At 71.7% G+C, this 57,671-nt stretch carries 52 protein-coding genes (2 of these 52 cut by a window edge); 39 read left to right on the top strand and 13 right to left on the bottom strand.

The annotated features are described in order from the left end of the window. The 11 genes from murG to WFK95_RS17310 all read left to right on the top strand — a co-directional run. Positions 1-597: the 3' portion of an undecaprenyldiphospho-muramoylpentapeptide beta-N-acetylglucosaminyltransferase gene (gene murG / locus WFK95_RS17360; protein WP_336671366.1), read on the top strand. The gene continues 501 nt to the left of window position 1, outside the view; the window shows 597 of its 1,098 coding nt (coding positions 502-1,098); its start codon lies off the left edge, out of view; it ends in the stop codon at positions 595-597. Between the two features lie 44 nt (positions 598-641). Further along, the gene (gene murC / locus WFK95_RS17355; protein ID WP_224646650.1) at positions 642-2,081 is read left to right on the top strand and encodes a UDP-N-acetylmuramate--L-alanine ligase; all 1,440 of its coding nucleotides are present in this window, start codon (positions 642-644) and stop codon (positions 2,079-2,081) included. Beyond that, positions 2,078-2,782: a cell division protein FtsQ/DivIB gene (locus tag WFK95_RS17350; RefSeq protein WP_224646642.1), complete on the top strand. Its 705-nt coding sequence runs from the start codon at positions 2,078-2,080 to the stop codon at positions 2,780-2,782. The genes murC and WFK95_RS17350 overlap by 4 nt, the downstream gene beginning before the upstream one ends. A gap of 180 nt (positions 2,783-2,962) precedes the next feature. After that, on the top strand, positions 2,963-4,123 hold the full coding sequence (gene ftsZ / locus WFK95_RS17345; RefSeq protein ID WP_224646641.1) for a cell division protein FtsZ: 1,161 nt from the start codon (positions 2,963-2,965) through the stop codon (positions 4,121-4,123). Positions 4,124-4,183: 60 nt separating this feature from the next. Then, positions 4,184-4,927 carry a peptidoglycan editing factor PgeF gene (gene pgeF, locus WFK95_RS17340; protein WP_224646639.1) on the top strand — a complete coding sequence of 248 codons (744 nt, stop codon included), beginning with the start codon at positions 4,184-4,186 and terminating at the stop codon, positions 4,925-4,927. A gap of 122 nt (positions 4,928-5,049) precedes the next feature. Further along, on the top strand, positions 5,050-5,724 hold the full coding sequence (locus tag WFK95_RS17335) for a cell division protein SepF (protein ID WP_224646637.1): 675 nt from the start codon (positions 5,050-5,052) through the stop codon (positions 5,722-5,724). A gap of 23 nt (positions 5,725-5,747) precedes the next feature. Beyond that, positions 5,748-6,038 carry a YggT family protein gene (locus WFK95_RS17330; protein ID WP_224646635.1) on the top strand — a complete coding sequence of 97 codons (291 nt, stop codon included), beginning with the start codon at positions 5,748-5,750 and terminating at the stop codon, positions 6,036-6,038. 164 nt (positions 6,039-6,202) lie between these two features. Continuing rightward, the gene (gene wag31 / locus WFK95_RS17325; protein ID WP_224646633.1) at positions 6,203-7,027 is read left to right on the top strand and encodes a DivIVA-like cell division protein Wag31; all 825 of its coding nucleotides are present in this window, start codon (positions 6,203-6,205) and stop codon (positions 7,025-7,027) included. Between the two features lie 35 nt (positions 7,028-7,062). Continuing rightward, a complete protein-coding gene (locus WFK95_RS17320) occupies positions 7,063-7,665 on the top strand; it encodes a hypothetical protein (RefSeq protein ID WP_336671365.1) in 603 nt (200 codons plus the stop codon). Between the two features lie 276 nt (positions 7,666-7,941). Then, the gene (gene ileS, locus WFK95_RS17315; RefSeq protein WP_336671559.1) at positions 7,942-11,049 is read left to right on the top strand and encodes an isoleucine--tRNA ligase; all 3,108 of its coding nucleotides are present in this window, start codon (positions 7,942-7,944) and stop codon (positions 11,047-11,049) included. Next, positions 11,018-12,451 carry a DNA polymerase IV gene (locus WFK95_RS17310; protein WP_224646629.1) on the top strand — a complete coding sequence of 478 codons (1,434 nt, stop codon included), beginning with the start codon at positions 11,018-11,020 and terminating at the stop codon, positions 12,449-12,451. Before ileS ends, WFK95_RS17310 begins: the two co-directional genes overlap by 32 nt. A gap of 94 nt (positions 12,452-12,545) precedes the next feature. Here the strand turns inward: WFK95_RS17310 and WFK95_RS17305 are convergent, their stop codons facing one another. Further along, positions 12,546-14,162 (bottom strand): HNH endonuclease signature motif containing protein, encoded by a 1,617-nt coding sequence (locus tag WFK95_RS17305; RefSeq protein WP_224646628.1) that lies wholly within the window; start codon positions 14,160-14,162, stop codon positions 12,546-12,548. A gap of 88 nt (positions 14,163-14,250) precedes the next feature. Then, positions 14,251-14,646 (bottom strand): SRPBCC family protein, encoded by a 396-nt coding sequence (locus WFK95_RS17300; protein ID WP_224646626.1) that lies wholly within the window; start codon positions 14,644-14,646, stop codon positions 14,251-14,253. A gap of 95 nt (positions 14,647-14,741) precedes the next feature. Here WFK95_RS17300 and WFK95_RS17295 point away from each other — a divergent pair, with 95 nt between their 5' ends. Continuing rightward, positions 14,742-15,890, top strand: a complete 1,149-nt coding sequence (locus WFK95_RS17295) for a CaiB/BaiF CoA transferase family protein (protein WP_224646624.1) — start codon at positions 14,742-14,744, stop codon at positions 15,888-15,890. Between the two features lie 7 nt (positions 15,891-15,897). Here WFK95_RS17295 and WFK95_RS17290 read toward each other — a convergent pair whose 3' ends face one another. Genes WFK95_RS17290 through WFK95_RS17280 form a run of 3 tightly spaced genes read right to left on the bottom strand, consistent with a single transcriptional unit; the run spans position 15,898 to position 18,896 of the window. Continuing rightward, positions 15,898-16,545, bottom strand: a complete 648-nt coding sequence (locus WFK95_RS17290) for a potassium channel family protein (RefSeq protein ID WP_224646623.1) — start codon at positions 16,543-16,545, stop codon at positions 15,898-15,900. 19 nt (positions 16,546-16,564) lie between these two features. Beyond that, the gene (locus tag WFK95_RS17285) at positions 16,565-17,926 is read right to left on the bottom strand and encodes a TrkH family potassium uptake protein (protein WP_224646622.1); all 1,362 of its coding nucleotides are present in this window, start codon (positions 17,924-17,926) and stop codon (positions 16,565-16,567) included. A 25-nt stretch (positions 17,927-17,951) separates the two neighbouring features. Further along, positions 17,952-18,896, bottom strand: coding sequence for an asparaginase (locus tag WFK95_RS17280; RefSeq protein ID WP_224646621.1), 945 nt, complete (start codon positions 18,894-18,896; stop codon positions 17,952-17,954). A 103-nt stretch (positions 18,897-18,999) separates the two neighbouring features. Between WFK95_RS17280 and WFK95_RS17275 the strand changes: the two genes are divergently transcribed. Next, positions 19,000-19,497 (top strand): hypothetical protein, encoded by a 498-nt coding sequence (locus WFK95_RS17275; RefSeq protein ID WP_224646620.1) that lies wholly within the window; start codon positions 19,000-19,002, stop codon positions 19,495-19,497. Between the two features lie 14 nt (positions 19,498-19,511). Here the strand turns inward: WFK95_RS17275 and WFK95_RS17270 are convergent, their stop codons facing one another. Continuing rightward, positions 19,512-20,495, bottom strand: coding sequence for a hypothetical protein (locus tag WFK95_RS17270; RefSeq protein WP_336671364.1), 984 nt, complete (start codon positions 20,493-20,495; stop codon positions 19,512-19,514). A gap of 27 nt (positions 20,496-20,522) precedes the next feature. Here WFK95_RS17270 and lspA point away from each other — a divergent pair, with 27 nt between their 5' ends. From lspA to dnaE, 11 genes are all read left to right on the top strand, one after another. Then, entirely contained in the window at positions 20,523-21,110 is a 588-nt protein-coding gene (gene lspA / locus WFK95_RS17265) for a signal peptidase II (RefSeq protein WP_336671363.1), read from the top strand. Then, a complete protein-coding gene (locus WFK95_RS17260) occupies positions 21,103-22,029 on the top strand; it encodes an RluA family pseudouridine synthase (RefSeq protein ID WP_336671362.1) in 927 nt (308 codons plus the stop codon). Before lspA ends, WFK95_RS17260 begins: the two co-directional genes overlap by 8 nt. Then, positions 22,026-22,679 (top strand): hypothetical protein, encoded by a 654-nt coding sequence (locus WFK95_RS17255; RefSeq protein WP_336671361.1) that lies wholly within the window; start codon positions 22,026-22,028, stop codon positions 22,677-22,679. The genes WFK95_RS17260 and WFK95_RS17255 overlap by 4 nt, the downstream gene beginning before the upstream one ends. A gap of 78 nt (positions 22,680-22,757) precedes the next feature. Continuing rightward, a complete protein-coding gene (locus WFK95_RS17250; RefSeq protein ID WP_336671360.1) occupies positions 22,758-23,294 on the top strand; it encodes a hypothetical protein in 537 nt (178 codons plus the stop codon). A gap of 62 nt (positions 23,295-23,356) precedes the next feature. After that, positions 23,357-24,256: an ABC transporter substrate-binding protein gene (locus tag WFK95_RS17245; protein ID WP_224646612.1), complete on the top strand. Its 900-nt coding sequence runs from the start codon at positions 23,357-23,359 to the stop codon at positions 24,254-24,256. Positions 24,257-24,448: 192 nt separating this feature from the next. Next, on the top strand, positions 24,449-25,816 hold the full coding sequence (locus WFK95_RS17240) for a DUF1731 domain-containing protein (RefSeq protein WP_336671359.1): 1,368 nt from the start codon (positions 24,449-24,451) through the stop codon (positions 25,814-25,816). Between the two features lie 86 nt (positions 25,817-25,902). Further along, the gene (locus WFK95_RS17235; protein WP_336671358.1) at positions 25,903-26,541 is read left to right on the top strand and encodes a TetR/AcrR family transcriptional regulator; all 639 of its coding nucleotides are present in this window, start codon (positions 25,903-25,905) and stop codon (positions 26,539-26,541) included. Beyond that, a complete protein-coding gene (locus tag WFK95_RS17230) occupies positions 26,538-28,271 on the top strand; it encodes an ABC transporter ATP-binding protein (RefSeq protein WP_336671357.1) in 1,734 nt (577 codons plus the stop codon). The genes WFK95_RS17235 and WFK95_RS17230 overlap by 4 nt, the downstream gene beginning before the upstream one ends. Further along, positions 28,268-30,097 carry an ABC transporter ATP-binding protein gene (locus tag WFK95_RS17225; protein ID WP_336671356.1) on the top strand — a complete coding sequence of 610 codons (1,830 nt, stop codon included), beginning with the start codon at positions 28,268-28,270 and terminating at the stop codon, positions 30,095-30,097. The genes WFK95_RS17230 and WFK95_RS17225 overlap by 4 nt, the downstream gene beginning before the upstream one ends. A 99-nt stretch (positions 30,098-30,196) precedes the next feature. Then, on the top strand, positions 30,197-31,474 hold the full coding sequence (locus WFK95_RS17220; protein ID WP_336671355.1) for a serine/threonine-protein kinase: 1,278 nt from the start codon (positions 30,197-30,199) through the stop codon (positions 31,472-31,474). A gap of 80 nt (positions 31,475-31,554) precedes the next feature. Continuing rightward, positions 31,555-35,109 carry a DNA polymerase III subunit alpha gene (gene dnaE, locus WFK95_RS17215; protein ID WP_336671354.1) on the top strand — a complete coding sequence of 1,185 codons (3,555 nt, stop codon included), beginning with the start codon at positions 31,555-31,557 and terminating at the stop codon, positions 35,107-35,109. Positions 35,110-35,145: 36 nt separating this feature from the next. Here dnaE and WFK95_RS17210 read toward each other — a convergent pair whose 3' ends face one another. The 5 genes from WFK95_RS17210 to WFK95_RS17190 all read right to left on the bottom strand — a co-directional run bounded on the left by WFK95_RS17210 (position 35,146) and on the right by WFK95_RS17190 (position 40,490). After that, positions 35,146-36,630, bottom strand: a complete 1,485-nt coding sequence (locus WFK95_RS17210; protein WP_336671353.1) for a MutS-related protein — start codon at positions 36,628-36,630, stop codon at positions 35,146-35,148. Then, positions 36,627-38,141 (bottom strand): MutS-related protein, encoded by a 1,515-nt coding sequence (locus WFK95_RS17205; RefSeq protein ID WP_336671352.1) that lies wholly within the window; start codon positions 38,139-38,141, stop codon positions 36,627-36,629. The genes WFK95_RS17210 and WFK95_RS17205 overlap by 4 nt, the downstream gene beginning before the upstream one ends. 142 nt (positions 38,142-38,283) lie before the next feature. Next, positions 38,284-39,165: a siderophore-interacting protein gene (locus WFK95_RS17200; protein ID WP_224646600.1), complete on the bottom strand. Its 882-nt coding sequence runs from the start codon at positions 39,163-39,165 to the stop codon at positions 38,284-38,286. Between the two features lie 16 nt (positions 39,166-39,181). Next, on the bottom strand, positions 39,182-40,156 hold the full coding sequence (locus tag WFK95_RS17195; RefSeq protein WP_336671351.1) for an ABC transporter substrate-binding protein: 975 nt from the start codon (positions 40,154-40,156) through the stop codon (positions 39,182-39,184). Positions 40,157-40,238: 82 nt separating this feature from the next. After that, positions 40,239-40,490 (bottom strand): hypothetical protein, encoded by a 252-nt coding sequence (locus WFK95_RS17190; protein ID WP_336671350.1) that lies wholly within the window; start codon positions 40,488-40,490, stop codon positions 40,239-40,241. 80 nt (positions 40,491-40,570) lie between these two features. Here WFK95_RS17190 and aroC point away from each other — a divergent pair, with 80 nt between their 5' ends. The 4 genes from aroC to WFK95_RS17170 are packed head-to-tail and all read left to right on the top strand — an operon-like array spanning position 40,571 to position 45,066. After that, the gene (gene aroC, locus WFK95_RS17185; RefSeq protein ID WP_308011432.1) at positions 40,571-41,776 is read left to right on the top strand and encodes a chorismate synthase; all 1,206 of its coding nucleotides are present in this window, start codon (positions 40,571-40,573) and stop codon (positions 41,774-41,776) included. Next, complete coding sequence (locus WFK95_RS17180; RefSeq protein ID WP_224646596.1) at positions 41,776-42,393, top strand: shikimate kinase; 618 nt, start codon at positions 41,776-41,778, stop codon at positions 42,391-42,393. The genes aroC and WFK95_RS17180 overlap by 1 nt, the downstream gene beginning before the upstream one ends. Before the next feature lie 3 nt (positions 42,394-42,396). Next, positions 42,397-43,509 (top strand): 3-dehydroquinate synthase, encoded by a 1,113-nt coding sequence (gene aroB / locus WFK95_RS17175; RefSeq protein ID WP_224646595.1) that lies wholly within the window; start codon positions 42,397-42,399, stop codon positions 43,507-43,509. A gap of 51 nt (positions 43,510-43,560) precedes the next feature. Next, positions 43,561-45,066, top strand: coding sequence for an MFS transporter (locus WFK95_RS17170; protein ID WP_336671349.1), 1,506 nt, complete (start codon positions 43,561-43,563; stop codon positions 45,064-45,066). 25 nt (positions 45,067-45,091) lie between these two features. Here the strand turns inward: WFK95_RS17170 and WFK95_RS17165 are convergent, their stop codons facing one another. Continuing rightward, positions 45,092-45,760: a TetR/AcrR family transcriptional regulator gene (locus tag WFK95_RS17165; protein WP_336671348.1), complete on the bottom strand. Its 669-nt coding sequence runs from the start codon at positions 45,758-45,760 to the stop codon at positions 45,092-45,094. 110 nt (positions 45,761-45,870) lie between these two features. Between WFK95_RS17165 and WFK95_RS17160 the strand changes: the two genes are divergently transcribed. From WFK95_RS17160 to nusB, 7 genes are all read left to right on the top strand, one after another. Continuing rightward, positions 45,871-46,326, top strand: coding sequence for a nitroreductase/quinone reductase family protein (locus tag WFK95_RS17160; RefSeq protein ID WP_224646592.1), 456 nt, complete (start codon positions 45,871-45,873; stop codon positions 46,324-46,326). A gap of 43 nt (positions 46,327-46,369) precedes the next feature. After that, positions 46,370-49,126, top strand: coding sequence for an ATP-binding protein (locus WFK95_RS17155; protein ID WP_336671347.1), 2,757 nt, complete (start codon positions 46,370-46,372; stop codon positions 49,124-49,126). Between the two features lie 79 nt (positions 49,127-49,205). Continuing rightward, a complete protein-coding gene (locus tag WFK95_RS17150; protein ID WP_224646588.1) occupies positions 49,206-49,571 on the top strand; it encodes a YciI family protein in 366 nt (121 codons plus the stop codon). 37 nt (positions 49,572-49,608) lie between these two features. After that, positions 49,609-50,145: a YceI family protein gene (locus WFK95_RS17145; RefSeq protein ID WP_336671346.1), complete on the top strand. Its 537-nt coding sequence runs from the start codon at positions 49,609-49,611 to the stop codon at positions 50,143-50,145. A gap of 64 nt (positions 50,146-50,209) precedes the next feature. Beyond that, positions 50,210-51,292, top strand: a complete 1,083-nt coding sequence (locus WFK95_RS17140) for a M24 family metallopeptidase (RefSeq protein ID WP_336671345.1) — start codon at positions 50,210-50,212, stop codon at positions 51,290-51,292. 15 nt (positions 51,293-51,307) lie between these two features. Beyond that, positions 51,308-51,871, top strand: coding sequence for an elongation factor P (gene efp / locus WFK95_RS17135; RefSeq protein ID WP_224646583.1), 564 nt, complete (start codon positions 51,308-51,310; stop codon positions 51,869-51,871). Further along, positions 51,872-52,369: a transcription antitermination factor NusB gene (nusB, locus tag WFK95_RS17130; RefSeq protein ID WP_224646581.1), complete on the top strand. Its 498-nt coding sequence runs from the start codon at positions 51,872-51,874 to the stop codon at positions 52,367-52,369. Positions 52,370-52,373: 4 nt separating this feature from the next. Here nusB and WFK95_RS17125 read toward each other — a convergent pair whose 3' ends face one another. Further along, positions 52,374-54,371 carry an FAD-dependent oxidoreductase gene (locus WFK95_RS17125; RefSeq protein ID WP_224646579.1) on the bottom strand — a complete coding sequence of 666 codons (1,998 nt, stop codon included), beginning with the start codon at positions 54,369-54,371 and terminating at the stop codon, positions 52,374-52,376. 69 nt (positions 54,372-54,440) lie between these two features. On the opposite strand from WFK95_RS17125, the gene pyrR reads away from it, so the two are divergent. The 4 genes in view from pyrR to WFK95_RS17105 are tightly spaced (each overlapping or abutting the next) and all read left to right on the top strand, a layout consistent with a single transcriptional unit that may run on beyond the window. Continuing rightward, positions 54,441-55,028 (top strand): bifunctional pyr operon transcriptional regulator/uracil phosphoribosyltransferase PyrR, encoded by a 588-nt coding sequence (pyrR, locus tag WFK95_RS17120; protein WP_224646578.1) that lies wholly within the window; start codon positions 54,441-54,443, stop codon positions 55,026-55,028. Continuing rightward, positions 55,025-55,981: an aspartate carbamoyltransferase catalytic subunit gene (locus WFK95_RS17115; RefSeq protein ID WP_224646577.1), complete on the top strand. Its 957-nt coding sequence runs from the start codon at positions 55,025-55,027 to the stop codon at positions 55,979-55,981. The genes pyrR and WFK95_RS17115 overlap by 4 nt, the downstream gene beginning before the upstream one ends. Further along, a complete protein-coding gene (locus WFK95_RS17110; protein ID WP_224646576.1) occupies positions 55,978-57,291 on the top strand; it encodes a dihydroorotase in 1,314 nt (437 codons plus the stop codon). Before WFK95_RS17115 ends, WFK95_RS17110 begins: the two co-directional genes overlap by 4 nt. Beyond that, on the top strand, positions 57,288-57,671 hold the 5' portion of the coding sequence (locus WFK95_RS17105) for a PH-like domain-containing protein (protein WP_224646575.1). It continues 108 nt past the right edge of the window; only the first 384 of its 492 coding nucleotides appear in the window; it begins with the start codon at positions 57,288-57,290; its stop codon lies beyond the right edge, outside the window. The genes WFK95_RS17110 and WFK95_RS17105 overlap by 4 nt, the downstream gene beginning before the upstream one ends.

Below are 57,671 nucleotides of genomic sequence, written 5' to 3'. Positions count from 1 at the left end.
GCCTCCATCACCGGGCTCGACCGCGCGGCCCTGCGCGCCGAGGCCCGCGCGCACTTCGGGCTGCCCGCCGACGGGCCCGTCGTGCTCGTGTTCGGTGGCAGCCAGGGCGCCGTCCGGCTGAACGACGGTGTCGTCGGCGCCGCCCGGGACTTCGCCGACGCCGGCGTCGGCGTGCTGCACGCCTACGGCCCCAAGAACTCCGTCGAGGTGGACGTGCCCGGCTACGTCGCCGTGCCCTACCTGTCGCGGATGGACCTCGCCTACGCCGCCGCCGACCTCGCCGTGTGCCGGTCGGGCGCGATGACGGTGGCCGAGGTCGCCGCCGTCGGCCTCCCGGCGGTGTACGTGCCCCTCGCGCACGGCAACGGCGAGCAGGCGCTCAACGCGCAGCCGGTCGTCGCCGCGGGCGGGGGACTGCTCGTCGACGACGCGGCATTCACCCCGGATCTCGTGCGGGAGACGGTGATCCCGCTCGCGGGTGACGCCGGGCGGCTCGCGGCCATGAGCGCCGCGGCCGGCGGCAGCGGGCACCGGGACGCCGCGGGCACCGTGGCGGCCGCGGCCCTCGCACTGGCACAGGAGAGGCGGACGTCGTGACCGAGTCGACGGGAGCGCTGCCCGAACGGCTGCAGCGCGTCCACATGGTGGGCATCGGCGGCGCCGGCATGTCCGGCATCGCGCGGATCCTGCTGGCCCGCGGCGGCCAGGTGTCGGGCTCCGACGCCAAGGAGTCGCGCGGCGTCATCGCCCTGCGGGCCCGCGGGGCCCAGATCCAGGTGGGGCACAGCCCCGAGGCGCTCGACCTGCTGCCCGGCGGCCCGACGGTGGTCGTGACCACCCACGCCGCCATCCCCAAGGACAACCCCGAGCTGGTCGAGGCGCAGCGCCGCGGCATCCCGGTGATCCTGCGGCCCGAGGTGCTCGCCGACCTCATGGACGGCTACCGCACCCTGTTGGTCAGCGGCACCCACGGGAAGACCTCCACCACGTCGATGGCGGTCGTGGGCCTGCAGCACTGCGGCGCCAACCCGTCCTTCGCCGTGGGCGGCGAGCTCAACGAGTCCGGCACCAACGCCTTCCACGGCACGGGCGACGTCTTCGTGGCCGAGGCCGACGAGTCCGACGGCTCGCTGCTGCAGTACGCGCCCGACGTGGTGGTCGTCACCAACGTCGAGGCCGATCACCTGGACTTCTTCGGCTCCGAGGAGAAGTACGTCGCCGTCTTCGACGCCTTCACCGAGCGGATCCGCCCCGGCGGCACCCTTGTGGTGTGCCTCGACGACCCGGGCTCGGCGGCGCTGGCGCAGCGCACCCACGCCGCGCTGCGCGCCCGCGGCGTCCGCGTGCTGGGCTACGGCGAGGGCACTCACCGCGACCTCGCGCCCGACGTGACGCTGATCGCGGAGCTGTTGGACTACAAGCCCCGTGCCGAGGGCGGCATGCTCAAGGTCCGTTTCTCCGACGAGAACCGGAAGGTCACCGAGCGGGCGATCCTGCTCTCCGTGCCCGGGAAGCACATGGCGCTCAACGCCATCGCCGCGACGATCGCGGTCGTCAGCACGGGCCAGCCGACCGCGAAGGTGATCGAGGGGATCGAGGCCTTCGGCGGCGTGCACCGCCGGTTCCAACTGCGCGGCACCGAGCAGGGCGTGCGCGTCTTCGACGACTACGCGCACCATCCGACCGAGGTCCGCGCCGTTCTCACCGCCGCGGCGGAGATGGTCGCCAAGCAGGCCGAGCCGGGCCGCGTGATCGTCGCCTTCCAGCCCCACCTGTACTCGCGGACCGAGCAGTTCGCCGCCGAGTTCGCGCAGGCCCTCAGCCTCGCCGATGAGGTCGTGGTGCTCGACGTCTACGGCGCGCGCGAGGACCCGCTGCCGGGCGTCACGGGGGAGCGGATCGCCGAGAAGGTGACCGCCTCCGCGCACTACGTTCCGAGCCAGGCGGAGGTGGCCGGTGTGGTCGCCGGCCTCGCGCGACCCGGCGACGTCGTGATCACCATGGGCGCCGGTGACGTGACCATGCAGGGCCCGACGATCCTCAACACGCTGGCGCAGCGCGGCGCCGAGGCGGGCGCGTGAGTTCTCCCGCGACGCGCAGGCGCGTGCCGGGTCTGCGGCGATTGCTGCTGATCCTGCTCGCGCTGGCAGTGGTGGCGGGACTCGCTGCGGCGGCGTACTTCTCGCCGGTGCTCTCGGCACGCGACGTCTCCGTGACGGGCGCGACCAATGCGCCCGCCGATCAGGTCGCGAAGGTGGTGGAGCCGCTCAAGGGGCGTCCGCTGCTGCAGATCACGCCCGGACAGCGCGACGCCTACGCCGCGCAGGTGGTCGCGGTGAGCCCGTGGATCGACCGCGCCACGGTCACGGTCTCGTACCCGTCGACGCTGGTCGTCGAGGTCACCGAGCGCGAGGTCGTCGCCTACGCCCAGCGCCCCGCCGGGACGGTGCTCGTGGACGCCAAGGGCGTGCCCTTCATCAAGGTGGGGGAGCCGCCCATCCTCACGCCCAAGCTCGTCGTCGACGATCCGAAGTCCGACGATCCCGCGACGACGTCCGCGATCGCGGTGCTCCGGGCGCTGCCGCCGGACCTGCACGGACAGGTCGTCGAGATCGGGGCGGATTCCCCGGCGAACGTGCGCTTCGTGCTGCGCGACAAGCGGGTCGTGTACTGGGGCGACGACCAGCGGACGGCGGACAAGACCGCCGCGCTGCGCATGGTGCTGACCCGCCCGGGCAAGGAGTTCACCGTGATCAATCCGGACATGCCCACCACCCGCTGAGGGTGTTCTTCCCCTCACCGAGAACGTTTTTCCCGACACGCCCGCGCGCCTGCGGGGCAAGCGGTGCACTGCCCTCTACCTTGGTTTCAGACCAGCTACTTGACATAACTTTAAGCCTTCTGTTGAGGTTTAGGGTTCGTCTCAGAAGCAACAGACTTCACATCAGGGGAAAGGCGAAACATGACCGCCGCGCACAACTACCTCGCCGTAATCAAGGTCGTCGGCATCGGCGGCGGCGGCGTCAACGCCGTGAACCGGATGATCGAACAGGGGCTCAAGGGCGTCGAGTTCATCGCGATCAACACCGATGCCCAGGCGCTCATCATGAGCGACGCCGACGTCAAGCTCGACGTGGGTCGCGACTCGACCCGCGGCCTCGGCGCCGGCGCCGATCCCGAGGTGGGCCGCAAGGCCGCCGAGGACGCCAAGGACGAGATCGAGGAGCTCCTCAAGGGCGCCGACATGGTCTTCGTCACCGCGGGCGAGGGCGGCGGTACCGGCACCGGCGGCGCGCCCGTCGTCGCCAGCATCGCCCGCAAGCTGGGCGCACTCACCGTGGGTGTGGTCACCCGCCCGTTCACGTTCGAGGGTGCCCGCCGCGGCAAGCAGGCGGAGACCGGGATCGGCTCGCTGCGCGAGTCCTGCGACACCCTGATCGTGATCCCGAACGACCGGCTGCTGCAGCTGGGCGACGTGAACGTCTCCGCGCTGGACGCGTTCAAGAGCGCCGACGAGGTGCTCCTCAACGGCGTCCAGGGCATCACCGACCTGATCACCACGCCCGGCCTGATCAACGTCGACTTCGCGGACGTCAAGAGCGTCATGTCCGGCGCGGGCAGCGCCCTCATGGGCATCGGCTCCGCGCGGGGCGAGGGGCGCGCGATCAAGGCCGCCGAGGCCGCGGTGAACTCGCCGCTGCTGGAGACCTCGATGGAGGGCGCGCACGGCGTGCTCATGTCCATCGCCGGCGGCAGCGACCTGGGCCTGTTCGAGATCAACGAGGCCGCCTCGCTCGTGCAGGGCGCCTCGCACGAGGACGCGAACATCATCTTCGGCACCGTGATCGACGACAATCTCGGCGACGAGGTGCGGATCACCGTGATCGCCGCGGGCTTCGACGGTGCCGCGCCCGCGCGCCGTCCCGTGACCCGCATCGGCGGCCAGCACACCGCCGTCGAGCAGCCCGCCGCCGAGCCCGAGGACGCGCGTCGGGGCAATCCCTTCGACAGCCGCCCGCCGCGCTCGAACGACCCGTTCCCGGCCCGCTCCACCGGCCGCGAGACGCGCTCGGACGACGACTTCGACCTCGACGTCCCGTCGTTCCTGCAGAACCGCCGCTGAGGAATTCGACTCCGACGGCGCTCCCGGCTCTGCCGGGGGCGCCGTCCGTAGTCTTGAGCCATGACTGATCCCGCGAACGCTCCTGTCTCTGCGGCCCGTGTCCGGCGGGTGACCACCACCCGCGCGGGCGGCGTCTCGCAGGCCCCGTACGACACCTTCAACCTCGGCGATCACGTCGGTGACGACCCGGCGGCCGTCGCCGCGAACCGGCTCCGTCTTGAGCGGGAGATAGGCGTCGAGCCGGGCCACGTGGTCTGGATGGAGCAGATCCACAGCCGGACCGTCACCGTCGTCGACGGTCCGCGTGCGGAGCCCGTGGAGGCCACCGACGCGCTCGTCACGACGGTGCCCGGCCTCGCCCTCGCCGTCCTCACCGCGGACTGCGTCCCGCTCCTGCTCTCGGACGACGAGGCGGGCGTGCTCGCCGCGGTCCACGCGGGCCGCGTCGGCGCCCGGATCGGCATCGTGCCCGCCGTCGTCGAGGCGATGCGCGACCTGGGCGCCCGCCCGGAGCGGATCGGCGCCTTCCTGGGCCCCGCGGCGAGCGGTGCCAAGTACGAGGTCCCGGCATCGATGGCGGCCGACGTCGAGCAGCATCTGCCGGGCAGCCGGTGCCGCACCGAGAAGGGCACCGACGGGCTGGACCTGCGGGCGGGCATCCGTCGTCAGCTGCAGGGACTGGGCGTCGCGGCGGTCGCGCAGGACCCGCGGTGCACTATCAGCGACCCCACGCTGTTCTCGCATCGACGAGGCGCTCCGACAGGGCGCCTGGCCTCGGTGATCTGGATCGACACGGCGAAATGACATCGATGGGATTCGTGCGCGTGTCGGAACCACCATTCGCCCGTCTTCCCCACTAATCTCACTTCCATAACGACAGTCACAACCGTCACACCAGCCCATGCAGGCGCCGAGGAAGGGCAAAGATGAGCACTCTGCACAAGGTCAAGGCGTACTTCGGGATGGTTCCGCTGGATGCCTACGACGACGGATACGTCGACGAGGGCACCCCGCAGCCGCGCGGCCGCCGCAGCCTCGACGACGAGTTCGACGACTACCGCGGCGAGCGCGGATACGCCTACGACGGCCGTCGCGCGGACGAGTACGACGCGTACGAGCCCGCCTACGCGGACTCCTACGACGCCCGCGGCGCCTCCTACGACGCCCGCTACGACGCCGGCTACGAGCGCGGCTACCGCGAGCCCGCCCGGGCGCCGCTGCCGCGCCTGGAGCCGCTGCGGGACGTCTCGCGCACCGCCGCCCCGTCCACCCGCGGCGCGCTGGCGATGGACACCCGCGCCGACGTGCTCAGCCAGGAGAACCCGATGTCGCGCATCACCACCCTGCGTCCCACCTCCTACGAGGAGGCGCGCACGATCGGTGAGCGGTTCCGCGAGGGCATCCCGGTGATCATGGACCTGACGGCGATGGACAACGCCGACGCCAAGCGTCTCGTCGACTTCGCGGCCGGCCTGACCTTCGCGCTGCACGGCTCCTTCGACCGGATCACCACCAAGGTGTTCATGCTGGCCACGGCCGATGTGGACGTCACGGCGGAGGACCGGGCGCGGATCGCGGAGACCGGTTTCTACAACCGCTGACGGATTCGGGCAGACTGGTACCCGTGCAAGCGTTCTGGCTGACCATCGTCGCCCTCCTGTCGATCTACTCTTTCCTCCTGCTGATCCGGCTCGTCATCGAGGTGGTGAAGTCCTTCGCGAGGGAGTGGTTCCCGACCGGGATCCTCGCGATCCTGTTGGAGGCGCTGTTCACCGTCACGGATCCGCCGCTCAAGCTGCTCCGCAAGCTGATCCCGCCGGTGACCCTGGGTCCGGTCCGCCTGGACCTGTCCTACATCGTCCTGTTCCTGCTGCTCTGGGTCGCGCGTGAGCTGATCTACGCCTTCGCTCTCTGACCCGGTCAACGGGGTGATCGCGTGCGTGATTTCGGACATTTCATCGCGTGATTGTTGGGTGATGAGGAACAAACGGGTCTGGTGTGACAGGATGTGCACTAGTTACAGTGTTGGTCCGAGTGACTTGAGATCTGTCGAGCAGCCGAATTGAGGGGAAACGACCTATGAAGCTGACACCCGCCGACGTGCGGAACGTCGCGTTCAGCAAGCCGCCGATCGGCAAGCGCGGCTACAACGAGGACGAGGTGGATCAGTTCCTCGACCTGGTCGAGACCGAGCTCGCTCGGCTGATCGACGAGAACAACGATCTGCAGCAGCGCAACGCCGAGCTCGAGCGCGAGCTGGCCGAGGCCCGCGCCGGTGGCGGCGAGCAGCCGTCCGCTGACAGCACCGTCGCCTTCGCGTCGCCCGCGCCGAACGCGCCCGCGCTCGCCGAGCCGGCTCCGGCCGCTGCTGCGGCGCCGGCGACCACCGAGGAGGCGCACGTGCGCGCCGCCAAGGTGCTGGGCCTCGCGCAGGAGACCGCCGACCGGCTCACCAACAACTCGCGGTCCGAGGCCGAGAAGCTCGTCTCGGACGCGCGCGCCCAGTCGGAGGCCATGGTCACCGACGCCCGGCAGAAGTCCGAGGCCATGGTGGCCGACGCGCGTCAGCGTTCGGACGCCCTGCTCGCCGACGCGCAGACCCGTTCGGAGAACCAGCTGCGCCAGGCGCAGGAGCGCTCCGACGCACTGCAGGCCGAGGCCGAGTCGAAGCACACCGAGATCATGACCACCATCAACCAGCAGCGCACCGTGCTGGAGGGTCGGATCGAGCAGCTCAAGACGTACGAGCGCGAGTACCGTACCCGCCTCAAGACGTACCTGGAGGGACAGCTCGAGGAGCTGCAGTCGCTGCGCAGCGCCGCCCCGGTCGATCACGGCCAGGGTCGCGGTGGCGACTTCAACGACCCCGGCAACGCCGCCGGCGGCAACCAGCAGTACAAGTAGCCGCTGGTACCAGCCGGTACTAGGGCGGAGTTCTCATGCTGCTAGCCGCACTGGGGGCGACGGTCATCGGGTTCATCCTGCTGATCGTCGCCCTGGTCACGTCCAATCTCTGGCTCGCGATCGCCTGCGTGGTGGTGTCCGTGATCGGCGTCGGCCTGCTGCTCGGCGACGTCCTCACCTACCGCCGCGGCGATCGGGACAAGGCGGATCGTGCCTCCGCGCAGTGGAGCCCGGGAGACCGGGACGACGACGCGGACGACGAGGACGGGGCACCGTCGAACAGCCCCGCGCGCGCCGCTGCCACGTCGTCGGAGGACGACACCGAGGCGGAGACGCCCGCGGCCGTCGACGACGCGACGCGCGAGGCGGGCACCGTCGGGCACGAGGAATTCGGTCACCACGACGACGATGCGAACCCGACCACCCAGTTCGCGATGGGACCGCTCGGCGGTCCGACGGGGTGGGAGCACGAGTCGCCGGCCGACACGGACGACGACGCCACGCGCGGCCTGTTCGCTCCCGGGAAGTACGACCCGGACATGACCGATCAGATCCCGCAGATCCGGATTGATCAGGCGTGGGGCACGGAGTGGACTCCGCCCCAGGAGCCGGAGTCGGAAGATCCCGGCAAGAAATGACGTTGCACTGAGCGCTATCCTTGGTGACAGCACTGCGTTGATCCGGCCATCACCGGGGAGCATCCGGAAGAACGGTCCCGCCCGCGGGTCCCAGTAGAACCGGACGGGTGGGCCCGTCACAGCCCGGTTCAAGTGGCGTCGCCCCGGAAGCACCGGGGAGGCGCAAGCGGGGTGGTACCGCGGAGTTCGGCTACAGGCCGGGCATCGTCCCCGTGCTGGTTGTCGACGGCACGAGGAGTACCCGTGAGTGAGAAGCGCCCCTATCCGCTGGTCGACATGACCCGCGACGACGACGGCCCCGCCAGGACGGGCGCACCGTCGTTCCCCGACCTCGAGGAGCGCGTTCTGGCCTACTGGGCCGAGAACGACACCTTCCGCCGGTCCATCGCGAACCGTGCCGAGGCCGACGAGTTCGTCTTCTACGACGGTCCGCCCTTCGCCAACGGCCTGCCGCACTACGGCCACCTGCTGACCGGCTACGTCAAGGACCTCGTCCCGCGCTACCAGACGATGCGCGGCAAGAAGGTCGACCGCCGCTTCGGCTGGGACACCCACGGCCTGCCCGCCGAGCTCGAGGCCGAGCGCCAGCTGGGGATCAAGGACAAGTCCGAGATCGAGACCATGGGCGTGGAGAAGTTCAACGACTACTGCCGCACCTCGGTGCTGCGGTACACCGAGGAGTGGCGCCAGTACGTCACCCGCCAGGCCCGCTGGGTGGACTTCGACAACGACTACAAGACGCTCGACCTGGACTTCATGGAGTCCGTCATGTGGGCGTTCAAGACCCTCCACGAGAAGGGCCTGATCTACCAGGGCTACCGCGTGCTGCCGTACTCCTGGTACGAGCAGACGCCGCTGTCGAACCAGGAGAGCAAGCTCGACGACGCCTACAAGATGCGGCAGGACCCGGCGGTCACCGTCGGGATGCCGTTGCGCACCAAGGGCACCCCGCTGGAGGCGCTCGACGGTGTCGAGGCGCTGATCTGGACCACCACGCCCTGGACGCTGCCGTCGAACCTCGCGATCGCCGTGCACCCGGACCTGGACTACGTGCACGTGGCGGGCGCGGACGGCAAGGACTACCTGCTGGCCGAGGCGCGGCTGGGCCAGTACGCCCGCGAGCTGGGGGAGTCGCCGGAGGTCAAGGGGACGTACAAGGGGCGCGAGCTCGAGTTCGCCGCCTACGAGCCGCCCTTCGACTTCTTCGCCGGGCATCCCAAGGCGCACGTGACGCTGCTCGCCGACTACGTGACCACCGATTCCGGTACCGGCGTGGTGCACCTCGCGCCGGCCTTCGGTGAGGAGGACATGGACCTGGCCACCGGCAAGTACGGCATCGAGGTCGTGCAGCCGCTGGATCCGGGCGGGAAGTTCACCTCCGCCGTGCCGCCGTACGAGGGCCTGCAGGTCTTCGACGCGAACCCGGTCATCGCCAAGGATCTCAAGGCCAAGGGCCGGCTGCTGCGGCACGAGACCATCGAGCACAGCTACCCGCACTCCTGGCGCTCCGGTCAGCCGCTGATCTACATGGCCGTGCCGTCCTGGTTCGTCGAGGTCACCAAGATCATCCCGCGCATGCTGGAGTTGAACCAGGACATCACCTGGAACCCCGCGCACATCCGCGACGGCCAGTTCGGCAAGTGGGTCGAGGGCGCGCGCGACTGGAACATCAGCCGCAACCGCTACTGGGGCGCCCCCATCCCGGTGTGGGTGTCCGACGATCCCGCGTACCCGCGCGTCGACGTCTACGGCTCGCTGGACGAGCTGGAGCGCGACTTCGGCGTGCGCCCGACGAACCTGCACCGTCCGTACATCGACGAGCTGACCCGGCCGAATCCCGATGACCCGACCGGGAAGTCGACGATGCATCGCGTTCCCGAGGTGCTGGACTGCTGGTTCGAGTCGGGCTCGATGCCCTTCGCGCAGGTGCACTACCCGTTCGAGAACCGCGACTGGTTCGACACGCACTTCCCGGGCGACTTCATCGTCGAGTACAACGGCCAGACCAAGGGCTGGTTCTACAACCTGCACGTGCTGGCGACGGCGCTGTTCGACAGCGCCGCCTTCCGTACGGTCGCGGCGCACGGCATCGTCCTCGGCCACGACGGGCTGAAGATGTCGAAGTCGAAGCGGAACTACCCGGACGTCAACGAGGTCTTCAACCGCGACGGCTCCGACGCCATGCGCTGGTTCCTCATGGCCTCGCCCATCCTGCGCGGCGGCAACCTCGTGGTCACCGAGCAGGGCATCCGCGACGGCGTGCGGCAGACGCTGCTGCCGCTGTGGAACGCCTACTCGTTCCTGCAGCTGTACGCGGAGAAGCCGGCCGTGTGGCGCACCGATTCCGAGGACGTGCTGGACCGGTACATCCTCGCGAAGCTGGCGCAGACCCGCGACGCGATGACCGAGGCGCTCGACACCTGCAACATCGCCGACGCCTGCGAGGAGCTGCGTCTCTTCGTCGACGCGCTGACGAACTGGTACGTGCGCCGCTCGCGCGCGCGGTTCTGGGACGGCGCTGACTCCGGCGCCTTCGACACGCTGTACACCGTGCTGGAGACCGTCTGCCGGCTCGCGGCGCCGCTGCTCCCCATGGCCACCGAGGCCATGTGGCGCGGCCTCACGGGCGGCGAGTCGGTGCACCTGACCGATTGGCCTTCGGAGACGGATCTGCCGGCGGATCCGGAGTTGGTCGCGGCGATGGACGAGGTCCGCGACGTCTGCTCGGTGGCGTCGTCGGTGCGCAAGGCGAACAAGCTGCGTGTGCGGCTGCCGCTGCACACGCTCACCGTCGCCGGGCCCGGCGCGGAGAAGCTCGCGCCCTTCGCGTCGATCATCGCCGACGAGGTGAACGTCCGCGACGTGCAGGTCTCGCCCGACGCCGATCAGTACGGCCGGGTCGAGATCGCCGTGAACGCGCGCGCCGCGGGCCCGCGCCTGGGCAAGGACGTGCAGACGGTGATCAAGGCCGTGAAGTCCGGCGACTACACCGTCGCCGACGGGGTCGTGACCGCCGCGGGCATCGCCCTGCAGGACGGCGAGTACACGCGCAAGCTGGTCGCCGCCGCGCCCGACTCCACCGCGGAGCTGCCCGACGGTGCCGGGCTCGTCGTGCTCGACCTCACGGTCGACGCCGAGCTCGAGGCCGAGGGCTGGGCCAAGGATCGGATCCGTGAGCTGCAGGAGGCGCGACGGTCCGCCGGCCTCGACGTGAGCGACCGGATCTCCCTGGTGCTCGACGTGCCGGCCGAGCACCAGGCGGCCGCGGAGGCGCACCGGGACCTCATCGCGGGCGAGGTGCTGGCCACGTCGCTGGAGTTCGCGGCCGTGCCCGACGGGGTGGATCTGGGCGATGGTGTCCGAGGCCGACTCACCAAGGCCTGATCCCGGGGCGCGGTCGGACAGGAGCGCCCGCTGGGTGCTCCACTTCGACATGGACGCCTTCTTCGCGTCCTGCGAGCAGCTGACCCGGCCCACCCTGCGCGGGCGTCCCGTGCTGGTGGGCGGGCTCGGCGGCCGCGGCGTTGTGGCCGGGTGCTCGTACGAGGCGCGCGTCTTCGGCGCGCGCTCCGCCATGCCGATGCACCAGGCACGGCGGCTCGTCGGCGCGGGCGCGGTGGTGCTGCCGCCGCGCGGCGCCCTGTACGGCACCGTCAGCCGGCGGGTCTTCGCGACCGTGCGGGAGCTCATCCCCGTGGTCGAGACCCTGTCCTTCGACGAGGCCTTCGGCGAGCCGGTCGAGCTCGCCGGGGCCTCCACCGACGAGGTGACGGCGTTCGCCGAGGAGCTCCGCGCCCGGATCCGCGGCGCGACGGGGCTCGTCGCCTCCGTCGGCGCGGGGGCGGGGAAGCAGGCCGCCAAGATCGCCTCCGGGCTCGCCAAGCCCGACGGGGTGTCCGTCATCCCGCCCGCCGCGCAGGAATCGATGCTGTACCCGCTGCCGGTGCGCAAGCTCTGGGGGATCGGCCCGGTGGCGGGGGAGCGGCTGTCCCGCTTGGGGATCGACACCATCGGCCAGTTCGCGGCGATGAGCGAGGTCGAGGTGGTGTCGGTGCTCGGCGTCACGCTGGGGCCGGCGCTGCACCGGCTGGCCCGCGGCGAGGACGACCGGCCGGTCGCGGTGAACGGCGAGGCGAAGTCGATCAGCGCGGAGCACACCCTCGAGACCGACGTGACGACCATGAACGCCCTGCGGCGGGAGATCGACCGGAGCGCCGAGCACGCGCTGCGGCGGCTGCGACGGGACGGGCGCGGGGCGCGCACCGTCGTGCTCAAGCTCAAGCGGTCGGACATGTCCCTGCTCACCCGGTCCGCGACGCTGCCGTCCGCCACCACCGACGGTGCCGTGCTCACCGCGACCGCGCAGCGCCTCGCGCTCGACCCCATGGAGGTCGGCGGCCTGCGGCTCGTCGGGGTCGGCTTCACAGGCCTCAGCAGCGTCGAGCAGTTCACGCTGTTCGGCGAGGAAAGCGACAAGAGCGACGACATCTCCGGGGAAGCCGACGAGGTCGCAGACGACGACGGCGGTGTGGACCCGGCCGAGGTCCAGGTACCTGTGGTGGGGTGGCGCCCCGGCATGGACGTGCGTCACCCCGAGTTCGGGCACGGCTGGGTGCAGGGCGCCGGCCACGGCGTGCTGTCGGTGCGCTTCGAGACCCGGACCTCGGGCGCCGGCCGCATGCGCAGCTTCAAGGCCGACGACCCCGACCTCCGCGAGGCCGACCCGCTGGACTCCCTCGACTGGCCCGCCGAGCACCTGCGCACCGACGAGGACGACGAGGACTGAGCTACTCGCCGTACGCGGCGAATCCGGCGCGCATTCCTGTCTCAGCTCGACGCTCCCCGGTGACGTGTCCGCGGTCATGGCTGGATGCTCGCCGTCAGGCGGCGGCGCGCAGGTCGGCGGGCATCTGGCAGTTCCACGGCTCGTCAGCGTCATGTTCGGCAAGGAGGGCTTCGAGGATGGGCGGGCCGTGGGGTCCATCGAGGATCGCGCCGATGTCGTCGTGGATCGTGCCGACGCACTTGCTGTGCTGGACACGCAGTTCCTCGCTGCGCCACAGGTTCCGAAGCTCCGCGCAGCGGGCGCGCCACCGTTCGAGTGCGTGTCGGTAGAGCTCGTCGGCGTGATGCTTGTGGTTCACCCGGTGCTCGTGCGACGGATCCGCGGTGCGTCGCCAGCCGGTGCGGCCCGCGTACTCGCCGCTGCGGACTGTGATCGTGTCCCATCCGCGCGGGTTCTCCGTGAGGTCGGGGACGACCTTGCCGTGGTGGGCGTCGCACGCGAGCGTGAGCGCGGTGACGTCGGTGGCGCCGCCGTGGGCCCACTCGGTGATGTGGTGGACCTGGCAGCGGGTGGCGGGCGCGTCGCATCCGGGTGCGGTGCAGCCCTTCTCGGAGCCGTACAGCGCGATCCGCTGATCCGCGGACGCGAGGCGCTTCTCCCGCCCCAGGAACAGCGGCCGAGAGGCGAGGTCCAACACGAGGACGTACTTCGGATTGGCGCCCATCATGCGTAGCGCGTCGGCGACCGGGAGCCGGCCACCGGTGGCGGTGGTCGCGATGCCGGTCTCCGACTCGAGCTGATCGATGCCGAGCGTGATGATCGGGACGCAGGGCACTCCTCGGTGCTGCCCGAGCCCGCCCGACGCGATGGCGAGCCCCAGCGCGGTCACCAGCGCGTCGTGGTTGCGTTGCGGCGTGGTGCGCCGGTCGCGCTCGGCGGCCGCCCGCACCGCGTCCTGATCCGCCAGGTCCACGGGATCGTCTGCGTCTGCGGGGTTGTTCACGCCGGGCCGCGCGAGCTTCTCCAGGATCGTGTCCAGTAGCGCGCGGCCCTCGGGGGAGAGGTCACCGTCGAGCGCCGTCATCAGATCCTCGTCCTGCTTGCCCACGGTGAGCCCGCGGGCGCGATCGACGACATCGGAATCGGGCTCCGCCCCATCGGGATCGAGGTGTGCGAGCGCGCGGGCGCCGATGACGGCGAGGTCCTCCGGCGTGACGTCCGCGGCGGCGGTGACGAGCACGTCCTCGAGGATCGCGGCCTGGTCGGGGCGGATCGTCTTGCGACAGCTCGCGAAGACCCGCTCGATGGCGAGGGCATGCCGGTCCGAGATCGCCCCCTCCTGCTGCGCCTCGGCTACGAGCGGGTACCGGGGCTCGGGGCACACGCCGTGCCCGTGCTGGGGAGCGCGGTCCCGCGCGCCGTGGATCCGATCCCGCGCCTCGCCGCCCGCGAGACGGAGCCGCTGCACCAGCAGCTCCTTCATGCCGGTGTACCCCAGTTGCCCCGGCAGACCCTGTTCCACCGCGACCTGAGTGAGGAGGTGCTGGCCGAAGGGCACCATCCGAACCGCTGTCTCCAGCCGCTCCAGCGAGGCGAGAACGTCCTGTGAGTCGAGCATGACGGGGTCGGCCTGCGCGAGCCGCTCGGCCGCCTGTTCGAAGCAGGCGAGCGCATCGAGATACTCCGCTGCTGTGCAGGTAGAAGTCTCCATCTGGCCCCCTTGAATACCTCGATTCTACCTCGGCGTTCGATGGGACTGCAACATTCATCGATAAAAAGTTCGATGACGCGGTGGGTCGTCAGGGCGCGAGCATCACCGAGCGCAGGCGCTCCAGGTCGGCGAGCACCGTCGCGCAGTCCCGGGCGAAGTCGGCGTCGCTCGCGCCCAGCCGCCGCACCGTGAACAGCACCTCCGCGCCGTCCGGGTGCGTCAGCACGCGCAGGGGATTGTTCACGACGGTGCCGTCGGGCAGAGTCACGTCGTGGTCGAGGACGCCGAACGGATTGTCCGGCGCGAACCGCACCCGCACCTCGCCCATCGGCGAGTCCGTCAGCAGGTCGTCACCGTCGAACCGCACGCCGGTCGCGAGGCCGGCCGCCCAGCGGACGAGGTTCTGCGGATCGCGCGCGAAGGCGTACACCTCCTCCGCCGGACGGGGGATCACGACGCTGATGTGGCGGGACTCCTCGGTCATTCCGCCACGCTACCGAGGTTCGACGGGACGCGGCTAGGGTGCGAGGGCGACGTGCGGCTCGGCGCGAACGGATACCGGTCAGGCAGGGAGAGACGATGACATCGATACTCGACGGAATCGTGGTCGCGGACTTCAGTCGCGTGCTGGCGGGTCCCCTTGCGACGGTGATGCTCGCGGACCTCGGCGCCGACGTGATCAAGCTAGAACGTCCCGGCACCGGCGACGACACCCGGGCCTGGGGACCGCCCTGGACCGAGCGGACCAGCGCCTACTTCGAGTCGGCGAACCGCTCCAAGCGCAGCGTCGAGCTCGACCTCGACGATCCCGAGGACCGCGCCGCCGCCCGCGAACTGGCGCTCCGCGCCGACGTTCTCGTCGAGAACTTCCGCAGCGGGGCGCTCGAGAAGAAGGGCTTCGGCTACGAGGAGTTGGCCGCGGCCAACCCGCGCCTGATCTACTGCTCCGTCACCGGTTTCGGCTCCGGCGAGGGCGCCGCCCTGCCGGGCTACGACTTCCTCGTCCAGGCCGTCGGCGGGCTGATGAGCATCACGGGCGAGCCGGACGGCGATCCGATGAAGGTGGGCGTCGCCCTCGTCGACGTCGTCACCGCCAAGGACGCCGTCGCCGGGATCCTCGCCGCCCTCTACGAGCGGGAGCGCTCGGGCCTGGGGCAGCGCGTCGAGGTGAATCTGCTCTCGTCCCTTCTCGGTTCGCTCGCCAACCAGGGCGCGAACTTCCTCGCGACGGACACCGCCCCGGCACGGATGGGCAACACCCACCCGTCGATCTCGCCCTACGAGACCCTCCGATGCCGCGACGGCATCATCGCCGTGGCGTGCGGCAACGACGGTCAGTTCGCCCGGCTCGCGGGCACCGTCGGCGCCGCGGAACTGGCGGACGATCCGCGGTTCGCGACCAATCCCGACCGCGTGCGGCACCGCGCCGAGATGGTCGCGCTGCTCGAGGACCGCCTCGCGGCGCAGGACGCCGAGGAGTGGGCCCGCAGACTGACCGATGCCGGGGTCCCGGCCGGCACCGTCGGCGACGTCGCCTCGGGATTCGCGCTCGCCGACCGCCTCGGGCTGCGCCCGCGGGTCACCGTCGGCGACGGTGCGATGGACCAGGTGCGCAACCCGATCGCCTTCTCGCGCACCCCCGTCGCCGACTACCGCCGACCGCCGGCCCTGGGCGAGCACACCGACGCAGTCCGCGCCGCACTGAACTCTCCGAAGCAGTGCGACTGAAACGCCGTCAGTTCACGTCCGCGAACGCCTCGACGGCCTCGTTCCGGCCCGCCACGATCAACACGTCGCCGTCCTGGACGATCGTGTCGTAGTCGGCGTGCGTGAAATCCTCGCCGGGGTGCTTGATCGCGACCACGGTGATCCCGTACTTGTACCGCACGCCGGAATCCTTGAGCGCCTTCCCGACGATGCTGCGCGGCGCGTGCGCCTTGACCATCGCGTAGTCCTGCTCGAACTCCACGTAGTCGAGCATCTTCCCGCCCGTCACCAAATGCGCCACCCGCTCGCCCATCTCGTGCTCGGGGAGCACCACGTGGTGTGCGCCGACCCGCTCGAGGATCCTGCGGTGCTGATGGCTCGTGGCTTTCGCCCAGATGTTGGGGATCCGGAACTCGGCGAGCAGCGAGGTCGTGAGGATCCCGGCTTCGAGATCCGACCCGATGGCGACCACCGCGTGCTCGAAGTCGGGGACTCCCAACTGCTTCAGCGCCTCCTCGTCGGTGGAGTCGGCGACGGCGGCGTACGTCAGGTCGTCGGAGATGCGCTGGACCCGGCGCGGATCGGCGTCCAGCCCGAGTACTTCCGCGCCCTGCAGGATGAGCTCGTTCGCCAGGGACGTCCCGAACCGCCCCAGCCCGATCACGACGATGCGCATTCCGCTGCGTTTGAGTGACTTAGCCAACGATCGGACGCTCCTCCGGCAATTCGTAACGGCGTTCGCGCTCACGCAGGGCGAGCGCGGACGCCACGGTCACGGGACCGAGTCGGCCCGCGAACATCAGCACCACCAGCAGTATCCGCCCGCCGAGGGGCAGCTCGTCGGTGATTCCGGTGCTCAGGCCCACCGTCGAGAACGCCGACACCACCTCGAACAGCACCACGTCGAGGTCGAACCGCGTCATCTGCAGCATGATCAGCGTGCCCGTCATCACCGCGCCCACGCTCATCAGGGCCACCGTGATCGCCTGGCGCTGCACGTCCGCGCCGATGCGCCGGCCGAACGCGTGCACGGTGGGCTCGCCCCGGATCTCGGCCCAGATCACGAACGCCAGGATCGCGAACGTCGTCACCTTGATCCCGCCCGCCACACCGCCGCTGCCGCCGCCGATGAACATCAGGACGTCGGTCGTCAGCAGCGACGTCGGGTGCATCGCTCCCACGTCGATCGAGTTGAAACCGGCGGTCCGCGGCGAGACGCCCGCGAACGTGCCGGTGAGGATCTTGCCGGCGACGTCCCGCGGCCCCAGCGTGGCCGGGTTCGTCCACTCGAACGCGGTGATCATCGCGACGCCCACCACCGTGAGCGCGAAGTAGGTGACCAGTGTCAGCTTGGTGTGCAGCGACCATCGGGTGAGCGCGGTCTCGCGACCCACGCTGCGCCGCACCGCCCGCGTGACCTCGTAGATCACCGGGAAGCCGAGTCCGCCGATCACGATCGCGACCATGATCGGCACGATGATCATCGGGTCGGTGGCGAACCGCGTGAGGCTGTCGCCCCACAGCGCGATGCCCGCGTTGTTGTAGGCGGTGACGGCGTGGAACACGGCGAGGTACGCCGCCCGCCCGAGGGAGTGGTCGTAGGCGGTCGCGAACCGCGCGAACAGGAACAGCGCCGTCACCGCCTCCACTGCGAGGCTCATCCGGACCACACCGAGCACCACCCGTTTGCTCTCGCCGAGCTGCAGGCTCTTGTTCTCCGCCTGCGCCACGATCTGCAGCCGTAGCCCGATGTGCCGCGCCACGAGCAGCCCCAGCAGCGACGCCAGCGAGATGATCCCGAGGCCGCCCACCTGCACCAGCACCATGATCACCACCTCGCCGAAGGTGGACCAGTGCGATTCGGTGTCGACCACCGCGAGGCCGTTGACGCACACCGCCGACGTGGCGGTGAACAGGGCCGTACTCAGGCCGGTCCGCCGGCCGTCGGTCGACGCGATCGGCAGGGAGAGCAGGATGGTGCCGAGCACCGTCGTCAGGCCGAAACCGAGGACGATCAGGCGTGCCGGCTGGGTGGGGCCGGCCATTCCGCGGGCCATGAGCCGAACCTACCGCGCCCCCGGGCTACCGCCCCAGATACGCCCCGATCCACCGCGGGCCCACGCCGGCCGCCAGTAGCGCCAGCAGCACGATCCGCGCCTGGCCGGGCCGCAGGCGCCGCGACAGCAGCGCCCCGGCGGCGACGAGATCGGCCGCGCCGCCGCCCCCGCCGTACGCCGCGTCGACGGGTCCGGACGCGATCCGCGTGGAGACGACCACGACGACACCCGCGTCCAGGGCGCGCCGCACCGCGTCCGCCAGCGCCACCGTCGTGTTCCCGCTTCCGGTGCCCGCCAGCACGATCCCGCGCGCCCCGGCTTCGACGGCCGCGTCGACGAGCGCACCGTCGGCCCCCGGATACGACGCCACGACGTCCACCCGGACCCCCGCGACCGGCGCGGGCTTGGTCAGCAGCCGGTGCGGCGCGGTGCCGGCGAGCTCGGCCACGGGGAGGCCGCCGGCGAAGGGCTGCGGCGCGACCGTGGAGACCTTAGCGAGGCCACGCACCGTCTGGACCTGCCCGGCGAAGGAGAGCAGCACCCCGAGTCCGCGGTAGGCGGGGTCGGCGGCGACGGCGATCGCCTCCGCGAGGTTCGCGGGACCGTCGGCGGCGGGGGAGTCGGCGGGGTGCTGCGCGCCGGTGAAGACGACGGGCCGCGGGTCCGCATGCGTGAGATCGACCAGCAGTGAGGTCTCCTCCATGGTGTCCGTGCCGTGCGTCACCACGACGCCCGCCACGCCCGGGTCGCCGAGGGCGTCCGTGACCGCGGCGCGGATCTCGTCCAGCTGGTCGAGCGTCAGCGCGGACGAGTCCGCCGAGGTCACGTCGCGGACCGTCACGTCGACGCCGGGTACGGCCCCGGCGGTCGCGACCAGCGCCGCGCCCGCGTCGGCGGGGACCGCGGCGCCGGCGTCGTCGTAACGGCTGGCGATGGTGCCGCCCGTGGCGAGCACGATCACTTCAGGCATGCGAGCAGCATCGCATGCCGGACGCGGGCTGCGGTGGCGCACCGCGCCGCGTTTGGCATAGTGGAGGCGGCGAAGCAGCGGCCGGACGGAGGTGAACTTCTCGATGCGCGGACGGGTCTTCATGGCCCCCGTCGCGGTACTCGTGGGCCTGGCCTGCGGTGCCTGCAGCGGGGAGAGCACCGAATCGCGGTCGAGCACCCCCTCGGCCGTCTCCGCCCAGGTGACGGAGGCCCCGTCGAGCACGCCGGACCGCGCGCCGTCGACGCAGCAGCTCGAGGAGATGCTCTCCCGGGCCGTCGATCCGAAGGTCCCGCTCGAGGAGAAGGTGCAGCTGGTGCAGGGCGCCACCCCCGCCGACGCCCCGCTGTTCGACGAGCTGGTCAAGCTGCGCAGCGACAATCCTCAGGTCAGCTGGCACATCGGCCGACCGGTGCTGGAGCAGCCGGGCCTGGCGAAGGCGCAGTTCTCGGTGCTCATGGGCGGCACGAACCAGCTCGCCTACGCGTCCCTCGCCTTCGACGAGGGCCGGTGGAAGCTGCAGCGCTCCTACGCCTGCCAGATGATCGTCCAGGTCGGGCGCGACTCGCCCTCCTGCCACTGACCGCGGGATCCGGGCTACTTCGGCCCGAACCGGTAGACGCTGCCCGTCTTCTGCGTGAGCTTCTTCGCCGGATCGTCGCCGAGCAGCGTGCGGCCGCCCTCCAACTGCACGCCGCCCTGGCCGAAGGCCCGCGCCGGGTCGATCTCGATGGTGCCGTTGCCCTCGGAGGTGTAGCTCTCGATCGTCAGGGTGGTGCCGCTGCCGGGCACCCGGAAGACGGAGTCGTCGGGCGACTCGTCGACCTTCGCCTTCAGCTCGGGCCGCTCGACGGTGCCGCCGAGCGTCACCTGCATGGTCTGGGTGAGCGTGCTGTCGGCGCGGATGGACCGGGTGACCGTCCACGTCGCGCCCGGGGCGACCGGCTCGGCGGGCAAGGGGACGAGCCGCAGGAAGGTCTGCAGCAGGGCCTGCTCGAAAGTCGACTGCGCCTCGGCGGAGAGGCCGGGCGGCGCCGCGAGAGTGAACGAGCGCACCTCGCCGCTCGGGGCGAGCTTCACCCGGGCGACGGACCCGGCCTCGACCTCGAGGGCCTGCGTGATGGCGGCGTCGGTGGAGCGGGGTGCGGCGAAGAAGAGGTAGACGTCGAGCGGATCGGCGCACGTCGGCTGCGCGACCAGCGGCAGCGTGACGTCGCGGTTGCCGCCCGACGGCGGCTCGGTCCCGACCTGGGAGACCTGCAGCGAGTTGGTGAACAGCGCGTACTCCGCGACCGCGGTCGGCCGCACCGTCAGCGCGCGCGGCGCACCGGTGCCGGGGGAGTCGAGCACCACCTTCGCCTGCGGCACGTCGACGGTGACCGCGTGGCTGGGGAGCGTGGGCGGGGTCGCGGCGCAGCCGGCCGTCGCGGCCGGGGCCGCCACCGACTGCCGGGCGGGTGCCGCCGACGAGGAGGCGCCGGCGCCGGTGGAACCGCCGTCCCCGCACCCCGCGAGGGCGGTGACGAGCACCACCGTCGACGTCGCCACCACCGGGACCAGCCGCAACCGCTTGCCATGCACACCGCCACCGTAGTGGATGATGGAGTCATGGATTCCCCCGCAACCGCACGGCCGAGCTGGTATCGGAACCCGCGCATCCTCCTGGCGGTGGTCGCGGTCGCGGTCTTCCTCATCGACCTGGCCGCGAAGACCACGGTGGTCCGGCACATGGATTACGGCGAGAAGATCCACGTGCTGGGCCCGTTCAGTCTGCTCTTCGTGAAGAATCCGGGCGCGGCCTTCTCGATGGCCACCGGGTACACCTGGGTGCTCACGCTGATCGCGGTGGGCGTCGTCGTGTGGATCGTGCGGATGGGCTCCAAGCTCACGTCGCTGCCCTGGGCGCTCGGGCTCGGCCTGGTGCTCGGCGGCGCGCTGGGCAACCTCGCCGACCGGATCTTCCGGGCTCCCGGCGTCTTCCGGGGCCATGTGATCGACTTCTTCTCCGTCGGCGACTGGTTCCCCGTGTTCAACACCGCGGACTGCGCGATCAGCGTCGCGGCGGTGCTGCTCGTCGCGCTCACCCTGTTCGGGCGCGACCCCTACGAGGGCTTCGGCGAGAAGCGCACGCGTACACCGGAGAAGGCGACGGCCGAACAGACCCGTACGACCGGATCGGAGGCGACCGATGCGTGAGTCGCGCACCATGCCCGTCCCCGACGGGCTCGACGGCCTGCGGGTCGACGCGGGCGTCGCCCGCCTGCTGGGGCTCTCGCGGACCGTCGTCTCCGAGTTGGCGGCCGAGGGCTCGGTCACGCTCGACGGGGTCGCGGTCGGCAAGTCCGACAAGCTGCACGCCGGGGCCCTTCTCGACGTGACGCTGCCCGAGCCCGCGCGGCCGCTGGAGATCGTCGCCGAGCCCGTGCCGGGGATGAACATCCTCTACTCCGACGCCGACATCGTGGTCGTCGACAAGCCCGTGGGGGTCGCCGCGCACGCCTCCGTCGGCTGGACCGGTCCGACGGTGATCGGCGGCCTCGCCGCCGCCGGCTTCCGGATCTCCACCTCGGGCGCGCCCGAGCGGCAGGGCATCGTGCATCGCCTCGACGTGGGGACCTCCGGCGTCATGGTCGTCGCCGTGTCCGAGCACGCCTACACCGTGCTCAAGCGGGCGTTCAAGCAGCGCACCGTCGACAAGCGGTACCACGCGCTGGTGCAGGGCCACCCCGACCCGATGTCCGGCACCATCGACGCGCCGATCGGCCGGCACCGCAGCTCCGACTGGAAGTTCGCGGTCACCAAGGACGGCAAGCCCTCGATCACGCACTACGACACGATCGAGGCCTTCCAGGCGGCGACGCTGCTGGACGTGCACCTCGAGACCGGTCGCACGCACCAGATCCGCGTGCACTTCGCGGCCCTGCACCACCCGTGCTGCGGCGATCAGACCTACGGCTCCGATCCGGTGCTCGCGAAGAAGCTGGGCCTGGACCGGCAGTGGCTGCACGCCCGCACGCTCGGCTTCACGCATCCCTCGCAGGGCGAGTACGTCGAGTTCACCTCGCCCTACCCCGACGATCTGCAGCACGCCCTGGACGTCCTGCGGGACGCGTGAGCCGGACGCTCGCCGGCTGGGCGGCGTTGCTCGCCGTCGCCCTCGGCCTGGCCTTCTGGCTCGGCTCGGCGACGCCGGTGCGGGTCGTACGGTCCGACGGTGACCGGCTCGGCCCGCAGTCCGGCCAGGCCGTCGTCGAGTACCTCGGCGAGGCTCGTGCCTCCCTGGCGGCGGCGCCCGCGGGGGAGCGGCGGTGGGCGCTGATCTCCCCGACGACCGAGTGGACGCCCGACGAGGTGTGGACCCGTGCCGCGGGCCTGGATCGCGTCGGCCGCGTACTGGTCCGGGTGCGCATTCCAGGGGTCCAGACCCCGACGGCGACGGTGGCGCCCGGCCAGAGCATCGAAGGCGTGCGGGCCGTGAACGAGCTGGCCGCCCTGGCGATGCCGGGGCTCGTCGCCCCCGGCGAGCGGGGCGACGCCGTCGCGCGGGTCACGGCGTCCCGGCTCCGTGCCGGCCGGCCCGCGGTGGTCGGCGTGGTGGTGTGGGGCACGGGCGACGCGCTCCGCGCGGTGTCCGGCCGGCCCGGGGTGCGGTCCGTCCAGGTCCTCCCGCGCGACGGTGCCCGGTTCGGCGTCTCCGCCCTGCTCCCGTCGTCGGCGGTGACCGTCGTCCCCGGCCCCGATGACCGTCCGGTGCCGCCGCGATAGATTGCTGTTCTGGATCTGTATCGTGTTGATATGAATTCGTCGCGGGCGCGGCAGTCGGGATGCCTGGTCTCCGTCGTCGTGGCCATGGCGGTGTTGGCGACCTTCGTCTGCGTGGTCGCCTCGTGCGTGACTTTCGGTGACACGACGCGCGACCTCGACGCCGACGGTGTGCGGACGGTTGTGAAGAACTGGACGGGAGCCGTGCTGCCGGAGGGGATCGCCGTCGTGACGGCGCAGGAGTACGCGTCGCGGGATTCGTCGATGCACGCCGTCTTCGACGCCCCCTCCGGTGGTCTCGACGACTTCTTCGCGCAACTCGGCGAACGTAGTGTCCGCGAGCTCGCCCCGGACTGTCGCGACCTTGCGCAGCCGGTCGGGTTCAGTGAGGTGCCAGGCTCTGTACGCCTTCTCGACGCGGCGCCGGGATCCCGGTTCGAACGAGGCGGAAGTAGCTGGCAGTTCCTCGTGACGCAGGCGGTCGAACAGGGCCGCCTCGACAGGTGTCGCACTGTCGTCGCCGTGTCCGCGAGGCCGACCGACCCGTTCGTGGATGCCGCCGTCCAGGCCGGCGGTGCTGGGGTTAGTCGGGTGATCCTCAGCGTGGTGTACACCTGACTCGACAGGTGTCTCACGTGGGACCCGGAGGTTTGCAATATAGATCAGGCTAACCTAAGTCCATGAAGAGGCAATGGGCGATGGTTCTGGTGGGTACGGCGCTGGCGGTCGCCGCGTGCTCCGGCGGTGGCGGGGGCGACGGTGCTCCGTCGGATACCCGTACCGTGACCCACGCGCGGGGTACGACCCAGGTCGCGCAGCATCCGCAGCGGATCGTGACCCTGGAGCCACTGGAGCTGGACACGGCGGTCGCGCTCGGGATCACGCCGGTCGGCGCGGCGGTCGCCAGCAACGTGACGACGATGCCGGCCTACCTCGGCGTCAGCGGCGTCGAGGCCGTGGGCACCGTGCCTGATCCGGACGTCGAGAAGATCGCCGCCCTCAAGCCCGATCTCATCCTCGGAACGGAGGCGCGCCACGCGGCGCTGTACGACCGGCTCAGCAAGGTCGCTCCGACGGTGTACATCAAGACCCAGGCGGATCCCTGGCAGGACAACGCGCGCGTGATCGGCGACGCGCTGAATCGCAGCGCCGACGTCGATAAGCTGCTCGCCGACTACAACGGGCGGTGCGCCGCGATCAAGGCGGAGTTCTCGCTCGACGGGAAGACGGCGCAGTTCATCCGGCCGCGCAGCTCCCAGCTGAGCCTGTACGGCCCCACGTCCTTCGCCGGCAGCGCCCTGCAGTGCGTGGGCTTCACGATTCCCCCGCGCGACTGGGCGGACGGGATCCAGGCCGACATCTCCCTCGAGAACCTGTCGACCGCGCAGGCCGATTACGTCTTCGTGCCGTCGCAGAAGCCGGGGGATGCGTCCACGATCCCCGCGGAGATCCGCGACAACCGCGCCTGGTTCCCGCGCGTGTCCGTCGTGGACACCGCGTACTGGGTCTCCGGCGTCGGGCCCAAGGGTGGCGGCATGGTCCTCGACGACATCGAGAAGATCCTGCGCGAACAGCGCTGACGACGCTGGCCGCTTCTCTGCTCGCTGGATCGGTACCGTGGTGAGATGACATCGCGGGGGCGGGTTTTCGTGGAGGTGGCACTGCTGGTGACGCTGACGGCCGGCGAGGCGCACGAGATTCATCTCACGATGTGAGAAAGCTCTCCGCGATCACACAGTGAATCCGCGCCATCGCGAACTAGCGTCGGAGGCATGGCAACCGTGCATCGCAGCAGCGGATTCATCGCCCTTCCGGCGCGTTCGTTGTGGGACGTCCTCGTCGACCTGGAACGCCTGCCGCAGTGGCAGCCCTTCGTCACCTCGGCAGCGCTGCGGGACCCGGTCGCCCTCGGCGCCCGCCTGGATTGGGTGCCGGAGCTGCGCGCGGCGTGGATTCACCGCCGGTTCGCGGCGCCCGCCGTCGTCACCGAGTTCGCGCCCGACCGCGGGCTCGTCATCGCGCAGGACGAGCCGGCCGGCACCACGACGGTCCGGTGGACTCTGCGGCCCACAGACGGCGGCACCGTCGTCGAGCAGACCGTGACCTCCGACGGCCCGTCCGGGCCGTTCTTCGACCGTCTCGTCGCCCAGCGGTTCGCCGCCGACGCCGACATGAGTCTCGCGCGGCTGACGATGCTCGCGGGCCCGCCCCGCGCCGCGGAACCGCTCCACGTCGTCATCGCGGGCGGCACCGGGGCGCTGGGCCGCCGGGTGGCGGCCGACCTCGTCCGCCGCGGGCACGACGTCACGATCCTCACCCGCTCGATCCGCGACGACCTGCCGTACCCGCAGGTCGCGTGGGACGGGCGCACCGTCGGCGCGTGGGAGGCGGTGCTCGACGCGCCGAACACCGCGGTGATCAACCTGGCCGGGAAACTGGTCGACTGCCGGCCCACCGCGGCGAACGTCGCCGCGCTCACCGCGAGCAGAGTGGACGCGACCCGCGCGCTCGTCGCGGCGGCCCGCGGTAAGGGCGTCCGCCGCTGGGTGCAGGCGAGCACGACGGCCATCTGGAGCGATGCCGGGGAGCGGTGGTGCACCGAGGACACTCCGTTGCCCGACCCGGGGCTCCCCCAGATGACGGGCGTCGCCCGTCCGTGGGAGGAGTCCGCCGCCGACGCCGAAACCGACCACCTGACCGTGCTGCGCACCTCCATCGTGCTCGACACCGACTCGCCCGCGCTGGCGAAGATGGTCGGCGTCACCAGGGCCTTCCTGGGCGGCCGCCTCGGCGACGGCCGGCAGTGGTTCAGCTGGATCCACCGGGACGACTGGCTGGCGATCGTTCGGGCGGGACTGGGGATCGAGCCGGGCGTCGCCCTGCCCGACGGGGTAGTGGTCGCGGCCGCGCCGCACCCCGTGCGCAACGCCGACCTGATGGGTGCGCTGCGCCGGCACCTGCACCGGCCGCCCGCGCCGCCGACACCCGCGCCGGTCCTGGCGCTCGGCGCGATCGCGATGCGCAGCGATCCGGCCCTCGGCCTCACGGGGCGGCACGCCACGTCGACGGTGCTGCCGGCCGCGGGCTTCGCGTTCGCGTACCCGGATCTCGACGGGGCTCTGGCCGATCTCCTCGACTGACGGGGTGCGTCCGCAATCGACCGATTCGCCCGGGGCGAACGGAAAATCAATTGTGAGTGGGCGCTCACTTCTGTAGTCTCGAAGTCGTGCCCGCGGCTAACGAAACCCGAACCCGCGCGCCGCACCTGCCGCCCGACGAGCGGCGCGCGGCGCTGATCGCGGCCACGCGGGACGCCCTGCTCGAGCACGGCGCCGTGCCCACGACCAAGCAGATCGCCGCCGCCGCGGGCGTCGCCGAGGGCACCATCTTCCGCGTCTTCGACTCCAAGGAGGCCCTGCTCGACGCGGTGATGATCGAATCCTTCGACCCCGACGAGTTGCTCGCGCAGATCGACGGCATCGACCCCACGCTGCCGCTGCGGGAACGGCTCTACCGGTTCACCGAGCTCGTCCAGGCCCGGTTCCAGCGGATCTTCGGCCTCATGGACGCACTCGGCCTCGTCGCCCCGCCCCACACCCGCGACCGGGACGCGCACCGTCGGGCGAAGGACGGCGGCCCGGCGGTGATGGCCCGGCTCCACGGCGTCATCGGCGACGACGCCGACCAGCTATCCGTCCCTCCGGAGGAGGCCATTCACCTCCTGCGCCTGCTCACCTTCTCCGGCAGCCACCCCCACATCAGCGACGGGCACGTCCTGTCGCCGCAACGCATCGTCGACGTCCTGCTCGACGGCATCTCAGCCCAGCCCACCACTCCCTCCGCGGGAAGGAACAGCCCCCAGTGACCCTTCTCAGACTCATCGCCGAGCACCTGCGGCCCTACCGGCCGTGGCTGCTCGCCGTGGCCGCCTTCCAACTCGTCAGCGTCGTCGCGAACCTGGTGCTGCCCAGCATCAACGCCAAGATCATCGACCTCGGCGTCACCCCGGGCGACACCGGCTACATCTGGCGCATGGGCGGAATCATGCTGGTGATCACGCTGTTCCAGGTGATCGCCGCCGGCGGCGCGACGTACTTCGCGGCCCGCAGCGCCATGGCCTTCGGCCGCGACACCCGGCGGTCCCTGTTCGGCCGCGTCCGCACCTTCTCCGGCCGCGAGGTCTCCGGCTTCGGCGCCGCCTCGCTCATCACCCGCACCACCAACGACGTGCAGCAGGTGCAGCTCCTCGTGCTGATGACGCTGTCGATGATGATCCAGGCCCCGTTCATGGCCGTCGGCGGCGTCTTCATGGCGCTGCGCGAGGAACCCGGACTCGCCTGGCTCATGGTGGTCGCCGTGCCCGTTCTCGGCGCGGTCCTCGGCGTGGTGATCGCCAAGATGATTCCCGGCTTCCGCGTGGTGCAGACCCGGCTCGACTCGGTCAATCAGGTACTCCGCGAACAGCTCACGGGCGTCCGGGTGATCCGGGCCTTCGTCCGCGAGCCCGTCGAGCGCGAGCGGTTCGACGGTGCCAACACCGTCCTCACCGACGCCTCCGTCCGCGTGATGCGGCTGATGGCGGTCATGTTCCCGTGGGTGATGCTGGTGCTCAACCTCTCCACGGTTGCGGTCTGGTGGTTCGGGGCGCACCTCATCGCCGACGGCTCCGCCCAGATCGGCTCCGTCACCGCCTACATGCAGTACATGATGCAGATCCTCATGTCGGTGATGATGGCGACCTTCATGGTGATGATGGTGCCGCGCGCCTCCGTCGCGGCCGAGCGCATCACGGACGTGCTCGACACGACCTCCACCGTCGGGCCGCCGGAGAGCCCGAACCCGCTCCCCGCGATCACCGGCACCGTCGAGCTCGACGACGTCACGATGTGCTACCCCGGCGCCGCGAAACCGGTGCTGCAGAACGTGAACCTGTCGGCCCGCCCGGGCGAGACGGTCGCGATCATCGGGTCCACCGGTTCGGGGAAGTCGACGCTGATCAACCTGCTGGCGCGCCTCTTCGACGCCACCGCGGGGGCGGTGCGTTACGACGGCGTCGACGTCCGCGATCTCCGCGCCGACGCCCTGTGGGGGCACGTCGGGCTGGTGCCGCAGCGCGGCTACCTGTTCAGCGGCACCGTCGCGAGCAACCTGCGCTTCGGCAACCCGGACGCCACCGATGACGAGCTCGCGGAGGCGTTGCGGATCGCGCAGGCCGACGACTTCGTCGCCGAAATCGGCGGCCTGGACGCGCCGATCGCCCAGGGCGGCACCAACGTCTCCGGCGGGCAGCGGCAGCGACTCGCCATCGCCCGAGCCCTCGTCGCCAAGCCCGCGGTCTACCTCTTCGACGACAGCTTCTCCGCGCTCGACCTCGCGACCGACGCGAAACTGCGTGCGGCCCTGCGGCCGTACACGCGGGACGCCACCGTCTTCATCGTCGGCCAGCGCATCTCGACGATCGCGGGCGCCGATCAGATCATCGTTCTCGAGGACGGCGAGGTGGTCGGCCACGGCACCCACGCCGAACTCCTCGAGACGTGTCCCACCTACCAGGAGATCGCCGGCAGCCAGGCGACGGCGGGGAGTGCAGCATGACCGGACCGGGAGCACGGGCGTCCGCCGCCGCGACGGCGGGCTCGCCCGCACAGAAGCCGATGACCTTCTGGCCCTCGCTGAAACGACTGCTGGGCCGGCTGCGGGAGCAGCGCTCGGCGATGACGGCGGCGGTGCTGCTGTCGGTCGGCTCGGTCACCGCCGCGGTGATCGCCCCGAAGGTGATCGGCAGCGCGGTCGACGCGATCTACGAAGGCTTCCGCTCGCAGCTGCAGCACGGGCCGGGCATCGACTTCCAGCACGTCGGCACCATCCTCGCGTGGGTGATCGGGTTGTTCGTGGCGAGCGCGCTGCTGCAGTACGCGCAGGGCTTCCTGCTCAACGGCGCGGTGCAGCGGGTCATGTACTCGCTGCGGCGCGAGGTCGAGGAGAAGCTGAACCGACTGCCGTTGAGCTACTTCGACAAGCAGCCCCGCGGCGAGTTGCTCTCCCGCGTGACCAACGACATCGACAACCTGGGCCAGTCGCTGACGCAGGCGCTGAGCCAGCTCATCGTCTCGGCGTTCACGGTGGTCGGGGTGCTGATCATGATGCTCGTCGTGTCGCCGCTCCTGACCGCTGTCGCGGTCGTCGTGATCCCGCTCATCGTGATCTTCGCGGGACAGATCATGAAGCGCAGCCAGAAGCACTTCGTCGCGCAATGGAAGTCGACGGGCTCGCTCAACGCGCAGGTCGAGGAGGCCTTCACCGGCCACGACCTGGTCACCGTCTACGGCCGCGGCGACGCGCTGCAGGAGCGCTTCGCGCAGGAGAACGACGCGCTCATGAACGCGAGCTACAAGGCGCAGTTCCTCTCCGGCCTCGTGATGCCGATCAGCATGTTCGTCGGCAACCTGCAGTACGTCGCCGTGTGCGTCGTGGGCGGGCTGCGGGTGGCCGCCGGCGGCATGAGCCTGGGCGACGTGATCGCCTTCATCCAGTACTCGCGGCAGTTCACCCAGCCCGTCACGCAGATGGCCTCGATGGTGAACATGCTGCAGTCGGGCGTCGCCTCCGCCGAGCGGGTCTTCGCGATCCTCGACGCCGATGAGCAGACCGCCGAGCTCGCCGGCGCGCTGCCCGTGCCCACGCGTGGCCGTGTCGCCTTCGAGGACGTCTCCTTCGGCTACAAGCCCGACGAACCGCTGATCGAGGGGCTGAACCTGGTCGCCGAGCCGGGCCGCACCGTCGCGATCGTGGGCCACACCGGCGCGGGCAAGACCACCCTGGTCAACCTGATCATGCGGTTCTACGAGCTCAGCGGCGGCCGGATCACCATCGACGGGGTCGACATCGCCGAGGTCGAGCGCGCGGACCTGCGGCGACGGATGGGCATGGTGCTGCAGGACACCTGGCTGTTCGAGGGCACGATCCGGGAGAACATCCGGTACGGCCGCCTCGACGCGACCGACGAGGAGGTCTACGCCGCCGCGCGCGCCACCTTCGTCGACCGCTTCGCGCACTCGCTGCCCGACGGCTACGACACCGTGCTCGACGACGAGTCCGGCAGCGTCTCCGCGGGTGAGCGGCAGCTGATCACCATCGCGCGGGCCTTCCTCGCCGAGCCGGCCATCCTCATCCTCGACGAGGCGACCAGCTCGGTGGACACCCGCACCGAGGTGCTGCTGCAGCGGGCCATGCACGCGCTGCGGGCCGACCGGACCAGCTTCGTCATCGCGCACCGCCTGTCGACCATCCGTGACGCCGACGTCATCGTCGTGATGGACCACGGGCGGATCGTCGAGCAGGGCTCGCACGACGAGCTGCTCGCGGCCGGCGGCCACTACGCCGACCTGTACCGGGCCCAGTTCGAGGGCGTCGAGATCTGACGCGCGAGTCCGCGAACGGCTCGCCACCGGGGCGACGGTGCGCGGCCGGGTTACGCTGGTGTTCGACGGAACGGACGATATGGGGCAGAAGCGGCGGACATGAGTGACGAACTCGCACCCGGGACGGTGATCGGCGGTTATCGGATCGAGCGGCGCCTCGGATCCGGCGGCATGGGCTCCGTCTACCTCGCCAAGCACCCGGAGCTGCCCCGATACGACGCGCTCAAGGTGCTGGGCGTCGGCTACTCGGGCGACGAGGCCTTCCGCAAGCGCTTCCTGCGCGAGGCCGAGCTCGCCGCGCGCCTCGACCACCCGAACGTGGTCACCATCTACAACCGCGGCACCGAGGGCGCCCGGCTGTGGATCGCGATGCAGTACGTCGAGGGCGACGACTGCTCGGTGCTGCTCAAGCGCAGCCCGGGCGGGCTCGACCCCGCCGTCGCCGTGGAGATCATCGGCCAGATCGGCCGAGGCCTCGACCGCGCGCACCGCGCCGGCCTGCTCCACCGCGACATCAAGCCCGCGAACATCCTGGTGGCAGCCGTCGACGACGAGGACGACGGCGACGAGCGGCGCGCCCTGCTCACCGACTTCGGCGTGGCGAAGGGCGGCGAGGACACCTCGCAGCTCACGGCCGTCGGCACCGTCCTCGCGACGCTCGCCTACGCCTCCCCGGAGCAGCTGTGCGGCGAGGAACTCGACCCGCGCTCGGATCAGTACTCGCTGGCCGCGACGTTCTTCCACCTGGTCACCGGCAAGGTGCCCTACACGGGGGCGAGCACCGATGCGGTGATCGACGCGCACTTCAACGCGCCGCCGCCGCGGATCTCGCAGATCCGCCAGGGCGTGCCGCCCGCCGTCGACGCCGTGGTCGCGCGGGGGCTCGCCAAGACCCCGGCGGAGCGATTCGCGACGTGCAAGGAGTTCGCGACCGCGCTCAAGTCCGCGCTGACGGCGCCCGTCGGCCGCGCCGCGCCGCGCCCGGTGCCGCGACCCACGCCGCCCGGTTACGTGCCCGGTCCCGGGCATCCGTCGGGCCCGCAGGCCCCCGCGACCGCGGGACGTCCGTCCCTGCCCGTGCAGCGGACCGTCGCCCCGGGGATCCGGGGGCAGGCGAACCGGCCGAGCTACCCGACGGGGCGTCCCCCGCAGCCCGCCGTTCCGCAGTCCGCAGCCCCGCAGCCGTTGTACGGGGCGACTGCGGGTGCCCAGTCCGGCGCGATGCCGCGCCCGCCGGCGCCGCGCGCGCAGCCCGCGAAGCCCTCGGCACCGGCCACGCCCTCGGCGCCGGGCGGGATGTCGCCCGCCGTGCTGGTGCTGGTGGGGGTGGCGGTGGCCGCGTTGCTGGTGTTGATCCTGGTCATCGCCTTCGGCTGACGATCCGCGGGACGTGTCGGTGGAGGGGCCTACACTGCCTAATGACAGCGATGAGATTCTTCACCGGAGGTGAGTAGCCCATGACGTCCGCCGCCGGCTCGTTCGTCCATCTGCACAACCACACCGAGTACTCGATGCTCGACGGTGCGGCCAAGGTCGACCCGTTGTTCGCCGAGGCGAAGCGGCTGGGCATGACGGCGGTGGGCATGTCCGACCACGGCAACATGTTCGGCGCGTCGGACTTCTACAACACCGCGGTGAAGTACGAGATCAAGCCGATCATCGGTATCGAGGCGTACATCGCGCCGGAGTCGCGGTTCAACACCAAGCGGGTGAAGTGGGGCGATCCGTCGCAGAAGAGCGATGACGTCTCGGGCTCGGGCGCGTACACCCATATGACGATGGTGGCGGAGAACGCCACCGGCCTGCGGAACCTGTTCAAACTCAGCTCGCTGGCGTCGCTCGAGGGGCAGCTGGGCAAGTGGTCCCGCATGGACGCCGAGATCATCGCCGAGCACGCCGAGGGGATCATCGCCACCACCGGCTGCCCGTCGGGCGAGGTGCAGACGCGGCTGCGGCTGGGGCACGAGCAGGAGGCGCTGGAGGCCGCGGCGAAGTGGCAGGAGATCTTCGGCAAGGAGAACTTCTACCTGGAGCTGATGGACCACGGCATCGACATCGAGCGCCGGGTCCGCGAGGGCCTGCTCGACATCGGCCGCAAGCTCGGGATCAAGCCGCTGGCCACCAACGACTGCCACTACGTCACGAAGGACAAGGCCGAGTCGCACGGCGCGCTGCTGTGCATCCAGACCGGCAAGACCCTGTCCGATCCCACGCGGTTCCAGTTCGACGGTGACGGCTACTACCTGAAGTCGGCGCAGGAGATGCGTGACCTGTGGGATTCGCAGGTGCCCGGCGCGTGCGATTCGACCGTGGAGATCGGCGAGCGCGTCCAGTCCTACAAGGAGGTCTGGGAGCACAAGGACCGCATGCCGCGGTTCCCGGTCCCGGAGCACCACACCCAGGAGTCGTTCCTCGAGTCCGAGGTCATGGACGGCCTGAACCGCCGGTTCCCGGACGGCCCGCCGGCGGACTACGTCGAGCGCGCGAAGTACGAGCTCTCGGTGATCAACGAGATGGGCTTCCCCGCGTACTTCCTCGTGGTCGGCGACCTGATCGCGCACGCGCACGAGGTCGGCATCCGCGTGGGCCCGGGCCGTGGCTCCGCGGCCGGCTCGCTCGTCGCGTGGGCGCTGGGCATCACCAACATCGACCCGATCCCGCACGGCCTGCTGTTCGAGCGGTTCCTCAACCCCGAGCGCGTGTCGATGCCCGATATCGATATCGACTTCGATGATCGCCGGCGTGGGGAGATGATCACCTACGCCTCGGAGAAGTGGGGCTCGGACAAGGTGGCCCAGGTCATCACGTTCGGCACCATCAAGACCAAGGCCGCCATCAAGGACTCGGCCCGCGTCATCTACGGCCAGCCCGGCTACTCGATCGCCGACCGCATCACCAAGGCGCTGCCGCCGCCCATCATGGCCAAGGACATCTCGGTCAAGGGCATCACGGACCCCTCGCACGAGCGGTACAAAGAGGCCGTCGAGGTCCGGCAGCTCATCGAGACGGACCCGGACGTCAAGAAGATCTACGACATGGCGCTCGGGCTCGAGGGGCTGATCCGCAACGCGGGCGTGCACGCCTGCGCGGTGATCATGTCCTGTGATCCGCTCACCGACGCGATCCCGGTGTGGAAGCGCGCGCAGGACGGCGCCATCATCACCGGCTGGGACTACCCGTCGTGCGAGGCCATCGGCCTGCTGAAGATGGACTTCCTGGGCCTGCGCAACCTCACCGTGATCGGTGACGCCCTGGAGAACATCAAGGCCAACCGCGGCATCGAGCTCGACATGGACGAGCTGCCGCTCGACGACGAGACCACGTACCAGCTGCTGCAGAAGGGCAACACCCTCGGCGTCTTCCAGCTCGACGGCGGCCCGATGCGGGATCTGCTGCGCCGCATGCAGCCCACCAAGTTCGAGGACATCGTCGCCGTCGGCGCCCTGTACCGCCCCGGCCCGATGGGCATGAACGCGCACAACGACTACGCGGACCGGAAGAACGGGCGGCAGGACGTCAAGCCGATCCACCCGGAGCTGGAAGAGCCCCTCAAGGAGATCCTCGCGGACACGTTCGGCCTGATCGTGTACCAGGAGCAGATCATGCACATCGCGCAGAAGGTCGCCGGGTACAGCCTGGGCCAGGCCGACATCCTGCGTCGCGCGATGGGCAAGAAGAAGAAGTCGGTGCTGGACGAGGCCTACGGCGGTTTCCAGCAGGGCATGCTCGACAACGGCTTCTCGCAGGCCGCGATCACCGCGCTCTGGGACACCGTGCTGCCCTTCGCCGGGTACGCGTTCAACAAGTCGCACGCCGCCGCGTACGGCCTGGTCTCGTACTGGACCGCGTACCTCAAGGCGAACTACCCGGCCGAGTACATGGCTGGGTTGCTCACGTCGGTCGGTGACGACAAGGACAAGGCCGCCATCTACCTCGGCGACTGCCGCCGCCTCGGGGTTACGGTGCTCCCGCCCGACGTCAACGAGTCGCACCTGCAGTTCACCTCGGTCGGCGAGGACATCCGGTTCGGCCTCGGCTCGGTGCGCAACGTCGGTGAGGGCGTCGTCGCGTCCATCGTGCGCAGCCGCGCCGAGAAGGGGAACTTCACCTCCTTCTCCGACTACCTCGCCAAGATCGAGGTCGCGGCCTGTTCCAAGAAGGTCACGGAATCGCTCATCAAGGCGGGCGGTTTCGACTCCCTCGAGCACCCGCGCAAGGGCCTGTTCCTGGTGCACAGCGACGCCATCGAATCGGTGCTGTCCACCAAGAAGGCCGAGGCCGTGGGCCAGTTCGATCTCTTCGGTTCCATGGGAGAGGAGGAGGGCGCCGCCGGTCCCATCGACGACGTCTTCACCATCAAGGTGCCCGAGGAGGAGTGGGACGGCAAGCACAAGCTCGCCCTCGAACGCGAGATGCTCGGCCTGTACGTCTCCGCGCACCCGCTCGACGGGGTGGAGCACGTGATCGCCGCGCAGACGGACACACCCATCCCCGCGATCGTCGAGGGCGACGTCAAGGACGGCACCCAGGTCACCGTCGGCGGCATCCTGCAGTCGGTGAACCGGCGCGTGAACAAGAACGGCGCCCCGTTCGCGTCGGCGCAGCTCGAGGACCTCTCCGGCGGTATCGAGGTCTTCTTCTTCCCGCAGGCCTACGCCGCGTTCGGCGCCGAGGTTGTCGAGGACGCGGTGGTGCTGATCAAGGCCCGCGTGAACTTCCGCGACGACAAGGTCACACTGATCGCGAACGACATCGCGCCCATCGACCTCTCCCAGATCGGGGTCGCGAAGCCGCTGTCGCTCACGATGCAGACGCGGGTGTGCACGCAGGACAAGGTCTCCGCGCTCAAGCAGGTGCTGCAGAGGCACCCGGGCGTCTCCGACGTGCACGTCAAGCTCGTCAGCGGCGACAAGGCCACCACGCTGCGGCTCGACGACACCCTGCGGGTGAATCAGTCGTCGTCGCTGATGGGTGACCTGAAGGCGCTGCTGGGGCCCAACTGCCTCTCGTGACCCTCTCCTGACGTGGACGCGGCCGCGCTCGCCGCGTCAGACTCCCGCTCCGGCGCCGAAGATCCGCTGGAACAGGTCCTCTCCGTGACTGGTCGGGAGGGGGCGGCCGGGTAGCACCCGGAAGGTGCGGTCGCCGGAGTCGAGGCGTTCGGCGCGGAGGAAGGCGTGCCGCGGATCTGCCGCGTCGGCGAGACCGCGCGCGAGCTCGTACATGTGGGTCACGTACACGACGGTGATCCCGCAGTCCCGCATGGTCTCGACGATCTGCCGCGCCAGTGCCGCGCCCTCGCGTTCGTTCGTCGACGCGAGCGATTCGTTGCAGAGCAGCAGCGCGCCGGGGCGGATCACGTCGGCGATCGCGCTCATGCGCCCCAGCTCCTCCTCGAGCCGCCCGGCGGTGTCTCCGCCCTCGCGCTCCTCGCCGCCGAAATGGGTGAGCACCTGGGGGTGGACGGCGCCGCGGTACTCGCGCGCGGGGACCGGCATGCCGCAGCGCAGCATGAGCTGCGCCGTCCCGATGCTCCGCAGCAGCGTGGTCTTCCCGCCGTGATTCGCGCCGGTGATCATCGTGACCGCCGCGTCCTCGGTGTCGATGTCGTTCCCGACCGCCGGCTCCCGGGCCTCGAGGGCGAGCACGGGGTGGTAGAGCCCGCGGCAGGTCAGGCCCCGCGCCGCCGGCTCGGGCAGGCACCAGGGCGCGCCGCGCTCGTCGAGGGCGGCGAGGAGGTTCATGACGGCGCGGTAGAAGCCGAGCTCGTCGGCGATGGTCCGGAAGTACGCGGCCACGTGTTCCGCCGCCTGCGCGACGGCGTCCGCGGCCGTCCGGATGCCGCGGCCCGCCAGCACGGCCAGGGCCTCCGCGGCGGCGGGGTCGTCGACGTCGAGGTCGATCGTTCCGTCCCGTCCGCGCAGGCGGCGCCACGTCGAGTGGTCCGGGTGGCGCAGCACGTGATCCGTTCCGTGCGCCCCGGCCCCGAGGCGCACGCTGATCAGTTCTCCCTTCGCGAACCGGAGCTCCTTGAGGTGCGCCCGCACCGTCGCCAGGTACTCGTCGTCGAGCTCGGTCGCGATGCACGTGAAGAAGGCGTCGAAGCCCGCCGAGGAGAAGCCGCCGCGCCACCGGTCGCAGGCCGCCCGCAGCTCGGCGAACGCGTCCACGAACATGTCCAGCACGTCGAGGGAGCGGTAGAGCACCTTGTCGGGCGTCGCGCGGGTGAAGAGCCCGAAGTAGTTGTGCCGCTCCCGTTCGACCGCGGCCGCTGCGATCCGGCGCAGCTCGTCGACCGCGTCGGGGTGGACGAGGCAGTCCCGCAGGACCTCGTGCCGGTAGCGGATGTCCGCCGCGGAGGCGACGTCGCCGAGCAACAGGCTCTCCGCGACGCGGTACAGCGCGTCGTCGCCGGCGGCCATGACCGGAAGCAGGCGGTCCAGCCCGAGGTTGCGGCGCAGCTCCTCGGAGCGCGGAGGCGCCGCCGGGGTGTCGTGCAGATCCCGGTCGCGGTACAGCAGGCGCGTCCTCATGACGCGATCCGGCGGCGCAGGGTCTCGGCGTCGAGGCCGTGCCGGCGGGCGAGGGCCGCGGCGTGGGCGAGCCCCTGCGGCCGGCCCCGTCGTACCCGGTAGGTGCGCTCGGCGGGATCGGCGGGGACGTCGGCGGTCATGCTCACCACCCCGTCGCCGAGCAGGGCGATCTCGTCGACGAAGGTGACGTAGACGCAGCGCGCCCCGGTCGACACCAGTCCGCGGACGACGGCGGAGCCGAGGCGGATCCCGTCCTCCAGGGAGGTCGACGCGAAGGTCTCGTTCATCACCACGACGCTCCGATCGGTGGCCGCGGTGAGGATCTCGCGCATACCCGCGATGTCGGACTCCAGCCTGCCGTGCCGGTCGTCGGCGGATTCGGGGCGCTCGAACTGCGTGAACAGCGCGTCGAAGAGCCCGATCTCGGCCGCGGTGCCGGGCACGGGCAGGCCGAGCGCCGCCAGGTGGTGGATCTGGCCGAAGGCCCGCGCGAGCGCCGTCTTCCCGCCGTGGTTGGGGCCGGTCACCACGAGGACGCGCTCGTCCGCGTCGAGCCGGAGGTCGTTGCCGACGACGGGCGTTCCGCGGCGGTGCAGGTCGGTCGCCATTGAGAGGTCGACGGTGCCGCGCGCGTCGAGGACGGGATCGTCGGCGATGGTCGGGAGGGTGAACGGCAGTCCGGCGGCCTCCGAGCGGGCGACGAAGTCCAGATAGCCGAGGTACCAGCGGATCTCGAGGTCGGCCGCGGTCACGGCGGGGTCGCCGTAGCCGGCGCGCCGCTCCCGGAACCGGGCGAGCGCGGCGAACGCCTCGGGGAACAGGGCGGTGACGTCCGTGAGGATGGCGGCCTCGACGCCGTCGAGTCCGGGGCGGACGGGGGCGTCCTCCGCGCGGCGGGTGGCACCGTCGACCCGGAACCGCTCGAAGACCGCGGCGACCTCGGCGCCGTAGTCCGGTTCGCCATGATAGCGGCCCACGCGGACGTCGGACTTCTTGATCCGGACGGTGTACTCGACCGCATCCATCAGCGCCGTGACCTCCGCCGCATCACGCTCGAGCCCCCGATGTCCGGGCGAGTCCGACAGCGCGTCGAGGTGGACCAACAGGTCGCGCACCGCCGCCGGCGGGTCCGTCGGCTCGGCGAGCGCCGCGCGGAGGTCGGCGACGGCGGCGAGGTAGCGGCGGGCGCCGTCGAGCGCCCACGCGTCGCGCTCGGGGCGCAGCCGCAGGCGCTCGGCGTTCGATGCGGCCTCGCGCATCCCGGCCATCGTCGCGCAGAACCGGCGCAGCGCTGTGGTGAGGCGCGCGTCCCGGCGCAGCACCCGGCATACGTCCTGCCGGTACCGCGCGGCGGCCACCGTCGGGGCCGGGGCGCGGAAGAGGGGCGCGATGTCCGGGTCGTGCGCCGCGGCCTCGGCGATGATGCGGTCCAGTCCCAGATCGGCGAAGTACGCGGGGTCGCGCCCGGGGGAGTCATAGGAGGGCGCGCCCAGGAGGGAGGGGGAGTCCACAGCGCACCTCCGCTCTCGTCCGTGTCGTCACGGGCCGACCGGCGGGTGTGGCGGCGGCGCCTCACGAGGTCCGCCGGTTCTTCGACCGTACGTCCGCGGCGAACGCGGGGGCAAGGGCCGTGCTGGGCGGCGTGACCGCGGTCTACAGGCCCGCGCGCTCCATCTCCTGGTCCCACGCCTCGATGAGATCCTGGCCGGACAGGCCGGCGGCCTCGAGGGCGTCCCGTCGTCGACGGAGGCCGGGCCTCGCCGGCTCGTACCGCTGCAGCCACGCCTCCTTCTGCGTGCGCCAGTAGCCGATCACGGTCATCGCCGCGTTCGGCAGGCCGCGCTCGTGCCGCAGGTGCTTGCGGATCGCGCGCGTGGCCGATGTCTCCGCGGCAGCCCAGACGTACACCCCGTCGCCGGGGAGCGCGAGGTTCCGGACCGCATCGGGGAGGCCCGACGGTGCGCGGCCCATCCCGCTGCCCGTCAGCCACGTGGTCGTGAGGTCCGCCGCCGACGGCAGGTCCTGGACGTCGTCGTCGGAGGCGACCTCGACGATCGCGTGGGCGCGGACGTCAGCGGGGAGTTCCTCGGCGATCCGGCCGATCGCGGGGAGCGCGGTCGCGTCGCCGACCAGGAAGACGGACGTGACGCCGGCGGGGCGGCGGTACCAGCCTCCCGCCTGGGAGAGTCCGACCGCGTCGCCCGGCCCGGCTCGCATAGCCCACTCGGCGGCGACGCCGCCCTCGTGCACCACGAAGTCCACGTCGAGCGTTCCCGTTCCGACCCGGCGGACCGTGTAGCTGCGCTGTTCGGGCGCGGCGGCGTCGTCGAAGTGCCAGGCGCCGCCGGCGATCCGGGGGCGCGGGGGCGTACGCCTGCCCGGACTGGGGAACGCGATGGTCAGGCGTTCGTCGGGGTCGCCGCTGCTGACCCACTGCGCGAGCTCCGGCCCACCGAACCGCACGCGGACCATGTTCGGTGTCACGCGGTGCGCCGCGACGACCTCCGCCTGGTAGTACCCGTCGAATCGGGCCATCGGTCCGGATCTCCTTTCAGCGCAGCGACTGCGCGGCCGCGGCCAGGTCGTCGACCAGCGCGGACGCGGTCAGGACGAGGCCGTTGTTGTACTGCGGGTTCAGCTTCGCCACGCGGCCCGCCTGGACCGCGGGGAGCGTGCGCCAGGTCTGGACGTCCGCGATGGATCCGTCGGTGTCCTGGTGGAGGATCAGGTCGGCGCCGGCGAGCACGTCGAGGTTCTCGAGGCTCGCCTCGAAGGAGCCCTTCGACGGGTCGACCTGCCGGTCACCGAAGAGGACGTCCATGCCGATCTCGCGCCCGATCGCGGTACCGAAGGTCTGCGCCCACACCAGGACGGTGCCGCGGGCCTTGCTCCCGGTCGTGGTCACCATCGCGATCCGCTTGCCCGCGAGCGTCCCGGCGAGGTCCCGCTTGGTCGCCGCGACCTTCGCGTCGTAGTCGGCGACGTACTGCTGCGCGTTCGCCGTGCGACCGACGGCGGCGAGCTGTGCGTTCATGTCCTCGCGCCACTGCGGGCGGTTCACCTCGACGGCCAGGATCGCGGTGGCGCCGGAGAGCTGGGAGTTGTTGTACCAGTCGCCGCGGTAGGCGTTGGCGCGCATCACCACCAGGTCCGGCGCGTGGATCAGCACCTCTTCGGCCTTGGGACGCGCCCCGGCGGCGGGGGCGAGGATCGTCACGTCGTCGCCGAGCCTGCCGGCGAACTGCCCCGACGGCCGCTTCCCCTGGTCGTAGGCGTTCGCGGTGGCCACGACGGGATAGCCCGCGAGCAGGGCGAACTCCAGGTCGCCGCGGCCCTCCATGACCACGACCCGCTTCGGCTCGCGAGGGACGGCGAAGGACAGGTCGAGGTACCGGACGTCGACGGTCGGAGCCCCGGACCCCGACGAGTCAGTGCTCCCGCAGGCGGCGGTGCCCAGCGTCGCTGCGACGGCGCCCGCCCCCGCGAAGTGCAGGAAGGAGCGGCGGCTGCGCAGCGTTCGTGGCACGACGACTCCCGTGATGAGGACCGGTTTGGTTAGGCGATCCTAAGGGGGGAGGCGGTCGAGGCGCAAGGCGCCGGAGGTGCAGTTACGCGCGGGCGTGGACTGCGCGCGCCGCCCACCACACCGCGACGCCGACTCCGGCCGCGGCGAGCACGGCGGGCGCGAATGAGGCCGCACCCGTGGCGAGCGTGAGCACGACGCCCAGGGCGAGCACGACCAGCGCGGCGACCAGCGCCTCGGCCTTGTAGCGGGGCCACGCGACACCGAAAACGTCGACGGTGGACCGCTGTGCTGCTGCACGGCGGTCGGAAGTCGAGGATGCGGCGACTGTGGTCATGGAGTTCACCCTACCCTGCGACCGAGATTTCGGCCACCCGAACTCACGGTCCGGCGGGTCGATCTGGGATGATGGGACGCGTGTTGCGCTGGATAACCGCAGGAGAATCGCACGGCCCCGCCCTCGTGGCCCTCATGGAGGGCATGGTCGCGGGCGTCGAGGTCACATCGTCGGACATCGCCGCCCAGTTGGCGCGGCGACGCCTCGGCTACGGCCGGGGTGCGCGGATGAAGTTCGAGGCCGACAAGGTCACCATCCTCGGTGGTGTCCGGCACGGCCGTACCCAGGCGGGTCCCGTCGCCATCGAGATCGGCAACACCGAGTGGCCAAAGTGGGAGCAGGTCATGTCGGCCGACCCCGTCGACCAGGAGCTGCTCGACGGCATGGCCCGCAACGCGCCGCTCACCCGGCCGCGCCCCGGTCACGCCGACTACTCGGGGATGCTGAAGTACGGCTTCGACGACGCCCGTCCCGTCCTCGAGCGCGCCAGCGCCCGCGAGACGGCCGCCCGCGTCGCCGCCGGTACCGTCGCCCGGAACTTCCTACGCCAGGCCTTCGGCGCCGAGGTGGTCAGCCACGTCATCTCCATCGGAGCGTCCGAGCCCTACGTCGGGCCGACCCCGTCGGGCGACGACCTCGAGAAGATCGACGCCTCACCCGTGCGGGCCTTCGACGAGGCCGCGGAGCAGTCGATGATCGCCGAGATCGAGGCCGCCAAGAAGGACGGCGACACCCTCGGCGGCGTCGTCGAGGTCGTGGTCACGGGCCTGCCGGTGGGCATCGGCTCCGTCGCGTCCGGGGAGAGCCGCCTCGACGCGCGCCTCGCGGCCGCGCTCATGGGCATCCAGGCGATCAAGGGCGTCGAGGTCGGCGACGGCTTCGAGACCGCCCGCCGCCGCGGCAGCGCCGCGCACGACGAGATGCTGCCCGACAAGGGCGGCGTGCTCCGCTCGACCAACCGCGCGGGCGGCGTCGAGGGCGGCATGACCAACGGTGAGGAGCTGCGCGTCCGCGCGGCGATGAAGCCGATCTCCACGGTGCCGCGCGCGCTGCGCACCATCGACATGCAGACCGGTACCGAGGCCGTGGCGATCCACCAGCGCAGCGACGTCTGCGCCGTGCCCGCCGCCGGCGTCGTGGCCGAGGCCATGGTGGCGCTCGTCGTGGCCCAGGCGGCGCTCGAGAAGTTCGGCGGCGACAGCCTCGACGAGACCCGCAGCAACTTCGAGCGGTACTCCGAGCAGGTGGCGGCGCGGTTGCAGCGGGTGACGCCCGAGGCGATCTGATGGGCACCGCGCCCGGCCGCGAGCCGGGGCCCGCGGCGATCCTGATCGGCCCGCCCGGGGCGGGCAAGACGACCATCGGCCGTCGGCTCGCGCGCGCCCTCCGGGTGGAGTTCCTCGACATCGACGAGGAGATCGAGCGCCGCGAGGGCCGCACCATTCCGCAGATCTTCGCCGGCGACGGCGAGCCCGCCTTCCGCGCCATCGAGGAGGAGGTCGTGGCCGACGTGGTCGCGCACCATCCCGGCGTCGTCTCGCTCGGCGGCGGCGCCGTTCTCTCCGAGACCACCCGTACGCTGCTGCGCCGGCACCAGGTGGTCTACCTCGAACTGACCGAGGAGGAGGGGATCCGGCGGACCGTCAGCCCGGCCGCGTCGAACCGCCCGCTCCTCAAGGGCGACGACCCCGCCGCGGCGTACCGCGCCCTGATGGCGCGGCGCACGCCGATCTACCGTGAACTCGCGACGATCCGCGTCTCCACCGTGGGGCGCGCACCGTCGTCCGTCGTCCGGCAGGTGCAGCGGCGCCTCAAGGACACCGCACCCGGGCGGGAACGCCGCGGCCCCTGGCCGAAGCTGCCCACCGTCCTCCGCACGTCCGCCAAGAATCGATCGGAGTAGTAGATGAGCGAGAATCCGGTGAAGGTCCGCGTCGACGCGGGCAGCCCCTACGACGTGGTGATCGGTCGCGGGCTCCTCGACGAGACCGTCGCCGCGGCCGGCGAGGCGACCACGGCCGCGATCTTCTACCAGCCGACCCTCGCCGAGACCGCCGAGGTACTGCGGCAGGCCCTGGCGGACAAGGGGATCGATGCGCACCGCATCGAGCTGCCCGACGCCGAGGCCGGCAAGGACCTCCAGGTCGCCGGGTTCTGCTGGGAGGTGCTCGGCCGCATCGGCCTCAGCCGCCAGGACGTGATCTACAGCCTCGGCGGCGGCGCCGCGACCGACGTCACCGGCTTCGTGGCGGCCACCTGGATGCGCGGCGTGCCGGTGGTGCACGTCCCCACCACGCTGCTCGCGATGGTCGACGCGGCCGTCGGCGGCAAGACAGGCATCAACACCGACGCCGGCAAGAACCTGGTCGGCTCCTTCCACGAGCCGCGGGCCGTGATCGTCGACCTGGTGACGCTGGAGACGGTGCCGCGCAACGAGATCGTCGCCGGCATGGCCGAGGTCATCAAGACCGGCTTCATCGCCGACCCGGTGATCCTCGAGCTGATCGAGAAGGACCCCGAGGCCGCGCTCGATCCCACCGGCGACGTGCTGCCCGAGCTGGTCCGCCGCTCCATCGAGGTCAAGGCGAAGGTGGTCTCCGCCGACCTCAAGGAGTCCTCGCTGCGCGAGATCCTCAACTACGGCCACACTCTCGCGCACGCGCTGGAGCGCCGCGAGCGCTACCGCTGGCGCCACGGCGCCGCCGTCTCCGTCGGCCTGATCTACGCCGCCGAGCTCGGCCGCCTCGCCGGCCGCCTCGACGACGAGACCGCCGACCGGCACCGTCGGGTCCTCGAATCCGTCGGCCTGCCCACGAGTTACGACGCCGACGCCTTCGGGCAGCTGCTCGAGTACATGGGCAAGGACAAGAAGAACCGTGCGGGCCTGCTCCGGTTCGTCGTGCTCGACGGCTTGGCCCGTCCCGGCCGGCTCGAGGGCCCGGACCCGTCCCTGCTGGTCGCCGCCTACTCCGCCGTCGCCAAGGAGGGGACGCAGCCCGCGGGCGCCGTGCTCCTCTGAGCGCTGCTGCGCAGTTGACCTCAACCGTCGTTGTGGTCTTAGCGTGGCCGCATGACGAATGTCGCACCGGCGCGAGCGGGGCGGAAGCAGTGGGCGGGGCTCGCGGTGCTGGTCCTGCCGACGTCGGTGGCGTCGCTCGAGCTCACCCTGCCCAATCTCGCCCTGCCGGCGATCGCGCGGGATCTCGGCCCTTCGGCCTCTCAGTCCCTCTGGCTCGTGGACGTCTACGGTTTCCTGCTCGCGGGGTCGTTGATGGCCATGGGGGCATTGGGTGACCGGGTCGGTCGTCGTCGGCTGCTCCTGTTCGGTGCCGCGGGATTCGGAGCGGTATCGGTCCTCGCCGCGTACGCGCCGAGTGTTGAGGCGCTCATCGCCGGCAGGGCGCTGCTCGGGGTGATGGGCGCGACTCTGATGCCGACGGCGCTCGCACTCGTCGCGACGATGTTCGCTGATCCACGCCAACGGACGTCGGCCGTGGGCGCCGTGATCGCGAGCGTCGCCGGAGGCACCGCGGTGGGTCCCCTGATCGGCGGTTGGGTTCTCGAGCACTTCGGGTGGGGTGCGACCTTCCTGACCGTGGTGCCGTTGGTGCTCGCCCTCCTCGTGATCGGCCCGTTCGTCCTTCCCGAAGGACGCTCGCAGGGGGCGGGGCGCGTGGATCTCCTCAGTGTCGCGTTGTCTCTGGTCGCCGTCCTGTCGGTCATTCTCGGTCTGAAGGAGATGGCGGAGAACGGTATCCGTCTGCCGGTGACCGTGACGCTCGGCCTCGGCGTGGTCGCGGCCGGAGTCTTCCTCCGGCGCCAGCGGCGAATCGACGATCCGCTGGTGGATCTGACCCTGTTCCGTTCCAGGCGGTTCCGGCTCGCGATCGTCACCCTGCTGCTCGGAATCTTCGCCCTGTTCGGCACGAACTTCCTCCTCGCCCAGTATCTGCAACTGGTCCTCGGGCTTTCCCCGCTCGCCGCCGGGCTCTGGACCGTCCCCGCCGCGCTCGGGGTGCTCGCGGCGGCGACGGCCGCGCCGGTCGCGGCACGACGTTGGCCGCCCGGCAACGTCGTGGTCGCCGGGCTCCTCGTCGCCGCCGGGGGCTTCGCGGTGCTGATGCGCGTGGACCCCGCTGGCGGAGCGATGCTTCCGGTCGTCGGTTCGGTGATCGTCTCACTGGGCCTGGGGGCGATGATGACACTGTCCACCGACCTCGTCGTCGGAGCCGTGCCCGTCGCCCGTGCGGGGCAGGCTTCCGCGCTGTCCGAGACGGCGCCGGAACTGGGTGGAGCGCTGGGCGTCGCGATCCTCGGCAGTGCCGCTGCGGTCGTCTACCGCGGCCGCCTGTCCGACGTGTCGGTGACGGAGGTCCCGGCCGAGGTGGCGGCACGTGCTTCGGAGACTCTGTCCGGTGCGTTTGTGGCAGCCGATCTCATGCCGCCCGCCGCCGGCGGTGAGCTGATCGCGGCAGCGCGCGAGGCGTTCACGGCGGGCTTGCACACGGTCGCGACCATCGATCTCGTGCTCATGTCGGTTCTGGCACTGCTCATCGCAGTCGTGATCCGCCGCTGAGGCGGAGGGCGCCTCGCCCCATCGATCAGTCCAGCCCGAGTAGGTCCGCGGTCCGCTCCAGGGTGTAGTCGAACAGCGCGTCGGCGGGCTCGAAGGTGTTCGCGTACTGGCCGAACAGCTCGAAGCTCACGGCGCCGAAGAGCTGCGTCCAGGCGAGCACGCCCAGTGCGAGCTGGGCTCGATCGGCGTCCGGGGCCACGACCTCCGCCGCGGCGCGCAGCTGCTCGTCGAGCCCGCTCGACGGTGCCGGGCCACCGCCCTTCCCGCACACCGCGATCCGCGCGAAGGCGCCCGACGTGCGGATCGCGGCGGCGGTCGTCTCCGCCGGCGCGTGGTAGCCGGGCACCGGCGAGCCGTAGAGCAGCGTGTATTCGTGCGGGTTCGCCAGGGCCCAGGCGCGCAGGGCCCGTCCCGCGGCGAGCCACCGCGCCCGCGGGTCGTCGACGCTCGCGTCCGCCGCCTCCACCGCGTCACCGAGCGCCGTGTAGGCGTCCGTGATCAGCGCGGTGAGCAGCGCGTCGCGGCTGGAGAAGTAGCGGTACACCGCCGACGAGGCCAGGCCCAGGTCGCGGGCGACCGCGCGCAGCGACAGCGCGGCGGCGCCGACCTCGCGGAGCTGGTCCCGCGCGCTGCGGGTGATCTCGGCAGTGAGTTCGGCGCGGGCGCGCTCGCGGGCGGTCAGGGAGGCGTTCACCCCTCGATCATTGCACTGATCCGAAACGAGAGCACTGCTCTTGACAACAGTCCGTCGAAGACGGAGCATGGAATCGAAACGAGAGCAGTGCTCACACTTTGGAGGATCTCATGACCGCACCCGCCGCCGACCACGTCCGCCCCGGCCGCACCGCGACCGCGTTCAACAACACCGTCGCCTGGCTCGCCCGGCGCGGCGTCTCCCTCTACGGCAGTAGGGAACTCGCGGTCCGCGGGCGCACCTCGGGGGAGTGGCGCACCACCCCCGTCAACGTCCTCGCGGTCGACGGCGGCGAGTACCTCGTCGCCGCGCGCGGCGTCACCCAGTGGGTGCGGAACATGCGCGTGGCGGGCTCGGGCGAGCTCCGGCTCGGGCGGAACGCCGATTCCTTCACCGCCACCGAGGTCACGGATCCGGCCGCCAAGGTGCCAGTGCTGCGCGCCTACCTGCGCAAGTGGGCCTGGGAGGTGGGCGCCTTCTTCCCCGGCCTCTCCGCCGACAGTTCCGACGACGAGCTCGCCGCCGCCGCGGTCCGCTACCCGGTCTTCGTGCTCCACCGTCCCTGAGACCACCCGGTCGGCGGCGCGCCCGCCCAGCTAGGGTGGCCGCGTGGCGCTGGTGGGCAGGGACGACGAGCGCGCGCGGATCGACCGGCTGCTCGCCGGGGCGCGCGCCGACCGCGGCGGGGCTCTCGTCGTGCGCGGCGAACCGGGCATCGGCAAGACCGCCCTCCTTGATCATGCGGTGGGGCTCGCGTCCGACGCCGGCATGCGGGTCGTCCGCGGGGCGGGCATCGAGTCCGATTCCGAACTCGCGCACGGCGGCCTGCACCAGCTCCTGCACCCGTATCTGAACCGGCTCGACGGACTGCCGGTCCCGCAGGCCGCGGCACTGCGCACCGCGTTCGGCCTCGCCGAGGGGTCTGCTCCGAATCGCTTCCTGGTGTCCGCGGGCGTGCTGGCACTGCTCTCCGACCTCGCCGACGAGGCGCCCCTGCTGTGCGTGGTCGACGACCTGCAGTGGCTCGATCGAGGATCGGCGGAGGCGCTGCAGTTCGCGGCGCGCCGGTTCGCCGCCGATCCGATCGCGCTGCTGTTCGCGGTGCGCGAGACGTCGATGCCCTTCGCCACCCCCGGAATCGACACCCTGCACCTGGACGGCCTCGAGGCGCACGCCGCGGCCCGCATCCTCGACGCGCACGCGCCGGGGATCGACGACGCCCTGCGCGCCCGGGTGCTCGAGGAATCGGCGGGCAATCCGCTCGCGCTCATCGAACTCGGTGCGGTGCCGCGGTCGGGCGGCGGAGAACCGTCGGACCCCGTCGGCCCCGTGGGCGCGCTGGCCGCGCCGTTGCGCGTCCAGGAGGCCTTCCGCGGACAGATCGCGGCCCTGCCCGAGCCGACGCGCCGCGCCCTGCTCGTGGCCGCGGCGGACTCCGCGGCCCCGCTGGCGACGATCGTGCGCGCCGTCGAGGAGCTCGGCGGCGCGGTCGCGGACCTGGCGCCCGCGGAGCGCGCCGGCCTGATCGGGATCGGGGACCGCGTCTCCTTCCGGCATCCGCTGGTGCGGTCCGCGGCATACCGGGGCGAGCCCCTGCCGCACCGGCTCGAGGCGCACCGGGCTCTCGCGCGCGCCTGCGCGGCGGACCCGGACCGGTACGCGTGGCATCTCGCCGCGGGCACGCCGACGCCGTCCGAGTCGGTCGCCGTCGCGCTCGACGGGGTCGCGGAGCGCGCCCGGCATCGCGGCGGGGCCATGGCGGTGTCGATCGCGTACGACCGCGCGGCGCGGCTCAGCGAGGACGATCCGCGCCGCGCCGCGCGGATCGCGCGCGCCGCCCAGGCCGCGTACGACGGCGGACGGCCCGACCGCGCACAGCGGCTCGCCGCGGAGGCCCTGTCGCTCAGCAGCGACCCGGGGGTCCACGCCGACGCGGTCTACGTGCTCGGCGCCGTCGCCTATGAGCGCGACTCCCCGCGCGCCGACGCCGAGCTCACCCTCGATGCGGCCGCGTCGACGATGGACGACGACCCCGAGCGGACCGCGCTCGCCCTGTACGAGGCGGGGCACGCCGCTCGGCACGGCGCGGAGGGCGATCTGCTCGGCCGGGTCGCCGCGATGCTGAGCGACTTCGCGCCCCCGGCGCAGTGGACGCTCGTGATCGACGCGATCCGTGGCTGGGCCGAGCTCGCCGACGGGCGACCGGGACCGGCAGTCGCCCGGATGCGTCCGCTCGCGGCGGGGGCGGACGCCCCATTGACCCATGCGATCACCGCCGCCATCAGCGGGCTGCTCACCGCGCGGGAGGACGAGGTCGTCGGCCTCGTCGCCGACATGCTGGACGCCGCGCGGGCGGAGGGGGCCCTGGGCTGGATCCCGTACTGCCTCGGCGTCCTGGCGGTGGCCCGGCTGCTCCGCGGGGAGTTCGCGGACGCCCGCGTCTGCGTCGCGGAGGGGGCGGCGGTGAGCGAGGAACTGGGTAACCGGACGGAGTACCTCGCGCACCGCTCGCTCGAGGTGTGGCTCCTCGCGGTCGCGGGCGAGCAGGACGCGTGCCGCGCCCTCGCGGAACGGACCCTTCCCGACGCCCGGAACCGGCACCGCGTCGACGCCGAGATAGGGGCGTGGGGGACCGGTCTGCTCGATCTCGCCGCGACGCGGTACGCGGAGGCGCTGACCGCGCTGGAGTCGGTGTGCACCGGACCCGCAGGGCGCGACGTCCTCCTGCGCGCAGTCCCCGACCTGGTCGAGGCCGCCGCGCGGGGCGGGGTGCCCGAGCGGGCGGCCGCGCCGTTCGCGGGCTTCGTGGAGTGGGCGGAGGTGGTCGATCGTCCCGTGACCAGCGGCCTCGTGCTGCGCTGCCGTGCCCTCCTCGCCCCCGACGACGAGGGCGAGGACCTGTACCGCGCCGCGCTGCGGCTGCACGAGGAGGCCGCCGGCGGTTACGACCTGGCCCGCACCCGACTGGTGCACGGGGAGTGGCTCCGCCGCCGGCGCCGGCGGACGGAGGCGCGGGCGCAGCTCGCGGCCGCGCTCGCCGGGTTCGAGGACGTCGGCGCCGCGCTGTGGGCGGACCGCGCCCGCGCCGAGCTCGTGGCGCTCGGGGGCGCGGATGCGGGCCGGCGCAGCGCGGGCCCGCTCAACCGGCTCACCCCGCAGGAACTGCAGGTGGTGCAGTTCGCGGCGGCCGGCTGCACCAACAAGGAGATCGCGGCCCGCCTCTTCCTCAGCCCGCGCACGGTCGGCTACCACCTCTACAACGCGTATCCCAAGCTCGGCGTCGCCGCCCGAGGCGACTTGGCGGCCCTCGTCGCGCAGGGAAGCGGTACCGGTACGTCGCACCCGGAACCCGGTCATCGTGACTGATCCGCCCGCCGCTGTGCGCTCGTAGCGTTCTCCGTAGGGCATTCGGCCCCACACCGGACAACCGCACCAAGGAGCGATCATGACGCAGTACTTCCTCAGCCTTCCCCACGACTCCGCGGAGGAGACGACGATGGCCGACATCGACCCCGCCGAGCTGGAGGCGCTCTTCGCCGAGGTGGGGGCGTTCAACGACGAGCTCCAGTCGACGGGCGCGTTCGTCTTCGCCGGCGGCCTGCAGCCGCCGTCGACCGCGACCACCGTCGACGCCTCGGGCGACGCGCCGGTGTTCACCCCGGGCCCGTTCGTGGAGGCGCCCGAGTACCTCGGCGGCTTCTGGGTGATCGAGGCCGACAACGACGACGACGCGATCGAGTGGGCCAAGAAGGCGTCCCGCGCGCTGCGCAGCCGGGTGGAGGTCCGCGCGCTGCAGGAAGCGCCCGCGTGACCGGTGCCGGCGCTCGACCGCCGGTACATTCGGGACTGTGACCGAGACCAGGACCATCGATCAGTCCAGCGGCGTGCTGGAGGTGCACACCGGCGTGGCCGGGCGGTCGGCCCGGCTGGGGCACCGCCTGGTGCTCGCGCCGACGACGTGGCGGGCGGCGATCGAGGTCGACGGCGAGCAGCCGGTCTCCCTCGTCGTCACCGTCGACGCGGGCTCCCTGGAGGTCGTCTCCGGCGAGGGCGGGCTCACGCCGCTGACCTTGCCGGAGCGGGCGGTGGCCACCGCCAACGCGCACCGCTCGCTCAAGGTCAAGGCGAACCCGACGATCGAGTACCGCTCGGCGACGATCGAGGCCTCCGAGAACGGCTTCCGCGTGCGCGGGGAGCTGACGATCTGCGGCACCACCCGCCCGTGCGACTTCGCCCTCGCGTACGAGGAGGCCGAGCCGGCTCCCGCGTTGGCCACGGCCGTCCCGGTGCGGCAGACGGATTTCGGGATCAAGCCCTTCTCGCTCATGATGGGCACCCTGCAGGTGGCCGACGAGGTCACGGTCGTCGCGCGCGCGACGGTCTGACGCAGCGGGACGGTCCGACGCCGCGCGGCGGCGCGCGACCGGCGCGCCGCGATACCGTGGCAGGATGCCGCAGACGATCACGGACCACGCCCGCCGGCGCGACACCCTCCGCGCCGCGCTCGCGAGCCACGACCCCGCCCTCGACGCACTGCTCGTCACCGATCTCGACAACGTCCGCTACCTCGCGGGTTTCACCGGCTCCAACGGCGCGCTGCTCGTGGCCGCGGATCCCGCCGCCGACGCCATCGCCACCGACGGCCGCTACCTCACCCAGGTCGCGGAGCAGTCCGGCGACCTGCGCGCGATCATCGAGCGCGACGTCGCGAAGGCCCTCCTCGCGGAGGCGGACGGCACCGTCGGCTTCGAGGCGACGGCCCTGAGCTACGCCGACCACGCCCGGCTCGCGCCGGAGGCGCGCCTGGTCCCGACCACCCGGCTCGTCGAGAAGCTCCGCGAGGTCAAGGACGACGGCGAGATCGAGCTTCTCCGCCGCGCCTGCGCGATCAGCGATCAGGCCCTCGGCGCGCTGGTGGAGGAGGGCGCGATCCGCCCCGGGGCCACGGAGGCGCAGGTCGCGCGGCGCCTCGAGAATCTGATGTACGAGTTCGGGGCCGAGGCGGTCGCCTTCGAGACCATCGTCGCCGCCGGGGCGAACTCGGCGATCCCGCACCACCGGCCCACCGACGCGGTGCTCGCGGCCGGCGACTTCGTCAAGATCGACTTCGGCGCGCGGTTCCGCGGCTACCACGCCGACGAGACGCGCACCTTCGTCCTCGGCGAGCCGGCGGCCTGGCAACGGGAGATCTACGACGTGGTCCGGGCGGCGCAGACCGCCGGGCGGGAGGCCCTCGTGCCGGGCGCCGACGTCCGCGCGATCGACGGCGCGGCCCGCGCGGTGATCGAGGCCGCGGGCTACGGCGAGCAGTTCCTGCACGGCCTCGGTCACGGCGTCGGTGTGCAGATCCACGAAGCCCCGACGCTGGGCAAACTCGGCAGCGGTACACTGTCCGACGGTGCTGTGGTCACCGTGGAGCCGGGTGTGTACCTCCCGGGTCGTGGTGGAGTCCGCATCGAGGACACCCTCGTGGTCCGTGCGGACGGACCGGAACTGCTGACGCGCACCACCAAAGACTTGATCGCACTCTAGGAGAATCGACACAACGTGGCATCGACTGCTGATTTCAAGAACGGCCTGGTCCTCAACCAGGAGGGCCAGCTGTGGCAGATCATCGAGTTCCAGCACGTGAAGCCGGGCAAGGGCCCCGCCTTCGTGCGGACCAAGCTGAAGAACGTCGTGTCGGGCAAGACCGTCGACAAGACCTTCAACGCGGGCGTCAAGGTCGAGGTCGCCACCGTCGACCGGCGTGACTTCGACTACCTGTACCACGACGGCTCGGACTACGTCTTCATGGACGCCGAGACCTACGACCAGATCAACCTGGACGACGCCAAGGTCGGCGACGGCGCGAAGTTCCTGCTCGAGAGCATGCGCGTGCAGATCTCGATGCACGAGGGCGAGGCGCTCTTCGTCGAGCTGCCCCTGTCGGCCGAGTACGTCGTGCAGCACACCGACCCGGGCCTGCAGGGCGACCGCTCCACCGGCGGCACCAAGCCCGCCACCCTGGAGACCGGCGCCGAGATCAACGTCCCGCTGTTCATCAACACCGGCGACAAGCTCAAGGTCGACACCCGTGACGGCGGCTACCTGGGGCGCGTGAACTCCTAAGTGCCCGAGCAGTCTGACAACCGGCGCCCGAAGAAGTCGGGCGCCCGACACCGGGCGCGCAAGCGCGCCGTCGACCTGCTGTTCGAGGCGGAGGCCCGCGGGGTCACCGATCTCGACGACCTGCTCGCGGAGCGCCGGCAGCTCGCCGCCGACGACGCCTCCGTCGCCCCGGTGTCCGAGTACACCGCCACGCTGGTCACCGGCGTCGGCCTCGACGGCGCCCAGGTCGACTCGGTGATCTCCTCGCACCTGACGGGCTGGACGCTCACGCGCCTGCCCGCCGTCGACCGGGCGATCCTGCGGATCGCCGTCTGGGAGCTCTTCAACGCCGTCGACGTGCCTCCCGCCGTCGTGGTCGACGAGGCCGTCGAGCTCGCCAAGGAGCTCTCGACCGACGATTCGCCGACCTACCTCAACGGGGTGCTCGGCAAGGTCGCGGCGCTCGCGCCGCAGGTCCGGGCCGCAGCCGCCGCCCAGCCGGCCGACCGCCCGGAGTAGCCGCTCAGCCCTTGAGGCGCTCCGCGAGGGCGCGGGCGTTGCGCAGCGCGAGGGCCTGCACCACACCGATGGGGTGCACGCCGCTCGCGGTCGGCAGGGCCGAGGCGTCGGCGATCACCACGTTCGGCACGTCCCACAGCGCGCCCTCCGGGTTCGCCGCGCCGCGCCGCTCCGAGGACGCCATCCGGACGGTGCTCATCGGGTCCTGCGCGCCGAGCGCGATCTCGCCGACGCCGTACCCGGCCGCGTGCGACTGTTCCAGGAACCGCTCGACCGGGCGGTCGCCGGGAACGTGATCGCCCCCGCGCTGCTGGCCGGTGAAGATCCGCCGCGCCCCCGCGGCTTCGAGGATGCGGACCGCGGTGTCCACACCCGTCCGCAGGTTCGTCCGGTCGGCCTCCGCCAGGTCGTACCGCACGGAGGGCTCGCCGGAGGCGTCCATCACCACCTCGCCCGCGCCCCGGTCGCGCAGCACCACGCGCACGATCGACAGGTGCGGGAACTGCCGCATCACGTTGAGGTGTTCGACGGGGTTGCGCCACGGCACGAAGCTCGACGCCAGCGCGGGCGTGAGCGGCGCGGTCTCGTACCGCACGCCGAAGCCGTTGCCGTCGAGGTTCGCGTGCGCGTCGCTGAACCGGGTCGATGGTGCGCCCAGCCACGGGTCCACGGTCTCGCCGAACAGGCCGACCGCAGTGGCGGTGGGGTGCAGGTGCAGGTGCTTGCCCACGTGCTGCCCGCCGATGCCCGAGCGGGCGAGCAGCGCCGGCGTCTCGAAGCCGCCCGCGGCCACCACGACGGCGCTGCAGCGCACCGTGAGCCACGAGCCGCCCGAGGTCCGCGCGATCACCGTGCGGGCGCGCCCGCCCTGCGTCTCGATCGACCGGGCCTGTGCGCCGGTCACGATGCGGGCGCCCTTCTTCTCGGCGTCGCGCAGCCACGTGCGGCCGGCGTCCTGCTTGGCCGCGACCCGGCTGGACGGGCCCCACCGGCCCTCGGACTCGAAGTCGTCCGCCAGGCTCACGGGCCGTACCGGCAGGTCGAGCGCGCGGCAGCCCTTCTCCAGGATCACGTCCCGCGCGGAGGGGGTGCCGGCGCCGTCGGTCACGCCCGAGCGCTGCCACACCTCCGCGAGGGCGGCGTCCAGTGCGGGTCCGGTGTCGATGCCCCGCGCCGCCCAGTCGGCGCGCACCTCCTCGGGCGGGAGGAAGTAGCCGCCGTGCGAGACGGTCGTGCCCCCGCCGAGGCAGCGCGAGGTCAGGAGGTAGGACTGCGCGTTCTCGGTCCAGAACGGTCCCGGCGCGTACAGCTGCGCCAGGTTGTCGAGGTCGGAGTCGCCCACCTCCGTGGGCGCGACGTAGTCGCCGCGCTCGAGGACCAGCACGTCGAGCCCCGCCTCGGCGAGCGCCGCCGCGGCCACCGCGCCGCCCGCGCCGGAGCCGATCACCACCACGTCGCACGCGGTCGAGGCGTCGATCTCGTAGCGCGCGGGGGAGAGGGGCCGCTGCGCGCGCAGGGCGCGGGCCCGCGGCTTCTTCATGGGCGCCTGCCGCGGGTAGCCGATCGCGGCCATCAGCTCGGCTCCCGGGCCGTGCTCGCCGTCGGCCCCGCCCGCGGCGTAGTAGGCGAGCAGCGCGATGTTGCGCAGGCGCTTGAACAGCATCCGCTTCTGGACGAACCGCGACCGGGACAGATCGATCAGCACCCGCTCGCGTTCGGCGGCCGAGAGATCGGCGAAGCGCTGCCCCCGGGTCCCCAACACAGTGGTGCAGAACACGCGGTTGTCGAAGAGTGACAGGGACTGCGCGAGCGTCACGCCGTCGCTGTCGCGCGGACTGCGGTCGGCGTAGGAAACGGCCAGGTCACCGGCCCGGAGGTCGCTCGCGGAGGGGATCGCCACCCCGTCCCCCGGGGCGAAGGAGTCGACGATCGCGGACAGCGTCGTGCGTTGCCTGGTCGACAATTCCATGACCTGAACGTACTGGTATGCTTCGTGTCGCATCAAGGCATCCTTTTCAGTCCGTCCAGTGAGGCGGAGCGAGCCGTCCGGAGAGGCGGAGAAGGGGGTCACGTGGCTCGGGAACTCATGTCCGCGGCCGATGTCACCCGAACGGTGGCTCGGATCGCGCATCAGATCATCGAGAAGACGGCCTTAGACACCAGGGCCGCGGGTGATGAATCGCATCCCCGCGTCGTCATCTTCGGCATCCCTACGCGCGGTGCGGTTCTCGCCGCCCGGCTGGCGGCCGACATCGAGGAGTTCTCCGGCGTGGCGGTGCCCGTCGGTCACCTCGACATCACCCTCTACCGCGACGATCTGCGGCACAAGCCGCACCGCCCCCTCGAGCGCACCACGGTGCCGCCGCAGGGGGTCGACGGTGCGCTGGTCATCCTCGTCGACGACGTCCTGTTCTCGGGCCGGACGGTGCGCGCCGCGCTCGACTCGCTGCGCGACATCGGGCGGCCCGCCGCGGTCCAGCTCGCGGTCCTCGTCGACCGCGGTCACCGGCAGCTGCCGATCCGCGCCGACTACGTGGGCAAGAACATCCCCACCTCCCGGCAGGAGGACGTGCAGGTGCGGCTGCAGGAGAAGGACGGCGAGGACGCCGTGGTGATCTCCGAGCTGCCCGCACCGGAGACGACGGAGGACGCGCTGTGACCAGGCACCTGCTCTCCGCCGCGGACCTGAGCCGCGCCGAGGCCGAGGAGATCCTCGACGAGGCGGACCGGCTGCAGCAGGCGCTGATGGGCCGCGAGGTCAAGAAGCTGCCCACGCTGCGCGGCCGCACCGTGATGACGGTCTTCTACGAGAACTCCACCCGCACCCGCGTCTCCTTCGAGGTCGCGGGCAAGTGGATGAGCGCCGACGTGATCAACGTCTCCGCGTCCGGCAGCTCCGTCGCGAAGGGCGAGTCGCTGCGCGACACCGCGCTCACCCTGCACGCCGCCGGCGCCGACGCGCTGATCGTCCGGCACCCGGCGTCCGGTGCGGCGCAACAGATCGCGGACTGGACCCACTCGGCCGCCGCGCTCGGCGGCCTGCCCGGGCCCGTGGTGATCAACGCCGGCGACGGCATGCACGAGCACCCCACCCAGGCCCTGCTCGACGCGCTGACCCTGCGGCAGCGGCTCGGCGGCATCGAGGGCCGGCGCATCGTCATCGTCGGCGACGTGCTGCACAGCCGGGTCGCCCGGTCGAACGCGCTGCTGCTGTCCACGCTGGGTGCCGAGGTCGTCCTGGTGGCGCCGCGCACGCTGCTGCCGGTCGGCGTCGAGACGTGGCCGGTCACGGTCGCCGATTCGCTCGAGGCCGAGCTCCCCGGGGCGGACGCGGTGATGATGCTGCGCGTGCAGGCCGAGCGCATGAACGGCGGCTTCTTTCCCAGCGAGCGCGAGTACTCGGTGCGCTTCGGGCTCAACCCGCAGCGCGCGGCCCTGCTTCCCGATCACGCCGTCGTGCTGCACCCCGGACCGATGCTGCGCGGCATGGAGATCGGCTACTCGGTCGCGGACTCCGCGCAGGCCGCGATCCTGCAGCAGGTCAACAACGGCGTGCACGTCCGCATGGCGGTCCTCTTCCATCTTCTCGCCACTGAGGGAGGCCCCGAATGAGTGTGCTGCTCACTGATGTCCGGCCGTACGGCGAAGGCGATCCGGTCGACGTCGCGATCGCCGGCGGCGAGATCACCGCCATCGGCGCCGGTCTCACGCCCGCCGAGGGCGCCGAGGTGATCGACGGCGGCGGCAAGGTCCTGCTGCCGGGCTTCGTCGACCTGCACACGCACCTGCGCGAGCCCGGCCGTGAGGACACCGAGACCATCGAGTCCGGTTCCGCCGCCGCCGCGCTCGGCGGCTACACCGCCGTCTTCGCCATGGCCAACACCAGTCCGGTCGCCGACTCGGCCGTGGTCACCGATCACGTGTATCGCCGGGGCCAGGAGGTCGGACTGGTCGACGTGCACCCCGTGGGCGCCGTCACCGTCGGGCTGAAGGGCGAGAAGCTCGCCGAGATGGGCATGATGGCCGCCGGGCCCGGCCGGGTGCGGGTGTTCTCCGACGACGGTGTCTGCGTGTCGGATCCGCTGCTCATGCGCCGCGCGCTGGAGTACTCCGCGTCGCTGGGCGTGGTCATCGCGCAGCACGCCGAGGAGCCGCGCCTGACCAAGGGGGCCGTGGCGCACGAGGGACCCGAAGCCGCCCGCCTGGGCCTCGCCGGCTGGCCGCGCGCCGCCGAGGAGGCGATCGTCGCCCGCGACGCGCTGCTGGCCCGCGACGCCGGTGCGCGCGTGCACATCTGCCACGCCTCCACGGCGGGCACCGTCGAACTGCTGAAGTGGGCCAAGGGGCAGGGCATCGCGATCACCGCCGAGGTGACGCCGCACCACCTGCTGCTCGACGACTCGCGGCTGCAGACCTACGACGCGGTGAACCGGGTGAACCCGCCGCTGCGCGAGGCGTCCGACGTGGCCGCCCTGCGGAAGGCGCTGCGGGACGGCGTGATCGACTGCGTCGCCACCGACCACGCACCGCACGCCGAGCAGGACAAGTGCTGCGAGTTCGCGGCCGCCCGCCCCGGCATGCTGGGACTGGAGACGGCGCTGGCGATCGTCGCGCAGGTCTCGGTGGAGACCGGCGACCTCGACTGGCGCGACGTGGCGCGGGTGATGAGTGAGAAGCCCGCGCAGATCGCGCGCCTGGACGATCAGGGCCGGCCGATCGGCGTCGGCGAGCCCGCGAACCTGACGCTGGTCGACCCCGACCTGGGGTGGACGGTGCGCGCGGACGAGCTCGCCAGCCGCTCGCGCAACACCCCGTTCGCGGAGCTGAGCTTCCGGGCCAAGCCCGTGCTCACGCTGCTCCGCGGCCGGGTCACCGCCCGCGACGGCGCGGCCGCGCAGCCCGGGACCGGGGTGCGGGCGTGAGCGTCAGCGACTTCGCCACGCTGCTGCTCGTGCTCGTGGTGCTGGCCGCCCTGTTCGCGCTGATGGCGCTGGGCTGGCGCCGCCGCGGGCAGCGCCAGGCCGCGTCGGTGGGCGAGATCCCCAGCACGCCCGAGCAGCTCAGCGAGCTGGTCTTCGGCCCGGTCTCCGGCGTGTACGTCGGCAGCACCGTGGCGCCGCACTGGCAGGACCGGGTGGCGGTGGGGGACTGGGGCTACCGCGCCACCGTGAACCTGAGCCGCTACGCCGACGGCTACCTGATGGAGCGCGGCAGGGGCAACCCGATGTGGATCGCCGACGAGCACCTGGTGGAGGTGCGGCGAGCCTCCAAGCTGGCCGGCAAGGTGATGCCCGGCGACGGA

Source organism: Tsukamurella sp. USMM236, from assembly GCF_037148755.1.
Lineage (GTDB): Bacteria > Actinomycetota > Actinomycetes > Mycobacteriales > Mycobacteriaceae > Tsukamurella.
The sequence above is the reverse complement of the archived record's forward strand: the minus strand, read 5'-3'. Positions and strand labels throughout refer to the sequence as shown.

Bases quoted from the DNA above. Each gene is read 5' to 3' on its own strand.
- murC (WP_224646650.1), top strand. From the start codon at position 642: ATGGTGGGCATCGGCGGCGCCGGCATGTCCGGCATCGCGCGGATCCTG.
- ftsZ (WP_224646641.1), top strand. From the start codon at position 2,963: ATGACCGCCGCGCACAACTACCTCGCCGTAATCAAGGTCGTCGGCATC.
- pgeF (WP_224646639.1), top strand. From the start codon at position 4,184: ATGACTGATCCCGCGAACGCTCCTGTCTCTGCGGCCCGTGTCCGGCGG.
- WFK95_RS17335 (WP_224646637.1), top strand. From the start codon at position 5,050: ATGAGCACTCTGCACAAGGTCAAGGCGTACTTCGGGATGGTTCCGCTG.
- wag31 (WP_224646633.1), top strand. From the start codon at position 6,203: ATGAAGCTGACACCCGCCGACGTGCGGAACGTCGCGTTCAGCAAGCCG.
- WFK95_RS17320 (WP_336671365.1), top strand. From the start codon at position 7,063: ATGCTGCTAGCCGCACTGGGGGCGACGGTCATCGGGTTCATCCTGCTG.
- ileS (WP_336671559.1), top strand. From the start codon at position 7,942: ATGACCCGCGACGACGACGGCCCCGCCAGGACGGGCGCACCGTCGTTC.
- WFK95_RS17310 (WP_224646629.1), top strand. From the start codon at position 11,018: ATGGTGTCCGAGGCCGACTCACCAAGGCCTGATCCCGGGGCGCGGTCG.
- WFK95_RS17305 (WP_224646628.1), bottom strand. From the start codon at position 14,162: ATGGAGACTTCTACCTGCACAGCAGCGGAGTATCTCGATGCGCTCGCC.
- WFK95_RS17300 (WP_224646626.1), bottom strand. From the start codon at position 14,646: ATGACCGAGGAGTCCCGCCACATCAGCGTCGTGATCCCCCGTCCGGCG.
- WFK95_RS17295 (WP_224646624.1), top strand. From the start codon at position 14,742: ATGACATCGATACTCGACGGAATCGTGGTCGCGGACTTCAGTCGCGTG.
- WFK95_RS17290 (WP_224646623.1), bottom strand. From the start codon at position 16,545: ATGCGCATCGTCGTGATCGGGCTGGGGCGGTTCGGGACGTCCCTGGCG.
- WFK95_RS17285 (WP_224646622.1), bottom strand. From the start codon at position 17,926: ATGGCCCGCGGAATGGCCGGCCCCACCCAGCCGGCACGCCTGATCGTC.
- WFK95_RS17280 (WP_224646621.1), bottom strand. From the start codon at position 18,896: ATGCCTGAAGTGATCGTGCTCGCCACGGGCGGCACCATCGCCAGCCGT.
- WFK95_RS17275 (WP_224646620.1), top strand. From the start codon at position 19,000: ATGCGCGGACGGGTCTTCATGGCCCCCGTCGCGGTACTCGTGGGCCTG.
- lspA (WP_336671363.1), top strand. From the start codon at position 20,523: ATGGATTCCCCCGCAACCGCACGGCCGAGCTGGTATCGGAACCCGCGC.
- WFK95_RS17260 (WP_336671362.1), top strand. From the start codon at position 21,103: ATGCGTGAGTCGCGCACCATGCCCGTCCCCGACGGGCTCGACGGCCTG.
- WFK95_RS17245 (WP_224646612.1), top strand. From the start codon at position 23,357: ATGAAGAGGCAATGGGCGATGGTTCTGGTGGGTACGGCGCTGGCGGTC.
- WFK95_RS17240 (WP_336671359.1), top strand. From the start codon at position 24,449: ATGGCAACCGTGCATCGCAGCAGCGGATTCATCGCCCTTCCGGCGCGT.
- WFK95_RS17225 (WP_336671356.1), top strand. From the start codon at position 28,268: ATGACCGGACCGGGAGCACGGGCGTCCGCCGCCGCGACGGCGGGCTCG.
- WFK95_RS17220 (WP_336671355.1), top strand. From the start codon at position 30,197: ATGAGTGACGAACTCGCACCCGGGACGGTGATCGGCGGTTATCGGATC.
- dnaE (WP_336671354.1), top strand. From the start codon at position 31,555: ATGACGTCCGCCGCCGGCTCGTTCGTCCATCTGCACAACCACACCGAG.
- WFK95_RS17210 (WP_336671353.1), bottom strand. From the start codon at position 36,630: ATGAGGACGCGCCTGCTGTACCGCGACCGGGATCTGCACGACACCCCG.
- WFK95_RS17200 (WP_224646600.1), bottom strand. From the start codon at position 39,165: ATGGCCCGATTCGACGGGTACTACCAGGCGGAGGTCGTCGCGGCGCAC.
- WFK95_RS17190 (WP_336671350.1), bottom strand. From the start codon at position 40,490: ATGACCACAGTCGCCGCATCCTCGACTTCCGACCGCCGTGCAGCAGCA.
- WFK95_RS17180 (WP_224646596.1), top strand. From the start codon at position 41,776: ATGGGCACCGCGCCCGGCCGCGAGCCGGGGCCCGCGGCGATCCTGATC.
- aroB (WP_224646595.1), top strand. From the start codon at position 42,397: ATGAGCGAGAATCCGGTGAAGGTCCGCGTCGACGCGGGCAGCCCCTAC.
- WFK95_RS17170 (WP_336671349.1), top strand. From the start codon at position 43,561: ATGACGAATGTCGCACCGGCGCGAGCGGGGCGGAAGCAGTGGGCGGGG.
- WFK95_RS17160 (WP_224646592.1), top strand. From the start codon at position 45,871: ATGACCGCACCCGCCGCCGACCACGTCCGCCCCGGCCGCACCGCGACC.
- WFK95_RS17150 (WP_224646588.1), top strand. From the start codon at position 49,206: ATGACGCAGTACTTCCTCAGCCTTCCCCACGACTCCGCGGAGGAGACG.
- WFK95_RS17140 (WP_336671345.1), top strand. From the start codon at position 50,210: ATGCCGCAGACGATCACGGACCACGCCCGCCGGCGCGACACCCTCCGC.
- WFK95_RS17125 (WP_224646579.1), bottom strand. From the start codon at position 54,371: ATGCGACACGAAGCATACCAGTACGTTCAGGTCATGGAATTGTCGACC.
- WFK95_RS17110 (WP_224646576.1), top strand. From the start codon at position 55,978: ATGAGTGTGCTGCTCACTGATGTCCGGCCGTACGGCGAAGGCGATCCG.